This window comes from Streptomyces sp. H51, from assembly GCF_035656535.1.
In the GTDB taxonomy this organism is placed as follows: domain Bacteria; phylum Actinomycetota; class Actinomycetes; order Streptomycetales; family Streptomycetaceae; genus Streptomyces.
Map to the genome: position 1 here is coordinate 1 of NZ_JAYMHD010000053.1, position 56,664 is coordinate 56,664.

Here is a 56,664-nt window from a genome sequence, read left to right on the forward strand (position 1 = left end):
CGGGTGTGCTGAGGCCGATGCCCATGAGGGGTATCGCGACGGCCAACGCCGCGGAGCGCGCGCCCCACTTGCCGAGCGGGACGGCGGGGGTTGCCCGCCGTCCCGCACCGGCTGTTCTCGGGTCGTTCGAATGGTGTGGCACATCAGCGCCGGGCGGCCGGCCAGGTGCCGCCGTCCGGCGCCGACCGTCACAGCCCCAGCTCGTCGAGCGCCAGCAGCTCCTCGACGCCGCACGCGCCGTCACCCTTCGGCGCGGAGCACCGTTCCGTGGGGTGAACGTCGTGACCACACCCGATGCACTGGCCGGCGGCCCTGCGTGCGATTACTTCCAGCGACCCCATCGACCCGCTCCTTCCTGTCGGCCATCCTCTTATTCTAGTCGCATTCATGGGGAGGTCAAGAATTTTTTCCGGGCGGCGGCTCACCGTGGCGTGCCCTCTCCCGCCCTTCACGGGCCGCCTGGCGGGCTGCCAGCCGCGCCGCCGCCACATCCTGGGGCCGCTCCTGCGCGACCCGCTTGGCGCGGGCCAGCTCCTCCTGGTAGCTGCGGAGCCACTCCTCCTGCGCCTGCCGCTCGGCCTCCGCCTTGTCCCGTTCGCGGGCCGCGCGACCGGCACGCGGGTTCGTGCCGCAGGCGCGGCAGTTCGCAGCCGGGACCGGATGCCTCTGGCAGCCAGCGGGAGCGGGTTCCCCTGCGGCGCCAGCCGCGGGGGGTAGGGGGGAAGGAAGGACAGAGGAAGAAGAAGGAAAAGAAGGGGTTCCACCGGTGGAACCCACTGGGTTCCACGGGTGAGACCCAGTGGGTTCCACGGGTGGAACCCTGCCCTCGGCCTCGTCAGGGTTCCACTCGTGGAACCCTGCCTCTCTCACTCCTTCCCCGGCAGCCAGCGCGCGGGCGTCGATGTCCTCGTGCGTCATGCCCGGCGCGGACGGTGCCGCCCGGGCCACGCCCGTGCGCGCCTTGCGCGGGTTCTTGGGAGCCGAGTCGGCCATCGTGAACCGGGCGTCCAGCTCGTCGTTGGACGGGATCGCCGGCACGCCCATGGGGAACACCCGGTAGACCGCGCGGCGGCCCGCCTTGCCGACCTCCACGCGCTCTATGAGGCCCTTGGCGACCAGCTCGGTGACGATGGTGATGCACCGCTTCTCCGTCACGCCGACCCACGCCCGCAGTCGGCGCAGGCCCGGCTTCGACAGGCGCGTCTCGTCGTCGGCTGAGTCGCAGATCTTCATCAGCGCCAGCTTCTGACCCTGGGTCACCACGTCATCGGGCAGGTACGCGGCGACGACCATCAGGTGAATGGACAACGGAAGTTCCCTCCACGGGCACGCCGCCGCCCGCCCCGGCCTGGGGCGGGCGGCGGCCGTCCGATCAGGCCTTGAAGGGCCGCACGATGATGGTCTGGGGCGTGGTCTCGGAGGTCTTCACCTCAGGCACTGCCAGGCCCGCCGCCTTCAGGTTGTCGATCATGCGGTTCTCGTCCGGCACCATCGGCACGGGAATCTTCGCGTCCTCGTGGAGGTCGACCATCGCCTCGACGTCGACAGCCCACTTGGGGTTCCCCCCGCCCCAATCCAGCTCGTTGCGGCCGTACGCGCCCGCCGGCGAGGTTGCCAGCATCGCGCGGGCCTTCTTCTTGATCCGCTTGCCCTCGGTCTCCAGCTCGTGGCCGCGCACGTACTCCGCGAGGGCTTGCGCCCGGTCGGCGTCGTCGTGGATGAGGGTCGTCTGCACCGGCGCTCCGGGCGTCTTGGGCAGCCCCCAGCACGCCGTCATGAACGGGCAGTAGTCGCAGATGGAGTCCAGGCCGGGCCCGTCGAAGTCCCTCCGGGCCTCCTCCGGGCTGTTCAGCTCCAGCACGCGCTGCACCCACCAGCGGGCGCGGGAGGCCTCCATCGGGTCGAAGGGGATCTCCTGGATGTACTCCTCGCCGTTGTCCCGGTTGACGAAGCGGAAGCGGATCCGCTCCACCGGCAGCGGGCCGAGCTTGGCCAGGTACCGCTGGCCGGGCACGTCCTCGAAGCCGACCGTGCGCAGCAGGTCCGCGTACAGGTACACCTGACGCAGCTCGGCCGCCGTCGCCCCGTAGCGGCGCACCTTGTCCCACAGGAACGTCGTCTTCGTCTTGACGTCCTCCACTGTCAGGACCTCGGCGTGCACCTTGGGCCGGTGGCGGGCCGGAACGCGGCGGGCGGTCTCCTCGTCGAGCTGCACGGCGTCGATGTGGCCCCTGATCGTGTCGTCGGCGACGGCGCGCTCGACCAGCCAGCCGTACTCGCTGCGCGCGGCGCCGAGCAGGCCCTCGTGGATGTAGGTGCCGAGGATCGCGGCGCGCTTGTCGGTCTCGTCGGTCGGCGGGGTCCCGGCGATGATGTAGGCGGCGCGGCGCTCGCAGACGGTGTCCGATGCGCCGAGCTGCCGCTGCAGCGAACGGGGTCGTCTGGCGTCGACGTCGTGGGCGGCCGTCCACAGGGACGGAACGCTCTCCACAAGCTGAGCAGTCACAGCAACTCCTGAAGTTCGGGGGCGGGCCGGGCCGTGGGAGGCCCGGCCCGCGGGGGAAGGGGTCAGCGCCGGGCGGCGGCGGTCTTGGCGGGCGTGCGCTTGGCCGGCGTGCGCTTGGCGGCCGCCTTCTTGGCCGGGGCCTTGCGGACGGGGCGCCTGTCCGGGTCGGGCTCGCCCTCGGGCTCGGCGTCGCCCTCCTCGGCCTTGCGCTCGGCGGCGGCCCGCAGCCGGTCGGCGTCGGTCACCGGCCCCTGGCCCATGTCCGTGGGCGGGTTCTCGATCTCGGCGACCAGGCGCTCGATCGCGGCGCGGATGGAGACGACCTCGGCGCGGGTCAGGCCGTCGTCGTCGGCGGCCTCCCACCACAGCTCGCGCAGCTTCTCGACGTCCTTGAGGTCCGCCACCTCGTGGTCGTTCAGCCAGCCCTGCACCCGGTCGCCGACGAGCGCGGGCATCTGGCGGGGCTGCGAGGCCAGCGAGCAGCCGAGCCGGTTGAACACCAGGTCCTCGATGGTGAAGTCCGGCAGGTCGAGCGGCCGGCCGTCCTCGATGCGCAGCTTCAGCGAGCGGGCCTTGATGACCTGGGGTGCGCGGCCGCGCCGCATCCGCACCCACACCGAGCAGTCGAAGGCGAGGTCCTTCTGCGCCTGGACCTTCCACTCGCGCAGGACGCGGCCGCGGTTGTCCGTGACCGGCTTGCCGCTGTCGTCGATCGCGGAGATCAGCTTGCCGCGCGCGGTGATGATGGCGATGCCGGGGAACGTCTGCAGCAGGTGGATGACCTCGAACCACCTCTCGGTGGCGTCGTTCCACAGGTTCATCCCCACCTCGACCGAGGCGTCGGGGTCGTCCTGCAGGCGCTTCGCGTTGGCCTTGCCGCGCCGGGCCCGCTCGTTCGTCCAGGTCTTGAGCATCCGCCACAGCGCGGTCCCGGAGTCGACGGACAGCACCACCGGCGGTTCGCCGGCGAGAGCAGCGCGGCGGGCCTCGTCGTGGACGGCGCGGATCTGCTCCAGGATGTCGCGGTAGGTGCCGTCGTGGACGATGATCTCGTAGTCGGCGCCGTCGATGGCCGCGTACTCATCGGCGCTGCCTTCCGACAGGTCGACCCAGTACATCTGGCCGATGCGGTCGGAGGCGGAGAACTCGGCGGCCGAGTAGGTCTTTCCGGCGCCCTCGTCTCCTTCGATGAGGATCAGCGGCCACGGCACGATGCCGGTCGGCTTGCGGGTCTTCAGCTTGATGGTGCCCATCGGGCCTGCTCCAAGAGGTTGTTGGTCTCACGCAGCGCGCAGGGCCCTGGTCTCGAACAGGTGCACCCACTCGGGGTGGCGTTCGATCAGGAGCCGCACGTACCGGCTGCGGAAGTTGCTGTTCAGGCGGAAGGCGTCGCCTTGGGTGGCCTGTCCGTACCGCCAGCGCAGGAGCTCGAAGAGCATCCCGATCCCGACGCGGGTGAAGCCGTCGGTGACGCAGTTGGCGGTCAGCACCTCCAGGTGCCGCAGCACCCACGGGTTGAGGGCGTGGAACGCCTCGAACCGTTGCTGGATGGACTGGCCGGGGTCGGCGTTCGGCTGCTGGACGGGCTGGATGTCGTCCAGGCCCGGCAGTTGTTGCTGGTGAATGGGCACAAGACCCCCGGAAGTGCAAACACCGCTCCAATGGTGTGGCACATCTTTCAGGATGGGTCTGGCGTGATCAACCAGTTCGCGGCCAGCAAGCCGGCGTTCCCCGGTCGGCGACCGGGCGGTGGCCGAGGTGGCGCACATCGTTCCCCCAAAAGGCAAGAGCACCGGCCCACTCCGGGCCGATACTCTTATTCTAGCCTCATTTTGGGGTTTGCGCCGCTTGTTTATGCAGGTCAGGCGGCCTTCGCGGCGCGGCCACGGGGGACGATCACCGAGCCGGGGCCGGTGTAGCGGCGCTGCCGCAGCGCCGCCTCGACCTGCGGGACGACCGCCCACATCACCGTGCGGGACTTCGCCTGAATCTCCGGCGCCGCCTCGATCAGAGTGTCCAGCAGCCACAGCGGCGACCCGGACAGGTGGTAGTCCGCCGGCGTGAACCGGCCCTGCCGCACCACGGCCGACAGGTTCTGCTGACTGCTCAGCCCGAACAGAGCCGTCGCCTCCTGCAGGCCCACCAGCGGCGGCACATCGTCCACGGTGCGCGCCCACACCCCAGGCTCCTGTGCGGCCACCAGCCGCTGCAGAACCCGCTCGTCGACGTCCTTGGGCCGCGGCGTCATCTGCCCGAACCCCCGCGCGAACGACAGCAGCCAGTACGGCGACCCGGACACGATCACCGCACGCTCGTAGTTCAGCACGCCCCGTGCCACCCACTGCGTGACCTGCGTGGGCTTCACCCCGTACAGGGCGGCGAACTCCTGCCTGCCGGCCAGGAACGGCTTCCTCCCCGCCACGACCGGACCCCCTTCTCAACTGGACTGCCATTAGATTCTAACCAGCGGGCGCCGAAGCCGCCCGCGAGCGCGCGTCCAGGAGAGCCGTCCGAAGAGGCTGTTACGCTGAAGCCTCCAAGAGGCCGAGGCCCCCACCGCGTGCGGTGGGGGCCGTGGTCTTTCCCCACGCAGCCGCGTCACACGGCCAGGTCGTACTGCGGCGGCCGGGCGTAGCCCAACAGCCATCCCCACTTCGGGGACACGTAGTGCTCGGCCAGCCGGAACACCGCGTAGTAGCAGAACGCGGCCGCCGGGATCAGCACCTGGGACAGGGCCTGCGCGTCCAGGTGCAGGCCGTGCTCGGCGGCCAGGGCGACCAGCCAGCCGACCAGCGCCGGGACGGCCGTACGGATCAGGGACAGGTACAGGTTCACGGCTGGGGCTCCTTCGGCTGGCGGGCGATCGCAGCATTCGCCCAGAACATGGTTTCCTCGAGGCGGAACATGGCCGACTGCTTCTCCGCGCCGGCGGGCAGCTCGGAGTGCAGCATCAGCGCCAACTGCAGGCACGCGGACCGGATGTCCTCGTGGGCCTGGCGGCGCTCGTCGGTGTCGGCCGGGTGGAACGTGAACCGGCGGATGACGTCAGCGGCGTCCACCAGTCACTTCCGGCCGTAGGCGAGGGTGAACAGGAACGCCCACCCCTTCGGGCCGATCGCCGCGTCGTGCGGCTTGCCCTGGGAGCGGAACTGCGGGTCCGCGTCGAAGAAGCGGCTCACACCGCCCTCCGTCCGCTTCCCGTAGTGGTCCGACAGGTCGGCGTCCGAGATGTGCAGGAACCCGGCCGCGCGCAGTGCCTTCTGCAGCGGCTTCGCCGACGGCGTGGACTTGCCCGGCGCCAGACCCTTCGGGAACGGCGGCGGCACGTACGGCTTCGACGTCGGCGGCTTCGGCTTCGGCGGCTCGTCCACCGGCGGCACTCCCGCCCAGTCCTTCCACGCCTGCACCGACGCGAAGTTGCACACGTCGACGTCCTGCCCGCGCTTGATGCCGTATTGGTGGATCACCCACGAGTGCTTCACGCGCGGCTTGCCCGCCGCGGCGCCCGGGTCGGCGATCCACAGGCCGTCCCCGCACTCGGCGGTGGTGTCGCGCCGCTTCCAGAAGTCGAGGTTGCAGTACAGGATCACCCGCAGGCGCGGGCACAGCTTCTTCACGGCCGCCAGGAAGGCGTCCTTCTCCGCGCACGTCGCCGCGCTGTGCGCGGTCGTGGTCTCCCAGTCGCACGCCAGCACGTCGCCGGGCCGCGGGTCGGCGCAGCGGACGAACCACTCGGCCTGCGCCTGGATGTGTCCCGGCCACAGGAAGTGGTACCAGCCGACCTGCTTCCCGCCGTCTCGCGCGGCCTTCTCCTGGGCGTCGCGCCGCGGGTTGGCGTAGCTGCGGCCCTCGGACGCCTTGATCAGGACGACGTCCACGCCGCCCATGTCCGGATGCGCCTGCAGACTGCTGATGTCGATGGCCTTGAGCATCGGTCCGGTCTCCCTACTTCCGCAGTTGAATGACGTCGATGTAGCGGCGCAGCCGCTGGTAGGTGGCGAGCGTCATCAGCCCGTCACCGTGGTCGCCCCACGACCGCGACCAGGAGTTCCGGAAGCGGATGACGGTGAACTCGGGATCGACGCGGCCCGCGTGGTCCTGGACGACGCGCTCCAGGCCCACCAGGTAGATCTCGTGACCGCCGGCCAGCGGCGAGTACTGCCAGTCGCCGCCGTCGACGAACCCGTACCGGTCGGGCTCGAACCACGCTTTGAACCACGGCGTCCCGTAGAGCAGGCCCCCGGTCTGCAGCAGCGACGCCACCGCCGTGGCGTTGGTGGCGTGCCGGTAGTGGCCGGCGATGCCGCGCCGCTTCAGCACCTTGGCGATGGCCAGACCGGAGCTGCCGGTGTCGGACGGCGGGAACACGCCGGGCGCGTCGTCCAGGCCGGTCGCCTCCGCGTACAGGCCGATCGCCCACTCCTCGGCCGCCTGCGCGTCGGCGAGGACCAGCCCGGCCGCCCGCGCCTCCGCGCCATCGAGGAGCAGCGACGCTGCGGCCGTCCCCGCGTTGCCGGTGCACGAGCCGAGCGCGTCGACGTCGGCCGCGCCGGCGATGACCTGGGACAGGCGGATGCCCTGCGCGGACAGGTCCCCTTGGTCGAGGACCGGGATGCGCGGGGTGTGCTGGACAGGCTTGAGGGGCTCCCCGGTGTGCTCGTGCACGAACTCCAGGGAGCGGCCGTCGAGGACCTGGTGGCGGCCCAGCTTCGTGTGGTGTGGATAACGGTGGGTCAGGGTGCCGTGAGTGATGGGCACGTCCGGTGCCGTTTCTCCCCCGCGCCGGACGAATGTGGAGCATGCTGCCGCGATGGTGTGCCGCTACGGGCTGGCCCCCACCTTGCTGGTCAGCCACAACTGCAGCAGGCCGAGCAGTAGCGGCGCGACGAACGCCGACACCAGCCACTTGCGAGTGTTCGCCGCCTGCTGTTGGTCCGTCTCGCGGACCCTGGCGGCAGTGCGCTGCGCTTCCTCCGTGGCGGCCAGCCGCTGATTCACCAGCCGCTGATCCGCCTGGTAGACCTCCTTGGAGACGGTCTCCTCGAAGCGGGCGTTCATCGCCGCCAGGTCGCCGCGCAGGTCGTCACGCAACTGCTGGATGCCGTGGTTCTGGTCTTCGCGTAGCTGCATCAGTGCGCGGTGCAACTCCCACAGAGTGGGCTCGGCGCTCGGCGGCTGTGTCACCGCGCACTCCTTGGGATTGGCGTGCCCCCGCGCCACGCATGAGTCTACGGGCACACGGCGGCGCGCGTCAGGCTGCAGCGCGAGCTGCGCGGCCTGTCGCGGCGCCGGCGAGATCAGGCCGTTGTGGCCTGCACGATGTCGGTGACCGGTTGACCGCACTGCCCGCAGACGGCATTGAACGTCGGTGGTACCGGGCTGGGGTACATGGGGACCCCCGTGTAGGTCACGCCCTCGACGGGGCATCCGACGGTGTGGCAGGTGGCGGACACGAGCACCGGCTGTAGTTCTTCGTTGGCCATTTCAGACTCCGATCAGGAGGTAGTCGACGTTCGTCGCGGTCGTGTTGTTCCGGGTCGCCCAGATGGTCGCGGAGGTGCTGCTCAGGTTCGTGACGCCGACGCCGAGGACCGAGGTACCGGGAACCGTGGTGGACGGCGTGGCCAGGCCGCGAAACGTGGAACCCCGGATGGAGAGTCCGGTCACGGTCACGGATGTCGGCACGTTCGCTGCTGAGGGCGTGATCTGCACCCGCCCCCAGGCGAAGTTCCTGGGCGCGAGGATCCCGCTCACGTCCACGATCATGTCCGGGCCGCCGCTAGTGCCGTCCCATTCCAAGGAGATGAAGGGTGCGCCGTTCCCGGAAGCGAGCGGGCTGTCCCCGCTGGCCAGGATGATGTGCGCCTGCGCGCCGCCCCCGATCATCCCGGACTGAAGATCCAGGGTGCCGCCCGATGCCTTGCCGGTGATGCCGGTGGGCACCACCTGCGACAGGCCCGGCGAACCGAAGGTCAGCTCCCCCGCCTCCAGACGCGAGTAGAGGGTCCCGTCTGCCGACGTGGTCTGGAACCCCGCCTGCCCGTCCCCGATGTCCGGCGCCATCAGTGCGGCCACCGAGCCGTTGGCGCGTACGGCCCGCACCACAGCACCAGTGATCGTCTGTCCGTCGATCGATCCAGCCGTGATGTTGCTCGCGGTGATGCCGCCGCTTTCGACGACCTCGACGGCGTACATGTCGATCTCGACAGTGCCGGTGCCCTGCTGGTAGTTGGCGTACAGGAACGGCGTGATGTAGCGGACGCTGGAGTGCAGTTGAGCGGGAGCGTTGGCGTTCGGGGCCGTCGTGCGGACGGGGGCGCTCGAGGTGCCCTTGATGTAGCCGGTGTACGTCGTCCAGCCCGCGCCAGCGACCAGGTTCGCGCCGTCGACGGCCACGTAGAACTGGCTGGACTTCGAGTTGGCGCCGGTGTTGTTCACGAACGTCACCCCGTCGCCCGCCAAGCCGGCCACGCCCGCGTACAGAGTCTGATTCGTGCCGGGTGTCGAGTTGGCGACCGTCTGCCGTATCCGCAGACTGACCCGGTACGTCACGGACGGGTCGAACGGGATCTTCACGTCGGGCCGGTAGGCGCCCTGCACGTAGCCCACGCACTGCATCACGTTGCCGCCGGCCTGCGAGTCCGCGACGGCGACCGTGGTCATCGTGCCGCCCGGGTTCAGCCACTTCGACGCCGAGTCACCGAAGTCGTACCACTTCTGCCCCACGGCCCCGACCAGGCCGACGGTCAGCCGGTCCACGGCGATGGTTCCCGCCTTGATGCTCGCCGCGTCCAGGGTGTTCGTCAGGATCGATCCGCCGTGGATGGTGGTGGTCTGCGGGATCTGCCCGGCGCCCATCTGGGTGGGCGGCAGGGTGACCCCGGCACCGATAGCCCCCGTCACCGTGCCGGCGCTGCTCGCGGAGGCGACGGTGCCGTTCACGTTGCCCGCCGAGATCACCAGGCTGCTCGCGTCGATCTGCGACGCGGTGATCATCCCGACAGTGATCTTGCTGGCGTCGATCGAGGAGATCACGCCGGAGGCGGCCGTGATCGTCCCGGCGCTCAGCTTGTCGGCGGTGAGGGTGTTCGCGGCGATCTCGTTGCCGGTGATGCTCAGGCCCTGGATCTGCGCGGCGGTGATACTGGCCGCCACGAGCCGGTCGGCGTTGACCGTACCGGCCTTGAGGACCAGGCCGTCGATCTCCCCCGCGACAAGCTTCGGCGTACTGACCGCACCGTCGGCCAAGACGGTCCCGTCCACCGCGCCGGCCTCGATCTTCGCCCGGGTGACTGCGCCGTCGGCCAGCGCCAGCTCGGTCACGATGCCGTTCAGGACCTCCTGCGCGACGACCGGCGCGGGCCCGACCGGTCCCGCCACGGCGGACGGCTCGGAGGCTGCGCCGGACGTCGACACGCACACCAGCCGCACCCATACCGGCACGCTCGCGGGCACCGTCATCGAGCCGCCAGAGGTGGCGTAGAACCCGGAGAACAGGGTGTCGCCGGCGGTGAAATCGGCGCTGGTGGAGACGTGCACGGCCACGTACGCGAAGTCGGTCGGGGCCGGACTGCCGCCAGCGAACGTGCCGTCCCAGGTGGCGGCCACGCCACCCAGCACGGAAACGAGGGTAGGCGCGGCCGGGACGGGCGGGGGCGGGCCGTTGACGGCGGCCATGCCGACCGTGCCGTCCTCCTGCAGACCGATGCTGCCACGCAGCAGCCCGTCACTGTCGTAGATGCCGATGGACCCGTTCTCGATCGAGGAGTTCGCCAGACGGCTGGACCGCGCCAAGTCGCGCACCAGGCGCTCCAGGTTCGCGATCCGGGCCGCGAGGACGGAAACCGTTTCTGCCACGTTCAGCCTCCGTAGATGAAGGAATCGGCGGGCGCGACGCTCACCGTCATGCGCTCCTGCTGGCCCCCCTGCGCCGGCGTGAGCGTCCATCCGGTCACTCGCAGCCAGCCGTCGTAGTCGGTCCACTCGTCGTGGACCTGCACCCACACGTCGTCACCCACCTGGAAGGAGCCGAAGCGGGCCGCGGGGTGGTCGATGAGGGTGACCTGCTCGACCGTGCCGCGCTTCTGACGGGCGATCCGCCCATGCCGGGCCTTCGCCGCCAGTTGGTCCGTTCCCTTGATCGAGGGCAGGTCCAGAACCTCCTCCAGGCGCAGCCGGCCGTCGCGCACAGCGTCCGTCGCGCGCCGCCGCGCCTGCCCCTCCCCCGAGCCGAGAGCCACCACGACCTGCGCGTACGCGTCGCCGTCGTAGATGACCGGCTGGGCCTCGGCGATGTTCACCCCCGTCGAGAACGAGACGTCGGTGCGGCGCGTACCCAGGCGGGGCCAGCCGAGCTGAATACGCCTTTCGGGCACCCCGCCCGCCCACGCCACCTGCTCGGTCCACTCCGGGCCACCGAACACGGCGACCGCATCGGAGACGACATCGGCGAGGGCGGGTGCCTCCCACCAGGTCGTCGCGTACGGCTCCTCCGGGGTGCCGATCTTCGCCTTCGAGGTTGTCGCATCGACCACCACGCCCAGGTCGCCGTCCGGCTGGGACTGGCAGTACGCCCACACGTCCTGGATCACTGTGCACGGGTCGCCGTACGTGTAGGGGCCGCGCCCGTTCAGATTGCCGTGCACGTCGTGCCGCTTGGCCAGGTAGGACCCGAACCCGGCAGCCTCGATGGGGTACTTACCGCCCTCTGGCTCCGCCCTCCAGATCAGGCCGCCCCACATCAGCCGCGAGTCCCGCTCGGCGAAGACCAGCGTGTTCCCGGGGTCGACCATGCTGCCGAGCAGATGCGACAGGTGAGGCTCCAGCGTGGCCTGCATCGCGCCGGGCCCGTTCAGCTCCGGGCCGTAGGAGACGTCGCTCAGCGGCAGATCCCACGCCAGGACGCTGCCGTTGACCGCATCGCACGTCAGGTACCGGTAGGAGGGCACGTCAGATCACGCCCTCCTCGAACTCGACGTCCGCGATGAGGGACGTGCTGCCGTCGACGCCGAGGTTGCCGGTGTCGCTCCTGGACATGTACGTCTGCAGGTACAGGTTCTGAGAGGAGCCCCGCATCTGCCAGGGAATCGCCATGCTGTCGGCGATGACGACGGTGTTGCGGCGGGTACCGGTGCCCTGGTCGTCATCGATGGCCGTGTCCTGGCCTGTCACCGTTCCGAAGCACTGCTGCATGTGGGCGTACACGTTCGCCGTGGTGAGCCGCAGCCCGGCGATCGTGGTGACGATCTTCGCGCTGACCGCCCAGCTCGGCACAACGATGGACCAGTTGGCCGCCCCAGGCCACCTGTGCCACTGGTTGTCGGAGTAGGTCAACTGGGCGAGGGCGCTGGGGAAGGCGGTGTAGAGCTGCCGCTCCCTGCGAGGGTTCGCGATCCGCCGCAGGTCGGTGATCATCGCGTCGGTGACGGTGGCGCAGTTCACCGGCAGCGCGATCCGGGCAAGGGGTATCGCGGTCATGCCCGACGGCGGCTGCGTCGCCGCCGCCGACACGTTGGACACCACGTCGAAGAAGCCGATGTCGTCGGTGGCGGGGTTCAGGCTGCCCTCGTACTCGGGGTCCAGGACGCGCAGCACCACCATGTCCGTGCGAGGTGTCGCCCCCGTCGGGGCGATGCTCACCAGGGCCGTGCCCACGTTGTACTGCGTGTACGAGCCCTGCCCCCAGGCGGCACCGCGCACGATTCCGGAGCCGTCGCTGATCTGGACCCCGGCTCCCGGGGTCGTCTGCTGGCTCACCCTCAGGTCGTTGTACTCGGTCACGCCCTGCGCGCCGCGCGACAGATCGCGGATCATCATGCGCATCGTGCGGGCCGGGTGCGTTCCACCGTTGGTCATCATCGGCGGCTGGATCAGCGTCATCTCATGTCCTCACAGGGCGGTGTAGGCGTCGCGCCACGACACAGTCAGGCGGCAGGTGTTGGTGTAGTCCGTGGCCGTCCAGCGGATCTCGCTCCTGCCCGACGGGATCTGGAACAGGTCCATGCGGGAGCCGGCCGTCAGCGCGGGCGCCGCGTTCCCGGACCCGTTCCGCAGCACCCAGCGGGTACCGGGCCGGGTGTCGATGTCGATCCGTTCCCCGGCGCCGAGAGTCGTCTGCAGGCGCAGGTAGCGGCCGGTCTCCACCACCCACACCTTCGGATTGGTGACCGGTCCCTCGATCCGCACAGTCGGCCACGCGGGCTGGTCACCGCCGTTGAAGACCCAGCCAGGCCGCTCCGAGGGGTTGGACACGCCGGTGGTGATCGGGGCGACCACGGGCGCCGTGAACCCCTGGGAGTCGTTGGAGACGTCCAGCGGCAGCACCAGGGCCTGCAGAGTGTCGGCGTGCCAGCGCGGGTCGGTCACGGTGAACTCCAACGTGATCGGGATCCACCCGTACACGGCCTGCGACATCGATGCGGCCTCCACCCGCCGCCACCGGCCGAACAGGCACTTCGTGTCCCGCCCGGGCAGCTTGAGGCGCAGCATCGCCCGCGCGCCCGCCACCTTGCGGATGCTGTCGACGCCGGTGACCTGCTGCAGTTGGGCCAGCAGATCGAGGGCCGCGCCCGGGTCGTCTGGGGTGCGGATGCCGGCCTCGATCGACAGGGTGCGCATCCCGAACAGGTCCACGCCCGGGAAGCCGCCGTCCCCGGTCGGGTTGTCGACGTCGGCGGTACGCCGCTCCGGGGCGGCCACCCCGCCCAGGTCACCGACCGGCACCAGCGTGGCTTTGCCGATGACCATGCCGCCCAGGTCCAACTGGTAGTCCTGCAGGACCGTCACAGCTTGCCTCCTCGCTGCGCGGCACGCAGGCGCCGCATCACCTCCGCGCCGACCTCCTGAGCCACGCCGTGCCCGTCCCCGCCCGCGGCGACGTGCACGGGCATGGTTCCGATCAGCGGTTTGGCCGTCTCCCTGACGACCACCACCTGCACGCCGCCCGCCGGCTTGGCATCCACCCGCATGGGGCCGGTCACCCCCTGCGGGGTGAGGGCGTACCCGAAGCGGTGGGCGACGTCCTCGAGGACCTGCGTCGCCGAGGACCGCTTGGTCTGCCCGAGCGGGATGTACGCCTCCCCGCCCGTGGACGGCTCCGCGAAGCGCACCAGGCCGTTGCTCGTCGCATACAGGCCTGGCGTCAGCACGCCACCCATCTCGTACGACAGGCCCTTGTTGGCCCTCTGCAGGTCGCCGAGGAAGCCATCGGCCCGCTTCCCGAGAGCCTTCTTCAGCCGGGACTTGCCGGCGTTGGCGACCTCGATGACACGGTCCTCGCCGAGCTTCGTGGCGTCCGCGACCTCATGGATGCCCGTCTTCGGCGACTTGATCGCGGCGATGATCTTCAGCAGGTCGGCCAGGTCCTCATCCGACAGCGTCGCGGAAGCAGCCTTCGACGTCTTGTTGGCCTTCTCCGCCTTCTTCTTGCTCTTGACCGCCTCGGCCGCCAGGTCCTGCGCGGCCTGGTCGCCCTGCGCGGCGAGCCGCGACGCCAGGTCCCCGTACCCCTCCGCCGCCAGCTTCGCCAGGTTCGCCTGGAACTCGTTCGTCTGCTTCGTGGCGTTGCCGAGCTGGCCGGTGAAGTCCGCCAGGGTCGCCTTCGCCGCGTCGGCCAGCTTCTTCAGGTCGGCCGACATGCTCTTGAGGTACTTCGAGCTGCCCGTGGCCATCTTGTGGGTGAGGCTGACGCCCTCGGCGCCCATCGCCTCCAGCGCGTCCGCGACGTCCTGCCCGGCACGGCGAGCGACCGTCGACAGGTCCTTGCGCCACTGCTGCGCCTCCTTCACCGACTGGTGGAGGTTCTTGGAGAACTTCGCCAGGTCCAGGCCGGTGCCCTTCTTGTTCATCGAGTCCGACGCGATCGACGACAGGGAGAACGGGCCGTCCGAGCCGCCGGTCGGCGTGTACGTCCACCCGGACAGGCCACCGTCGGCGTGGTACTGCACGGTGGCCCCGAACCGGGCCGCCACCTGGTCGAGGATCTGCGTCGAGCGGGCACGCTTGGACTGCGCCAGCGGGATGTACGCCTCCCCGGGGGCCGTCTCCGGCTCCGCCCACACCCGCCACGAGCCAGCGGGCGCGATCTGCGCAACGTGATTCTCCCGGCGGACGCCACCGTCGGCGTAGAACGACAGCAGACCGCCGTCGGCCTGCGGGATCGGCTTGTTCGCCCACGGGCCGGTGCCGCCGACCCGCGGGATCACCGTCACCGTCACCGGCGCGGGCGGGTTGACGCTGACGGAGATGTTCTTCGTGCCGGGGATCTCCCGCACGCTCGCGCCGATCGCGTCGAGCTGCGTCTCGACAGCCTTCATGTCTCCGGACAGCAGGGCGGAGGTCAGCGCGGACGCGGCTTCGGTGCCCTTCGTCTTGGCGACCTGCTGGATCAGGTCCAGCATCGCGTTCCACTCGCCCTTGGCCTTGCCGCCGGTCGTGTGGAACGCGGACACGACGCCCCGCAGGTCCTTCTCGCTGATCGGCGGGTCCGCCCCCCAGATCGCGTGGATTTGGTCCATCGCGCCGGTCACGTCGCCGGACATCAGCGCCTGGTGCAGGGCGTTCGCCGCGTCCGAGCCCTTCTCGGCGGCGACCCGCGCCAGCAGGCTCATCCCGCGCGACATCTGCGTACGGGCGGCCGTACTGCCCGCCTTGACGGCACGGCTCATGTCGAACACGGCCATCTTCTGCATGACCCGCGCGAACTTGCCCGAGTCGTTGGTCTCGGCGGCGTCCGCGAACTGCTTGGCGATCCGCTTGCCGTAGCGGGCGGCGATCGCGGGCAGCTTCGCCAGGCCCGCCTGGAACGCCGGCTGCGAGCGGGACGCCGACTCTGTGATGATCGCCTCCAGCTCGTCGGCGACCTTCGTCTTGCCCTTCGAGAGCTGCGTCACGAGCTCGTCGAGGATCGGCGCCGCCGACACGCCCAGCTTCGCGAAGTGGTCGCTGAGGTCCGCGTATCCGGACATGGCCAGCTTGGACAGGTTGCCCTGGAAGCCGCGCTGCGCCTTCAACTGGCTGCGCAGCTCACGCATGTAGTCCTGCAGCGTCGCCGTCGCGTTCTTGTTGGACTTGGCGACCTTGTTCTGCGCGTCCTGCCACGCCTTGGCCGGGTCGACGATGGAGCTGAGGGCTTGGGCCATCGCCTTCATCTCGTCGGTGTACTGCGGCAGCCCGTCCTTCCCCGTGGACACGAGCGAGTCGAGCGTCCACGCCTTCTCCGTGCTGACCTTGGCCTGCTCCACCTTCGCGTTGACGATCTGCATCGCCGCGGCGAGTTCGGCTTCCTTCTTCACCGCACGCGACCAGATGCGGTGCTGCCGGTCGAGGACGTCCATCGCGCGCTCGCCCTCGGGCGTGAGCGCCGTGCTGACCGAGCCCGCCCCGGTGTCGTAGGCGAAGGAAGCGTTGCGCCACAGCTCCTGCTTGAGGGCAGCGAGCTTCTTGCCACCGGAGGTGATGGCGTCCAGAGCCGACGCCATGTCGATGCCGACCTTCTTGAGCTTCGCCGCATCGTCAGAGCTGGTCAGCGACTCGGTGAGAGCCCGCAGACCGGCGCCCTGGCTGCCCTCCTCCCGCTCGGAACGCAGCGCCGTCACCAGGTCGTCAGTGGCCTGCTTGGCCTGCTCCTTGGACGCCGAGTACGCCGAGTAGGCGAGCACACCCACCGCCAGCAGCGCGGTCAGCCCCGACACCGCCAGGCCCGCACCCCGCAGCACCGCCGGCATGACCGCGCCGCCCGCCGACGCCTCCGCCTGCGCCACCCGGAACGCAGTCCACTGCGCCTGAATCCGTGTGAGCGCGGCGAGGGCGAGCGCCCCACCCGCCGAGATCGCCAGCAGGCCGGCACCGACGCTCTTGAGCGGGCCCGGCGCGTCCGCGAGCGCGCCGGCGAACACCGACAGGGCGTTGCCGATGCTCTGCATCACCGGCAGCAGCGCCCGACCGAGGTCAATGCCCAGGGCCTTGGAGCGGTTGACGAACATCTGCCACTGCCCGGAGGCCGTGTTCATCTGCATCTCGAACGCCTTGTGCGCGGCCCCGGCCCGCTCCACTTCGTTGGCGATGCCCTCGTACGTCGAGGCGTAGTTCCTGCCGTCGTTCGCGGCCAGGGCGAGCATCGCCCGAGAGGCCCGCACGTCGTGGAACAGCGTGGTGATCGCCTCGGCGGAGCCGTGCGTGGCCTTGGCCAGCTTGCCCACCACGACGTACAGGCCGTCCTGCTGCACCGCCGACGCCGCCGACTCGTAGCCGAGCTTGCGCATCATGGCGGACAGCTCGCTGGTCGGCTGCATCATCCGCGTCATCAGCATGTTCAGGCCGGTCGCGGACTCCGCTGCAGGAACACCCGCCAGCGTCACCGCGGCGTACGCGGACGCCAGATCGTCGAAGGAGATCCCGGCAGCAGCGGCCATCGGCACGATGTCGCCCAAGTGCAGGGCCAGCTCCTCGAAGCTGATCACGCCCTTGTTGACGGTCTGGAACATGACGTCCATGACGTCCGACGCCTTCGACGCCGGCATGCCGTACGCCTTCAGGACGCCCAGCAGGGCCCGCGCGGATATCTCCGTCGTCGTCAGGCCCGCACTGGCGCCCTTCGCAGCCACCGACAGGATCGTCATCGCGTCCGCGCCGTCGAAGCCGGTCGACACGACCTGGTACAGGCCCTCGGCGAGTTGGGTGGTCGACTGCGTCATCCCCTTCGACAGGGACACGATCTGGTCGGTGAACCCGGACACCGTGGAGGCGTTGATCTGCTGGGAGATCGTCATGACGTTCGCCATGTGCTTCTCCAGCGACATCGCACCGACGACGCCGGCGGCGAGCACCGCCGACAGCACCAGGCCCGTCTTCATGTAGCCGTCGATCCGGGCCTGCGAGGCGGCGCGGGCCTCGGCCGCCGCTGCCGCCTGCGCCTGCCGTACCGCGGCCGCGTTCGCCGAGGCGCGCGCCGCCGCGGCGGCCTCCGCCTCATCCCGCGCGGCCAGCGTCTGCGCTGCCCGCGCATCGGCGGCCGCCCGAGTCTGGGTCGCGCGCGTGGACAGCGCGGCCGCGCGTGCGGCAGTGGCCTGCGCCGCGGCGGCCCGCTCCTCCTGCAGAGTCTGTGCCTGCGCGGCCCGGGTCGCCGCGGCAGCCGCCGCGTTCGCGGTGGCCTGCGCCGCCGCCGCACCCCGCCCGGTCGCCGCCTGCGCCCGCGCCGCCATGGTCGCCGCGACCGCCTGGGCGCGCAGCGTGCGCTCGCCGGCCGCGACCGCCGCAGCGCGTTCCGTCTCCGCGCGCGCGGCCAGGTTCGCCGCCAGCACCGAGGCCCGGCCGGACCGCTGCGCCGCCGCGGCGGCAGCGGCCTGCGCGGCCCGGGTACGTTCCACGGCCGCCGTGACCCGGGTCTGGCCGATCACCGCGTCAGCGGACGCCGACGCCTGCAGCCGCGCCAGGCGCTGCGTGGCCGTGCCCGTCTCCGCCAGCGTCCGGTTGACCTGCTGCAGTTGCCCGTCGAACTGGCGCAGTTGGGCCGCCGACTGGCGCAGACCGCCGGTCAGCCCCGACGTCCGGGCGGTCAGGTCGACGTACAGGTTGTAGGCGCTGCTCACCTACTGCTCCCGTCTGGGCCTCAGCCCGATCTTGACCCCGCGCCCCTCCGGGCCGTCCGGAACCTGCTCCCGCTCCATGGCCAGCAGCTCGCACCCCGGACAGGTGGTGCTGTCGGCGACATACGCGAACCGGTCCCCGCCCAGCTCGGGCCGCCACTCGTCCGCCCGGGTGCCGCAGCCCGAACACACCACCCGCGTGTAGGCCAGCCACGCCAGCGCCTTCGCCCGGTCCAGCGCCGTCCACCGCCCATCGCCCGCCCCAGTGAACTGGCTGTGCGGCATTCCATAGGTGTGGCACAGCTCCATCTCGGCCCGGAACGACGGGTCGGAGATCAGCCTTTTCCCAGGTCAGCCCGCAGCGTCTGATTGACGAGCAGAGGCGTCGTGAACAGCGCCTTCGCATCCGGGTCGTCCCAGGTGTCCAGCAGCTCCTGCGCGTCCTCGGCGCTCATCCCCTCCACCTCTGCGCCGGCCTCGTCGCGTTCGACGTGGCAGGCGGAGATCAGGGCGGCCGGGAAGGTGTCGACGTTGTACTCCATGCCCCTGTCGGCCTGCGCCTCAGTCGGCGGGTGGTCGCGCAGCAACTGCTCCCACACCGGGCGCGGTAGCGCCCGGAAGGTGAGCGTCGTGGTCGCCTCCGTCAACGTCTCCTGGGCGCGGGCCAGCGCCGCGTCAGCGGCCACCACCTGCGGGTTGGCTGCCACGAACGCGTCACGCACATCCTCGGCGACGCCTTGCTTGGCGCAATCGTCGAGGGCTTCGGCACGGGCACGGGCCAGACCCATCGCCGCGTCCGTGACCGCGGTCTTCGCGGCCTCGTCGTCGCAGATCGACATGGTGCGCTCGGGCAGCTTTCGGGCCCGCAGACGGGCCATCTTCGCGGCCCAATGCGAGTCCTTGGCGACCGCGGCCGCCGGCGGCTGGGCCTTGCTTCGCGTGGTCATACGGCATCCCCCTGAGATCAGACCGCGGCCGGGATAGCGGCGTCCAGCGTCGGCTGGCCCGCGATGGCGAACGTGACGGTGAACTTCGCCGGGTCGTTGCCGGCGGTGTAGGCGGGCGCGCGGCCCGCGACACGAACGGGGAAGACGTCCATCGACTTCGACGCCGGGACGTCGCCCTTGCGCATGATGACGATGTAGCCGGTGGTGCCCTTCGACAGCAGCGTCTCGATCGTCTCCACGGCCTGGTCCTCGTAGAAGGTCAGGCTGGAGGAGTCCGCCTTGTCCTCACCGGGGATGTTCGTGGTGAGGGTCGAGCCCATGTCGGGCGTGTCGATGGGGCTGTTGGCCAGTGACCAGCCGGCGACATCGGAGACGAACCCCGACAGGTCGGTGGCGTTGGCCGCGGCCAGCTCCGTACGGATCGGCACGTTGCCCGCGTCGGCGATCGCCTTCAGGAAGTAGAACTTGGTGACGCCGCGGCGCATGAACCGCTGCTGGGTGGTCACGAGGGAACCTCTGCTCTCCGGGGACCCCAGCCCCCAGCGAGTGGCGGAGGCCCGTCCCCAACAGGTCGCATCAGCGAGCCAAAGGGGTCAGCCCGTGCCGGTCCGGCCGGGCGTCCGCGAAAAGGGGCCTCCGCGGTGAGGTGCGTTCGTCAGCCGGTCATTGAGGAGACCGTCAAGGCGAAACGCTGCACGTAAGTGTAGGTCCCGGACGTGACAGTCGTCCCGTCCTCCTGGTCCAGGGCCCGATCGATGACCCTCGCCCCCGGCACGGAGACCGCGTTGAGGAACGCGCCGCTGCCCGGCTTCCGCGCGAGGAACGCGGCCCGCACCTTGTCGGCGTGCAGCGACACCTGCTCGGCGGTCGTCCCCACAGAGGACACCTGCAGATACACGCGCGTCCGCATCCGCGTCACCGAACGGCGGCCCGAACCCGGCGACCTGCCCCAGCTCGTACAGCACGCTGTACGGGATCGTGGCGCCGGTCGGCTGAGAATCCGCGGTGGGCGCGGTCCCGTACCCGCAGGAGCGACCCGTCACCGAGACCAGCATCGCCTGCCCTGCCAGCGCCACCTGACGGCCCGACACGGTCATCTACTCGCCCTCCTCAGACGCCAGCCTGCTGGCGGTGACCACGGCCTCAATGTCCGTGACCGCGTACCGGTGCAGGCCAAGCTCGTCCCACACCGGCATCGTGGCGGGAGTGGAGCCGCGCAGCAGGCCAAGCTCTCCGGTGCCTTCCTCGACCAGCTCGACCGTGAACACCATCCGCGACACCAGGCCAAGACCGTGCGCACGCATCACACCGGCGACGGCCTGGTGCAGGTCCTCCGCAACGCTCACGACAGGCCACCGTCGACGACCTGGCCGAGCGCCTGTAGGAAGGCCGGCTCGATCGTGTGCACAGCGGGCCCCAGGTGCGGGTAGGGCGGCTGGTCGAAGATCCTGCCGAGGCTGTCGGGGCCGATGTACCCGTACTCCAGGCGGCGCCCCTGCGGCTTGTTGGTGCCGACCGTCCCCGACACCGCGCCAGCGCCGACGTGCACCTCGTGCGTCCACGAACGCCGGTAGTCGCCCGTGATCACGTTCGGGCCGGGCCGGCCGCTCGCGTTCGCCTTCACCTGCGTCTCCAGCAGCATCGTGTAGTGCCGCACGACCGCCAGGGCCTGCGGCAGCACCTGCGCCGCCCGCTCATCGAGGAGCGCCGCCAGGTCGGCCGCGTTGGTGTATGCCCCGGAGCGGGGGTGGGCGTTGGGGTGCGGGTTCATCCGGGACGCCATCAGCCCGTCACCTCCTGCGGCTGCCACTTACCCGACGCCCACTCCACGAGAAGCCGCAGCAGCGCCCTGGTGTACTCGTTCGGGCCGCCGTCCATGAGGTCATGGCGGGCCATCACCTGCCGCTCCAGCTCCCCGGCGTCCATCGCCTGCAGGAACGCCGCAGCGGCCGGGCCGGGATCCGGCGGCGCACCGACCGTGACCCGGGCCAGCCCCTCGAAGTCGTCCTTCACCATCGGCGCCAGGAACAGCACCAGCTCTGCCTCGCGGCCGACCACCTGCTGCAGTTGGTAGCCCCTGATGGCCGTGGAGATGTCGCGGCCGTCGAGGGCCACCGCGCCCGCAGCCTGGTCGGCGGTGATACGCACCTGGTGCAGTTCGTCATCCATGCAGATCAGCGTACGGACCAGCGCCGACAGCCCGTTGGGGCCGACGAACCGCTAGAACGGCGGGGTCGGCCCGGACTGTGCGGCCTGCGTCGACTGGGTGACCTCGTCCATCCAGGAGATCCGCACCACGCTCAGCGTGTTGGCCTGCGACAGGTCCAGCACCCGCCACACCCGGCCCAGCAGCCCCTGATCCTGCGTGGCCCGGGTCACGCGAACCAGGTCGTCACGGGACGCCACAGGCGCCTCCAACGGTGTCAGCAGTTGATACCGGTTGCGGGTGTCGTCCTGGTAGACCTGGCCTGCCAGGGACATCACCATGCCGGGCCCGCCGACGGCGAACACCGCGCCCAGCCCCTCCCACAAGACGACGTCCGGACCGGGTTCGTACACGCCCGTGTCCTCATTCAGGACCTGTGGTCCGGGCCGGAAGATCTGAACGGTGTCCACCAGGATCCGCTGAAGAACCGGCTCCAGGGCCGCCAGCGAGATGGGGCTGCTCATGTGTTCGAGCGTAGGCGCTTACACCGACACTCCGCCCTCCGCGGGAGTCTGGGCCTGGAACAAGGCATGAGCGAGGAGCAGGCACGCGGTTCTGCCGTACCGGGAGGGGTCGCTCAGCCCGTTTCCTTATGAGGCCGTAACGGCCCCACAAACTTCCGCCACTGCCAGGATGAACATGACCGAAGCTGGCGCCACCCCACCCGCGACGCCGACGACCACGACCACGACCACGACCACGACGAGCGTGCGGGAGGACCACTGGCCGGGATGACCGTGGTCGTCACCGGCGCGATGACCGGCCCCTGGAGAAGCTCAGCCGCAACGAGATGAACGAGCTCATCGAACAAGCTGGCGGCCGCTCGTCCTCGGCCCTGTTCTCCCGAAGCTACGGCGAAGTGACATGTGGTTCTCTGCAGCGGATCTGGAGCGCGGCGCGCTCGCGCAAGGTGCCGTCGTGGGCGTCGTTCTCAGCCTTGCGGTGGGCCTCGGCGTGCCGCTGCGGTCGATGACCCGCACCGACTCGGTCCAGCCTGGCCGGGCTGGTGACCGCCTCCCACAGCGGGTCCCACGAGCGCGTAACACGATCTCGCAGATGTGCGCTGGTGAGCGCCCCTGGGACGACGATTGCGCCGTTCGTGTGGGGTGAGCAATTCGTCCGTGGAGTGTCGTACTGATCTTGTTGCTGGGTGTGCTGGTTTGGGCGTGGACCCGGACTGGAGGCCGGAGGGGGGCGGCCGGTGGGGCGGCCACAGGCGGGATGACGATGTCGTGTGCCTTGAGTAACTCTTGGTCTTCAGGAGCGTGCGATCGTGGCGGCGAGGGGTTCGGCGCCCAGGGCGATCCTGCCTGTCTGGCCAGTGTGAAAGCGGCGGCTGATGACCAATCAGGGCGCATATACGGGGCATCCAGGCGGATAATTCCAAGGTCGGACGATGTCAGCGTTGACGGCTCAGTTTGACGATGGCCGGCTACCCCGTCGGGAGTAGCCCATCAGGACTCGGCCTGCCGCGCGCGGAGCGACGGCCGACGTCTTGTTCAGCGACAATGAGTGCAGAGGCAAGCGGGGGAAGGGGGCCGGTGACCTACCAGGACTTCGCGGGCTATTCCGATACGGGCGAACTCACCCTGGCCATCGCCAGACTGCGGACCCAGGAGCGGATCAGCCTGGACAAGGGGGACAGCCAGGCCGCTGACGATGCAAACCGCGCTCTCGGTCGTGCCCAGTCCCGGCTTGCCGAGCTGTACCGCGAACGCGGCCTGCTCAACCGGTCGGTCTCCGCCAGCACCACGATGACCCCGGCGGAGCGCGCTGCCAAGGGATGGGAGAGTGTCCTCGCCAACCCGCTTCCGTCGAAGCCCAGCAAGGGCGACGGGCGCAGAAAGTCAAAGCCGAAGACCGCGACCGTGCCCGCTTCGAGGCCGAACGACCCGTGGCGGACATTGGCTTACAGCACGAAGCGCCTGGCAGGCGTGATTCGAGCCCGGAAACTGGCGAAGCGGGATGAAGCAGATCTGGCCCGATTGCCGACCAGCGCTCTTGTGTTTCTCCCAAGAGGCAGGCAACGGTCTTTTACCGCAGCCGACCTGGAGGCTCTCGGCTGGAGCCGAGACTTGATCGCCGAACTGGGCGCCCCCGCAAGCGGGATGAAGTATCGCCGGACGCAGATACTCGACCGCGTCGATGGCGACGACTTCCAACGTGAGCTCGCGCGGCTCTACCGGAGCAGGCTGGAGGAGGCATGGCGCGAGCAGAGGCAGCGCGAGCACGAGTGGGACGTGGAGCGCCTCACTCATGGGCAGAAGCGTGAGAGCAAGGCCGCTCGTAGGTGGCAGGAGGAAAACGCACACTACCGGGAGATACTCAACACCCGGACGGTCCTGGAAGCGAGTGCAGCCCCAACGGGCAAGGGGCCGGACCTGACCGTCACGCCAATCCGGTCGACTCCCGCGCGGGCCACGGGCGAGACGGGCCGAACTGGCGGGGTTCACAAGGGCGTGTGCCCGGTGTGCAACAAGGGCGGCCTCCCGCGCGGCTGGCTCCGGCACCAGCGATGCGAGGGGATGGCCCGGTCGCAGGAGACCGAGGATACGGTTCCCGCTTGGGTAGAGGCCGATCCGGCGCCGGAGCCGCATGGGTCAGCGGAGTACCGACGGTTGGTCGCGGTGGTCGAGCAGAAGGAGGCGGCAGCGCGGGGGAAGCGGACAGCCGGATCAGCTCGGCCAGTCCGAATCCCGGAGGCCCGCAGGGCGGTGTTGGCGCGGTGCGAAGGCCGGTGTGAGAACCCGGGGTGCGCCGGCCAGCCAGACGATGTCACAGACAAAAACCTGGCACTGCTGGAGGTCGATCACGTGGACGAGATAGCCGACGGCGGCCGGGACCACCCGCGTGTGATGGTCGCACTCTGCCCGAACTGCCACGCGGTCAAGACGCGCGGGCGGACTCGGGCACAGTTGGCGAAGGTGCTGCGCGAAGTCGCGGAGCGGGCACACGCGGCCGCGAACGGCACCTGACCTCATCCCCCTCGGTGCCCTCGTCCGGCGCGCTTCGGGGACTCCGTCCGACGGGGCCACGGCAGTTCAACAAGATCGCGTTACAAGCTCTACGCGTATTCGACGGGAAACGTGCCTGGTGAGCGGCTTGACGCGGAGTGGGTCCGGTCCTGGTGGGAACAGGCCGACGCGGCGCTGACGAAACTGATGCAGTCCTTCCTCCCGACGCACGGCTTCTCGCCCGGCCACAACGCAGTGATGCCCGCAACAGCGACAGCCGCCAGGCGACGGACGCGCTCGTGGAGCTGACGCCGATCCCATCCGACCTGACCACGCTCTACAGGGTGTTCTTCGGCCGCCATCAGGGCAGTGAAGGCGTTTGCGTCCCGGCAGCCTGCTGACCGGGAGGGGCGTCGCTGTGATCCGCACCCTTGAACATGTCCAGAATGGTCGACCTCGCCACCATCCAGTGCTCGAGCGTGTCCTCCAGCAGGCCCCTGGCATCGTCTGCGCTCAGCTCGCCCACGGCACGCAAAGCGGCCTTGGCGCCGGCGGTTGACGCCTTGTGATGGGCCGTCGAGGCCCACGCTTGCGTGGCAGGAGAGAGCTTCGGAGAGTGCTGGGCAGCGGTCCCCGGCAGGGTCAGGTAGCAGGCACCAGCCAGTCCGGCCAAGGTGGCCCGGCTGTTGGCGACGACCTGCTTCGACAGCGAGTCCCTGCAGGGACGGCAGCCGGTCCAGCAGGCGCCGACCAACCGCGTCGCCAGTTCAACGTCGCTCTCCCAGCCGTCCACGTACGGCATCATGCCGTCGATCAGATCCGTGTCGGTCATGGAATGGTCGTGCAGAGTGCCGCCGACCGCTGACGCGTGAGACGCTCCCGTGCGCGCTGCCCTCTTCCGTGCGCGCTGCTTCTTACCGTGATTGCTGACCACGAGTTCTCCTCGATGGCGTGCAGCGGTTACCCATGACCCGTGCACGCGAGAAGTTGATCAACGCGGGCATTCGGGAGTTCATCATCAGCGACAAGGCTCTTGTCGCTTTTCGCACTGATGCGCTGGGACTTGAGGTCCTGGCACCCTTGCCTCAAGGTGCTCCAGTCATGGGCTGAGGCCAGCTTCGGCCGGTGCGCGGCCGTTCACAAGCACGATAGCGGACGGCGGCGGGCCGGGCGGGCATCTGCACGCTGTAGCCCATACGGTGCAGCAGCCGCGTGAAATGGTGAGCAGCCTTCTACTGAACAGGGCTGATGTGGCCATCTCCACCACACTGTCGGCGGTGTTGATCCAGACGACTACCTCGTCCGACTGTGATCTCTGCACTCGAGGACTGTCAGGTGCGCCTGGCACGATGCCTGGCATGGGCCCGATACCAGAGCTGACGCAGAAGACCTTGACCGAACGGGGCTTCCGCGGCTTCGTGCCGTTCCGTGAGCTGCCCGGCAGCAACGTCCCCACCGGGCACGGAATCTACGTGGTGATCCGCACGGACACCTCGCCCCCGTCGTTCCTCCCCGCCAGCCCTGCCGGACGCCTCAAAGGCCGCGACCCCTCCGTGACGGCCGACAAGCTCGACGATGCCTGGGTGAACGGAGCAACGGTCGTGTACATCGGCAAGGCCGCGGGCCGGGACGGACTGAATCGGCGGCTTGCCGACTACTGCAGACACGGCAACGGTCTGCTGGCTGGCCATTGGGGCGGTCGCTACATCTGGCAGTTGGTCGACTCGGACGCGCTGCTCGTCGCCTGGCGGTCGATGACCGAGGACGACGCGGGTGAGGCTGAGCAGGACCTGATCGACGAGTTCAAAGAACTCCACGGAGCTCTGCCCTTCGCCAACATCAGGAACAACGCCCGAAGAGCTCCGCAGACGGACTCCAACATCGACTGATACGACAGTCCGCCCTTTCGCAGCTCTCTCAGGCCAGTTGAGGGATTGCAGTAGGGGAGCGCACTTCCGCCCGTGCAGGCGCGCACGGCAGGATCGCCCTTATGAGGATTCTGGTCATGGGTGGCACCTGGTTCTTGGGCAGGCACATTGCGAAGAGCGCGCTGAGAAAAGGGTGGCAGGTCACCACCTTCAACCGCGGGCGCTCCGGGCACAACGTGGACGACGTGAAGCAGGTCCACGGAGACCGAACAAGCCAGGCCGACCTCGAACGCCTCGCCGAACACGGGCCGTGGGATGCCGTTATCGACACCTCAAGCTCCGACTTCCCCCCACGGGACGTCCTCACGGCCGCCACCGCGCTGCGCCCGGCCGCGGCCCGCTGGGTGCACATCTCCACCGTGTCCGTGTACGAGGGATGGCCGCACCAGCCGCTCACCGACGCCTCCCCGCTCCTCGACTGTCCGCCGGACGCCGACGAGTCTTACGGTTACACCGGCGAGGACGGCTCGCCCACGCAGTACGGGTTCCAGAAGGCTGGCGGGGAGCGTGCAGTGGCCGAGGCCTTCGGCGACGCCGCGGTGTTCCTGCGGCCAGGCGTGATCCTGGGGCCCGGCGAGTACGTGGGACGCCTTCCCTGGTGGCTTGAGCGAGCCCAGCGTGGGGGCCGCATCCTCGCCCCGGCCCCGGCCGAGCAGCGCATTCAGCCGGTCGACGTGCGGGACGTCGCCGACTTCGCCCTGACGATGGCGGCCAGCGACGTGAGCGGCGGCTACAACGTCACCCACCCCGAGGGCATCACCTTCCGCGGCTTCCTGGAGGCCTGTCTGCACGAGACGGGCGGCGCCGGGGCCCCGGTCTGGGTGGATCCCGCGGTCCTGGTCGACCAGGGCGTCAAGCAGTGGACGGAGCTGCCCCTGTGGCGAACACACGCCGGGGTGTGGGCGGTTGACTCCAGCCGCGCCGTGGCGGCAGGTCTGACCTGTCGGCCGATCGCCAAGACGGTCCGCGACACGTGGCGGTGGTGGGCGGCCGATGGGCGCCCCGTGGACCACCCACGGTGGGCGGAACACGGGATCGCCGAGGAGAAGGAAGCGAAGATCCTCGCCTCCTTGATATGAGTCAGGCTTCCAGTTGCAGAAGTGCGGGGCCGGTGAGCTGGTGTGCGGTCGCGGTGCGGGTGAACTCTTCGACCCGGCCGCGCAGTTCGCCGGGGAGCACGGCCCCGCGGAAGGACGGCTGAGTGAGGAAGTGCTGAATCTGCCCCGTCCTGGCGAGCACGCCAGTCACTCGCTGGTCGGCTGGGATGTCCCACAGCGGCAGCAGCGCCTCAGCAGCACCTTCGACATCGTTGACGAACAGACGTGCCATGGCCAGGTCCGCGGCCGCGCCGCCCAGAACGTGGGTCGAGCGCCTGTCAGCCGGCCGCTGCTGGATGAGGTCGAGAGCCTTGCGCGCTGACCGCTCTGCCTGAGCCGGGTCGTGGACGAGGAGAGCGGTCGAGCTGCTCGACATGGCGAGGCGCTCGACCGTGAATCCGAACTCGCCGCCGATGCCGTCGTGCAGCTCGTCGCGCGCGCCGCTCTCGACTTCCTCGGACATCCTGATCGCCTGGTGTGCCGACTGGACATCCCCGAGATACCCGTGCGCGCGAGCCTCGATGGCGAGCAGACGCCGACGGGCCACGTCCCCGAGGCCGCCGTAGGTCTGCGCACGGCGGGCCTTGGCTACGGCGTCGGCGGGCATGCCCGTGAAGTAGGCGATGTAGGCCAGGATGCCGTCGCAGTACGCGCGCAGCGGATCGAAGCGCGAGGTCTCCCCGTAGAGATCGGCAGAACGAGCCAGGCGGCGCGCGCTGTCGAATGCGCCGAGGTCGAATGCCGACGCGGCGAGCAGGGCTGTGGCCTGCCCGAGGAGGACGAGCAGCCGCTGCTGCTGCGCGGGTACCTGGGTACGGTCGCGCAGGTCTTGGAGCTGTGTCTGGAGAACCCGGCCGCGGTGGAAGGCCTGGGCTGGGGCGATGGATGCGTACTCGCGCGCGAGCGTCATCACGTCGTCGGTGAGTTGGTCAAGGCTGGTGTCGGAGACAGACGCAGCGGCCATGGCGCTGGCGTCTTCCTGAGCGTCGCGTGCGGTCATATCGATTTCGTGCTCCAGGTCGAACGCGGGTGCATGGGGATCGGGCTGCGGCGGCGGCGCAAACAGGTGGGTGACCCGATGGCTGAACATGGCCTCTAAGACACGCCGGGTGTCCGGGGACAGAGAAGCAGGGTTGACGCCCCCGGCTCTCCAGCGTTTGGCCGTGCGCTCGCTACAGGTCGGGTTTTTGGCGCCCTTGCCGATCACCTCGTCCGCTGTCCTCTCGAACAGCTCAACCATCTTGGGAATGTCGAGGCCGCGCTGGTTGCACAGCTCCTTCAGCAGCGTCTGCGGAGGATGTTCACTCACATTGCCCCCCAATGGTGAGCCGTGGGTCAGTCAGCGGAACTGCCTGTGCGTCGATCCCTTTGACACGAAGGGGATACCGCCGTTCCTTCTCAGTTCAACCCACCGGCAGCGGTTGGCACTTGAGTGGCCCTCGGATGGCACGTGGCACTCAGAAGGGCTATGCAATTGGCACTTCGCTGACATGGTGCTGGCACCCCATGCAGGTCCACGCTGATCAACACCCTCGCTGAGAGTGCACGTCCGAGCACGGAAACCAGGGAGTCCTCTCGTGAACCCGCCCATGCAGCAACCCGCCATCTCGGCTCCGGTCGAAGCATCTGGGGCTCCGGCCACCGCGCCCCATGAATTCCTGTGGATCGAGGAGCCGAGATACCGGTGGCCAGCGCTCATGACTGCTGATCCGTGGATCGGCAGCAACACGCGGATCCGGGTCCGCCCGCGGCTCACCGCGGCCCGCTGGCCCGGCAACGTCGACGCCGCCTCACGCGTAGCCGCCATTCTCACGGACAACGCTTTCATTCACGCGAAGCCCCTCGACGGAAACGTCATCGCCATCCGGCTCGTGTGCCCGAAGGACTCCGATGACTTGGTCATCGAGGTGGATGACGCGGTCCCCGACTTCCCCGTTTTCGACAAGGTGAGCACGCCGCCGGCCGAGGGCGGGAAGCCCCACGGCTTGTGGTGGGTGCACCACTACCGCGGCCGCCTGGCCTGGTGCATCAGGCATAACGACGAAGGTGAGGCGGTCGGGAAGACCGTGCAGGTCATCCTGCCGAAGAGCTGGGGCGAGTAGCGGCCGGCAGCCGTCACCTTCACCTAATCACCCCCTAATCACCGAGGCACTCATGCCCGAGTTCTTAACGACCACCGCCCCCTCCGTCCGACGCACAAAGGAGGGGACCGCCTCCGATGGCATGGACCTGGTCGTCAGTCCGGTCGGTGCCGACTCCGATCTTCGCGCCGCGCTGGAAGATCTCAAGCTGGGGCGCTACCTGGCCGCCCGTAACCTGTTCTCCCGGACCGGCTCGCACTGGGCGCTGCGGACGAGCCGCAGTCAGCTACTCGCGGCCGGCGTAGGCGAGGCAGGCGTCTTTTTCACGTGGCGGAACGAAGAGCCGAATAGCGCACACGCCTTGATGATGTGGGCGCGGGCGCTCACCCGGGCAGCGGTGGAGGCCTACCACAACGACGACGATCACCGGGTGGTGGCGCGTGCTGCAGCCCTCGCGCGGCAGGCCTGCTGGAAGGCGGCTGATCTGTGGCCGGCCTGCCCGGTGCCGTGGATCTGCCTGCTGCATCTGACGCAGCTTTCCTTCGCTGCACGCGACTTCGACCCCTATGCCCATACTCGCCCATCGCCGTGGGATCGGCTGGAGGACCCCACGATGCCCTTCCCAGGGCCGTGGCCGATCCTCGCCGAGATCAAACGGCGTCATCCCGGCAGCCGGGAAGGCCATCACCGTATGCGGGAATACTTCCTGCGGCGCGGCGGGGGTCCAGGCATCGCCATGCAGTACTCGGCCTGGCTGGTCTCAAGTCGCACCCCGGACCCCCAACTGCTGATGCTGCCTCTGTACTCGCTCATGGACCTCTACCGGGAGCGGCACAGCAAGGGCGGTTCGCTGCAGTTCTGGCTCACCGAGCAGGTCGGGCACTACGCGCGCCGGGCCTGGGACGACTGGTTCGTCCACGTCCCGCCCGCCGAGTACTCGTGGGTGCCCCTGTCCGACCTCAGCCACCTGGCGCACGCCCTGGTTGCCTGCGGTGAGACCGAGCGGGCTGCGTGGGTGTTCAACGCAATGGGCCCCCATGTCACGCCGCAGCCGTGGAAGGACATCAACGCCAGCCTCGGCCGCTCCAGGGACTGGCGGGACGAGTTCCTGCGGATCCGAGCGTCCGTCGTCCGGTAACGGCGCCCCGGTGAACAGTCGCGCACCCCCGCTGGACGGCCTTCCTCCCAGCTCTTTCCCCTGCCTCTCCCCCTTCCGAAAGTGATTTCGTGGTGTCTCACAGAAGATCCGGCACGGTGAAACCCATCAGCGATGATGACGTCCTGGCAGCCCTCGGAATCAGGCCCGAGCTGTCCCGCAAGATGGGCACCTTCGGGAACTTCGCGATCAGCTTCTCGGTCATCTGCATCCTGGCCGGCGGAATGTCGCTGTTCGGGTTCGGGCTGGGCCACGGCGGGCCCGTGGTCATGCTCGGAAGCTGGCTGGTCATTGGCTTCCTGACCCTACTGGTCGGAATGTCCCTGGCCGATGTCGTCTCCGCCTACCCCACCTCCGGTGGCCCGTACTTCATGGCTGACAAGCTCGGTGGACCGCGCTGGGGGTGGTGGACCGGCTGGCTGAACTTGCTCGGCCTGCTCGGTGCGATCGCCGGCATCGACTACGGCGCGGCGGCCTTCGCCGGGGCCTTCGCACAGATGCAGTGGGGCATCACCCCCACCGACGGCAGCACCATGCTCATCTTCGGCTGCATCCTGCTCCTGCACGGGCTGCTCAACTCCGCCGGGGTGCGCCTGGTCACGCTGCTGAACTCGATCTCCGTGTGGTGGCAGCTCGTCGGTGTCGCCGTCATCGTCGGCGCCCTCACCTTCGCCCCCGCCCAGCACCAGTCACCGGACTTCGTGTTCACCCACTTCCACAACGACACCGGCTTCTCCAGCCCCTTCTATGTGGCGCTGGTCGGCAGTCTGCTGGCCGGCTACACGTTCTGCGGCTACGACGCCTCCGCCCACGTGGCCGAGGAGACCACCGACGCCCAGACCTCCGCGCCCCGCGGCATCGTCCGCTCCATCTACGTGTCGTGGGCGGCCGGGTTCGTCCTCATCGCCGGACTGCTGTTCGCCATGCAGGACTACACCGCCACCCAGAACACCGTTACCGGAGTGCCGCCCGCGCAGATCTTCCTCGACGTCCTCGGTGCGAGCGGCGCCAAGGTACTGCTCCTGGTCGTCATCGTGGCGATGCTGTTCTGCGGCAATGCCGAGGTCGCCGCCGCGTCGCGCATGATCTACGCGTTCTCCCGCAGCCGGGCCCTGCCGATGTGGCAGAGCTGGCAGCTCGTCAACGAGCGCACGAAGACCCCCACGCGGGCGGTGTGGTTCGCCGTCATCGTGCCGTTCGTCCTGGCTCTGCCGGCACTGTGGTCACCTGCCGCCTACGGTGCGATCACCGCGATCAACGCCGTCGGCATGATCCCCGCCTATGGCATCCCCGTCTACCTCGCTCTGCGTAAGGGCCGGGACTACCAGCCGGGCCCGTGGAGCCTGGGGCGCTGGCGCAAGCCGGTCGGCGTGGTTGCTGTCGCCTACGTCGTGTTCATAACCGGCGTGTTCTGCCTTCCGCAGTCCACCCCGATCACCGCGGACTCCTTCAACTACGCCGGGGTGACGCTCGTGGTCGCGCTGTTGCTGGCGTGGGGCACGTGGCTGACCCGCGGCAAGAAGGCCTACCAGCTCACCGCCGCGAACACCGCCCAGCCCGGCGAAGCTCTCCTCGGCGAGGGATTCTGATGACCGCTGAAGCGACACACCGCATCGACGCATTCGCCGCATCCCGTGAGGCGCTAGAGAGCCTTGTCCGGGAGGGGAAGGTCACGGACGTCATGGTGGCCGTGCCGGACCTCCTGGGCCGCCTCCAGGGCAAGATCTTCAACGCCCCGGTCTTCCTCGAGCGGATGACTGGGGGAACGGAGATGTGCGCGTACGTCCTGGCGACCGACGTCGACATGACGCCTCTGGACGGCTTCGGCCTCACCGGCTGGGACCGCGGTTTCGGCGACCTCCGCGTCCAGCCCGACCTGGACACCGTACGGATGCTGCCCCACCGCCCCCAGACCGCGCTCCTGATCGGGACCGCACTGCACGACGACGGCACCCCCGTGGAGGTCGCCCCACGGCACGTCCTCGAAGCTCAACTGCAGCGGCTGCGGGATCTGGGCTACCTGGTGAAAGCGGGAGTCGAGAGCGAGTTCGTCCTGTACACGGACGGCCCGACCGACCGACAACCAGCCTGGCCCGACAACCTCGACTACAGCCTCCAGCACCCGCCCATCGCCAACGACTTCTTCCGCCAACTGGCCGACACGCTCAACGAGGCGGGGATCGTCCATGAAGCGATCAAGACTGAGGGCGCGGCGGGCCAGGCCGAGGTGACGTTCGCCTACGGCCAGGCGCTAAAGGCCTGCGACGACTACGCCGTCTTCCGGCACCTGGTCCGCGACCTCGCCGCGCGGCACGGCATGACCCCCGCCTTCATGGCGGCTCCGCAGACGGGAGTCGGCAGCGGCCTGCATCTGCACCTGTCGCTGTGGACCGAGAACGACAAGCCAGCATTCGCCCACCACCGCGGCGAAGACCTGCCACCCGTGATGGAACGAGCCGTCGCCGGGATGCTCTCCGCACTGCCGCACCTGGCACCCCTGTACGCACCCTGCGTCAACTCGTTCAAGCGCTACTGGCCGCACTCGTTCGCCCCCACGCGCTTCAACTGGGGCCACGATCACCGTGGCTGCGCCATCCGCGTCACCGGCCACGGCAGCGGCGCGCACCTCGAGGTCCGCCTCGCCGGCGCCGACGCCAACGCCTACCTCGCGCTCGCCGCCTACACCGCCGCCATCGCCCACGGCATCGAAGAGGGCTTGACCCCGCGGCCGGCCTGCGATGGTGACGCCTACGAGGAACTGGACAGCGTCCCGGTCCCTGCGGACCTCGGCGAAGCACTCATCCGTTTCGCGGACAGCACGATCGCCAGGCGCCTTCTCGGCAAGGAAGTCGTCCGGCATTACGCCCGCGCGGCCCGGGCGGAGTTCGCCTGGTACCGCAGACACGTCACCGACCTCGAGCGCGAGCGGGGAATCCGCTGACCCGACCGGCCACACAGCACCGTTCTGACCAGCCCTGTTCACTCCGAGCCTTTGAAAGCAACATGACCAAGATCGTTGTTCACCATGACGCAGGCAGCAGATACGACACGTTCGCGGAGCGTCTCGAAGCCGCAGCCGAGCAGGCCGCCCCTCTGGTCGAGGCGGTCACCGGGCTGGCTCTACCCGACACCGTAGTCCTCCGGACGATGACCCCGCGCGGGTGGCAGGCGGCGCACCGCCGCCGGGACAGACACCTCCTGCGCGCGGAAGCCCGCGAACTGCGCCCTTCCCGCAGCAACCGACACGCCGCGAAGGAGAAGGTGAAAGAGAAGCGCAAGAGCCGTCGCCTCATCTGGCCGATGGTCGGCGGCCAGACCGTCGAGTTCCGGCGGGGCGGACCCGAGCTGGCCATCATGCCCAAGGCCATGTGGGAGGCAGGCTGGCTCAACGATGACCCTGTACTGCTCAGACACGCCGCCCACGAGATGACCCACCTCGCTCAGTACGCCGCAGACGACGGCGCCATGTGGCGGCTGATGGGCACCCTCTACCCCGAGCAGCGTGGCATAGCCGACCGCGACTTCGGCTTCTTGGTGGAGGGCCACGCCTACTGGACAGACAAGCAGATCACCACCAAAGTCTTCGGCGCCCCGGTGTCGACCAAGGGAGGAAGCCCCCACGCTTCCCTCCGCTTCAAGGCCCTGAAGAAGTCCCTGAAGTTCGATGTATCCGTCGACGACCTGATCAGGGCCACCGACAGCGTCGGCGACATCATCACGGCCCACGGCCTCGACGCCTTCAACCAGGTCTGGCACCGCCCTGAGCTCGTCCCCACCTACGAAGAAGCGAAAACGCCGGCCGGCTGGATCCAGCGGTTCGAGTAAGCGCTCCGCCCTCGCTGTGTTCGCCGACCATCCGCTTTCGCTCGACACCCCGTGATCCCCTGCCTGGTGGCCAGGATGACCTCCCCCTTGGCCATCAGGCGGGCCCCAGCTCCACCCGGTACCCGTCAACGCATTCGGCACGGCGGCGAACACCGTGCCCAGGCCCTCCCACAGGCTGACGTCCGGGTCAGGTTGGTCCACACCCGTTTCCTCGTTCAGGTCCTGTGGTCCGGTCGGAAGAGCTGAACGGTGTCCACCAGGTCTGCTGAAAAACCGGCTCCAGGACGGCCAGCGAGATAGGACGCTCATGGGTTCGAACGTAGGCGTCCGCGCGGACACCCTGTTGCTTCACTGACCGAGCAGTGCTTCACGAGCTGCGCGAGACCAGATGGCCTGCTGGCGGATGCTGAATCCCATGCGGTTCCAGTGAAAGACGATATGCCGGGCCAGCACGCCCCGCAGGCCGAGTCCGAGATGGCCCGCACCCGCGGCCTCCTTGAGATCCTGGCCACCGTCTTTCATGGCAGCCATCCAGTCGCGCAAGGGGTTGAGCGGCCCATGGGAGAGGGCAGGGCCAGTGTCCAGCGTGAGGAGCTTCCGCATCGGGTCTATCAGGCTGTTGAGCTTGTCCGGAGGTACGTCTGCGGGCAGTGCTCGCTTCGCCTCGACTTGGCCCCACACATCACCCTGCTCACTCCACTCCAGCCCCGCAGCACGCAGGAAGAACGCGAGTACGAGCAGGGATGTGGTCTTGGCGTCAGGTAGTCCGCCCATACGATCGTCAGCAAACTGGTCGTACATGAGCACGCCCATGCTGTCGGCGTGGAAGATGCGGTGGGCGATCGCCATGCCTTCCAGTCCGCCGAATGCGATCCTCTCCGGCTCATACGCGGTCGGCTGCCATCGCTTCACGTCACCCTCTGAGACGGCCGAGTCGAGTGCCCGCACCGTGTGCTCGACGGTGTCTTCCAAAGAGGTGCCTGCTGCCGGTTGTACGCGCAGCCTCCAGCACGGGTACTTCCGGAGAAACCACCATCTGCCTACGGCCTCACCTTGCAGGGCGGGCAGGAGGTGGGCGCGGAAGGCCCGAGCGGCTGATGGGTAGTGCTTGAAGGTGATGTATGCCTGGTACCAGCCTGTGAGCTGGCATTCGAGGGCGGCCCGGCCGGCGGCCCGGTAGCGTTCGACCGCTTCGGCCAGCCGGGCGGGTGGCATCTGCGCCCGCCGGGACGCTTGTTCGATCGGTATGCCGCGGAGGACGGCCAGGACGGCGTCCTCGAGGTGGTTGGTGCCATCCCGCTGCATTTGGCGCCTCCTAGATCAGCAGCAGGCAGGCGTCCCAGTCCGTGGCGGTCACAGCGCCGGGTTCGGCGCTCATGAACGCAAGGGCGGCCCCTGCCGCCCCTTCGAGGAAGTCGGGCTCCTGGGGCGCTGGCATCGCGAGGAAGCGTTCGGACGCGCGCTGCAGCCAGTCGTCGAACGGCTTGGGGGTCTCCGCGTCCCGTGCGACGCGCTGCACGGTGCGGATCAGCCCGCCCACGCCGTGGCACAGGCCGCGGTTGGTGAGTCGGTCGAGCTGCCGGGAGTCGGCCAGGCAGTACAGCAGGGCGCGCTCGGCCGCGCGTTTGCGGTCGTCGTCGCCGAGGCTGATGGCGGCGAGCTGCTGGGCGCGGACGATGCCCGGGGTGCCGTAGCACCAGGACGGCGCGGCACCGTGGGTGGGAGCCGCACCCGTCTTGCTGACCCAGCGAGGCCAGCGGGTTCCCTGGTGGTCGCTCTGCCGGATGCTGTCCAGCCAGCGCAGGATGCGGCACATCGCGAGTTCGTGGCCCTCCACGGTGATGCCACGACGCTTGGCCAGGGCGAGCAGCGCAAGGGGGCCCGTGATGCCGTGAGCGAGGCCGGCGTTGGCATGGCCGCCCGGGGTGGCTGCCTGGTTGGCCGCTGGCGCGTGGCCGACCCACCAACCGGGCAGCGGTTGATCCTGCGGGCCGGGGGCTGGCTCGGTGAGCCTGACGAAGTACTCCAGGACGTGCCGCAGCTCTTGGCCGTCCGGTTGCCGGCGGAGGAGGAGGGCGCCGATACCCGTCAGGCCGCGGAAGAGGTCGTACTCGGCGAAGGTGGTGGTCCGCCCTGCGTCGATGCGAGCGTGCGCGGCGGCCAGGCGGCGCCTGGCGAGGGCCGCTACGACGTCGTCCAAGGTGCGGAGTGCTCGGGCGTACCGATCGGTTCCAGCAGCGGCCAGGTGCAGGACGTAGGCCATCGCGGGGGCGCCGAGGAACAGGTTGGCGTCGTCGCCGTCGATGAGCGGTCCCGCATCGGCGAGTTTGTGGTGGGCGGACTGGAAGCTGGCGTGTCCGGCGTGGGCGCGCTCGATGTCGAGGATGGCGGCGCCGAGCGGGCCGTGTGCCAGGGACTGCCGGGTGGCGGGGTCGGTGTCGAGCGGGGCGGTGGTCACCGCAGGGCTCCTTCGGCGCGGGCGGTCCAGGACAGTGCTGCGGCGCGGGCCAGACGACGGCAGGTGGCTTCGGTGTCTTGGTCGATGCCCGCAGCGCGGTTGTGGTGCATGTGGAGCAGGGACGGCAGCACGTCGGCGGGGTCGGTTCCGGCCTCTTCGAGGGCCTGCCGGTATTCGCCAAGGCGTCGGCGGCGCAGCGCCCAGGCCTCGCCCGCGTGAGTACCGCGTGGGAGTTGCCGCAGTGCCGTGGCCGCTTGGTCGGGGTCCGCGCCGGTAAGGCGGACAGCGAGGTCTTGGACGTCACGGGGGCAGACGGCGCCCTCATCCTTCAGGAAGGTCGAGGTCAGCCACTCCCGGCCGGCTGGGGGCGAGCCTAAGAAGGCGGTGGCGATGTCCACGATGCTGGCGGCGGTGATCGCCGGCCTGGAGGTTTCCGGGATGGGGAGGACGAGCTGTGCGATGGCGGCGGTGGAGTCGGCCACGAAGTACCGTTCGGCGGCCTCCAGCGCGGGGCCGGTGCCGTACCGTCCGATCTCTGGGCTGTCGGTGTCCCACTGCACCCGCTGGATGAGTCCTTCGCTGCGCAGCTCGGCCGCCCAGGCCGCGGTCCGTTGAACGGCCTCGCCGAAGTACTCGGGCGATGGCAGGCGCAGTCGCAGCCGCAGGTGGCTGTCGGGATCGGCGTATCGGCTGAACCAGACGTCCGGGGTGCTCCCGCCGAACTCCGAGAGCAAACGCGGTAGGTGCCGGCTCAGCACCTCGGACGCTCGGTCAGCGTTCCCGTAAAGCTTCAGGTACGCCCAGGGGGAGGTGCCCGGCAGCCGTCCTGAGTCCCGGCTCACCACCGCGCCGGGACGGCACACGGGCGCGGGGACGGGGGCCTGGTCGGCGGCGAACGGGATGGTCACCTCGTGTGCGCGTCCTACCCATCCGAACGCGTTCTCCGGCGGCGCCTCGTGCAGCACAACGGTGCCATGGCGTTCGAGATCAGCGCGGAGTATCTGCACATGGGTAGGGGTGTCCAGGTCCAGCCGGAGTCGGCGGTCGTCGCTGCCGAGGTAGACGGTTCGCGGGACGGCGTATTGCACACGCCAGTCGGTGAAGCGGAAGGGCCAGGGGCCCGCGCCGTCGAGGTCGCGGATGCGCAGCCGCCAGCAGGCGGCGGACAAGATGGTGCGGCCTACCCGTACCGCAGGCAGGAACGGCAACTGGGCTGCGGCGCCCCACGAGAACGGCAGCGGTAGCGCAGTGTGCGAGCGGTGGAGCTCGCACACGAAGCGGGCCAAGGGATGAGTGGCGTTGCTGAGTTCGACGGCGTTCAGGACAGAGGGCTCGATCGTCTCGCCGGTGGACAGCGACACCAGGTAGAGCCGTTGCGCGTCGGCGACGACGCCGAGGTCGTCCATCGTGACGGTGGCGTGCGGGTTGTGCTCTCCGACGGCCAGCACGTTCGGCACGACAGCCGGGGCCCGGCCGACGTTGTACGTCTGTGCGCGCAGCGGAGGGCTGGAGACCTGGCCGCGCACCGCGCCGGCGGTGAGCGTGGGCAGACCGGCGTACGCGGCGGTCATCCGTTCCCGGTCCGGCCTGTCCAGCATGGTCAGGAACCGTCCGGCGGTGGTGCCGGCACCGAGCGACAGGCCCACTATGGACAGTGTGAAGTCACCGTGCTCCACGTCTTCCACGGAAGATGCGAGCATGCTGAAGCACAGCTCGACGTGCGCAGGCACCTGGCTCGGCTCGCTGAGAGACAGAGCCTCGATGTCGTCCTGGTCCAGGACGACATCGCGCTGGTCTTTGACAGCCGCGCCCTGGGCAAGGTCGAGGAGGTGTTCATCGCGGCGGGAGGTGGCTTGCACCGGACGCTTCAGCACCGTGCCCCGGTAGCTGACGGGGTAGCCGAGGCCGGTGTCCGGGTCGATCAGATCCTGCAGCGGGACGATGGCGCCCATGCTGTACCGCTCCAGGAACCGGGCGCGGTAGTCCTTCCAGGCCGGGGAGCCGTGAGGGAAGGGCGTGATCCGTGCCATGACCTCCAGCGCCTTCTTGGCCTCGCAGGCCACTGCCTCGGGCAGGACGATGTCGCAGTCCGGCCGAAGGTTCACCGCCAGCGTCCGCTCCGTGATGGCGGTGAGCGCGATCATCGTCGCTGTGGCCTGTCGGCGCAGAGCCCGCTGGTCGTCCACGGGGCCGCTGTTGTGCCGGGCCAGGAGCGTACGGATCGGCCGCAGCTTCCGAGCTGTGGCCGCGGCTACGCCGGTGGCTTCGAGCTGGGCGATGAGATGGCCGAGCGCGTCATCGCACGTCATAGGGGCGTGGAGGCTGCTGAGAAGGACTCGGTGGGCGACGAGGTCGTGCAGCATGTTCTCGATCAACGCGGGCGGAGTGTCGGGATAGTCACTGGACAGCTTGTCTGCGAGGTCGCCCACCGTGATTTCGGAGTGGGCCAGGGCCAGCACCGCATCCACGGCCGGCGTGCGGCGCAGCCTGGTGTCGGTGGGGCCGTCGGCTCCGGGCTGGTGCAGTACGGTGACGTGTCCGCCTCGAACGATGCACCCGGGATTGACGATCACGGGGAGGGCGCGCAGGACGTCCGGGTCATGTTCGAGGACCGCGATGACGTCGTGCAGCCACGGGGAGTCGGCTCGCGCGAAGGCGCGGTGAGCAGTGCCCCATCTGACGCGTGCCGTACGGCCTATGCGCAGGGGTGCCGGCCCGGCGAGCAGCCCTGACGGCGTGGCGCGGTACTGCATCCGCAGCAGGTAGCGGGCCAGAGACGTGGCAATACGGCGGACGGTGCGTGGCCGTCGGCACTCGCCGTCGAGGACCTGGCGGATGGAGTCGGCCAGGAGCGGGCTGGCGACCTCGATCGCGGAAACCCTGGTTTCATCGGCGCAAACCTGGGCGATCCACTCCTTCCACCGCATGACGTCGGTGGCGGTGTCGCCCTCCAGGTCCGGCCAGGGAGGCACCGTTGCCGACAGCGGATATGCGGATGCCCTAATCATGCCCGCGTCAACTTCGTGATACATGGCTGCGCCTCCTTCATGGTCACGGTGGGTTGGGGCCGGGCCTGGCGGGCCCGGCCCCACAGAGTTCCGTCAGCCGCCGATGCAGGTGCTGTTGGAGCAGGCGGACTGGCAGGTCTGACCGCATCCGTCGCCGGTGTCGTTCAGCAGTGCTCCGGGCACAGCCACGGACGCGACGGTCTCGATGTGGAGGTCGAAGTCCGATCCGGCGTCGCCGGTGAACTCGGTCGCGGCCTTCAGGGTGGAGCCGGTGTTCTGCGGTGCCATCTCGTTCTCCTCCTATGGCGAGGGGGTGGATGTGCCTTGCCGACCTGGTCGCGACGCTGGCAGTGTCACGGCCAGGAGATCGTGATCCGCGAGTGCGGACGGTCGATGACCCGGGCGCAGACGAGCTGGTCGTCCGGCGTCCCGGCCGGGTAGACGGTGATGCGCGCGCGGTCGCCGCGGTGGTCTCGATCCCACGTGCGGATCTCCTCGACCAGCCGCTCGGCGGCCTTCCGGCCCTGCGGACCGTGGCCGTACGCGCCGAGTTCGAACCGGTCCGGATCGTCGGTACGGCGCACGGTGCGGTAGGCGAAGCTGTCACCCACCACCAGCGTGGGAATGCCGAGGGGGGAGGCGGAGGCCACCAGGCCACGTTCCCGGGCGGCCGGCCGTGCGGCCATCAGGGGCAGGTTGTCCAGTGCGGTCACCAGCCACAGGTCCAGGTGCTCGTTGGATTCGTCTCCGGCCAGGGTCACTCCGGACCACTCCTCGCAGCGCGGCATCGCCAGTGCCTCCGCCAGGGCCTTGGTGTCGGGCTCCGGCTGGTCGTCCAGGCGCAGCCCGATCTCCTCGCCGTCGACGTCGTGGATGAGGACGACGCGCATGCGGTTTTCACCGGCACCCTGCATGGGAACGAATCCGCACAGTTCGAGGCCGTCACTGATGAGGCGCTGGTCGTCGCGGACGAAGGCGACGGAGCGTGTCATGCCGCGCATCCGCAGAGGTACGACCAGCCGACCGCCTTCCGTGAGCTGGCGCACCCAGGAGGAGGGGATGTCGGCCGCCTGCACGGTGACGATGATGCGGTCGAAGGGTGCGAAGTCGAGGGCGCCGCTTCCGCCGTCGCCGGTGATCACGGTGACGTTCCGGTGCCCGGTCGTCTTCAGGAAGTCCTTGGCACGCGCGGTGACGTCCGGGTCGATGTCCACGGTGACGATGCGCCCTTGCTTCCCGACCAGCTCGGCGAGGTAGGCAGCATTCACCCCGCCGGAACCGATCTCCAGAACGTTCATCCCGGGCTGGATGTCGGCCTGCTCGATCTGCATGGCCTGGATCCTCGGTGCCGACACCGAGCTGACGTCCACGCCGCTCTCGTCGGTCTTGGTGATGAGCGCGGACTCCGCGTCGTAGGCCCGGGCCATCTCCACGCCGGGCACGGCCAGATGCCGGGGAACCGTACGGAAGGCGGCCACCACACGCGAACTGCGAAGGGCTCCGACATCGATGAGGCTTTGCACCATCGCGTCACGCAGTTCCTGCTCGGAGACGGGCGGGGGCGGGGGGTTCTCGGTCGTCATGCCGGGGACGGTAGTCACGTTGATCTCCTTCTCGGCGTCCGCGCGCCGAGCGTTGCTGGCTGATGGTGCGTTGCCCGGCGGGGCTCGCCGGGTTCGAGAACCGCCCGGCGGCCCGATCCGTCACAGCAGGGCAGCCGGACGGTCGTTTTGGGCGGCGGACCGGTGGGGCGGTCATCAGGCTGTTGGGCCCCCATCCTGCGGCTGAGGAGATGGAGGTGAGGGAAGCCACCTGCGGGCCGCGCTGCGCGCTGCCGAGGACAGCAGCGATCCGATGCGCCTCAAAGAGCCGGGTCTTGTCGGCTCCCTTGACGTGGCGGCGCTCCGAGACGAGTGCCTTACGGATCGTGGTCACGGACCCACCGTTTCGCGAGTCCAGGCACCCTGCCAGGGGAAAACAGAGGGGGAAAAACCCGTCAAGGGGGAAACGGGCAGGGGAAGTCGCGGCCATGATTGGTTTCCACCCGAGGACAAGGTCACACTCATGGCAAAGGACGAGTTCGCTGCACTGCTTCTTCGACTCCGCAAGGACGCCGGGCGGACGCAGGAGGAGCAGGCAGCCGCGATCAACGCCGTCTCAGGCAGAGAAACCATGACCCGGCGTGAGATCAACCGCTACGAGCACGGCGAGAACATCCCGACGAACCACACGCTTGTGCACATCGCGGTGGCCTGCGGCTTACCCCCACAAGACTTACAGCGGGAGGCTGCAGCCGCCCGCACCAGGCGGAGGAAGGGGACTTGCCGTCGACGGGAGGACCAGGACGACGTGAAACGCCGCACGCTGCTCGGAGGAGCCGTCATCGGGGCAGCCGCCGCCACCGAACCGTGGGAACGACTTGCCCACGCTCTCAGCAAGGGCAGGAAGATCGACTCTGAGGCAGTCGATACCCTCGTCGATCGTGCCTGCGCATTACACGTGTCCGAAGGGCATCTCACAGCACGGGAACTGCAAGGGGAAGTCGAAGCCCACCTCGACGCGATCACGGCCGCTCTACCACGAGCCGGTGAACACGAGCGAACTCTGACGATCGCCGCTGGAGAGACCGCCGCTCTGGCCGGCTGGGTCGCATGGGACTTGGGGGACCACGCTCGAGCACAGGCCTACTACAAGGTCACCAACGACTGCGCGAAAGAGGCTGGGCACCCGCCCCTGCGAGCCCTGGCACTGGCATACGCAAGCTACGGCGCGGCCACCTCTGAGAAGGCCGCCGACCTGTTGGCTCAAGCGGCCAAGGAGGTACGGGGCCCCGGCAACGCAGCCGCAGCCGCCTGGATCTACGGCAGGTTCGCCGAAGAGACCGCGAGTGCCCACGACGAGGCAAACGCCCTCCGCGCCCTGGACCGCGCCCGCTTCGCGTATGACTTCGCCGATCACACCACCGAGCAAGCCTGGGTGCGTTTCGTGACGCCCTACCGCATGGACTCCCTGGCGCTGTCGGTGTACGCGCACCTGAGGAGGCAGGAACTGGCCGAGACCGCAGACCATGCGGTGGACCGACTGGGCAGGGACCTACCGGAAGCAGGCGTCGTTGTGCTGGGCGACTTGGCGTCTGCGCTCTTGCGTGGCGGAGACCTCGACCAAGGCGTCTACGTATCACGTCAGTTCGTCGCAGCGGCGGATGTTCGCCCAACCAAGATGGGCCGAGCCCGCGCCCAAGCCATTGCTACACAGCTTCCGGCCAGCGAGCGCGAACTCGCCCGACACATTCAGCGGTTGGTTGCCTGAGGCGTCACTTGGCCGGCCTCGGCGTGGACTCTTCGACGACCCAAGCCAGGTATGCCTCGGATCCACCAGTCACGGGGAGTGTGACCCACTCAGGAACTTCGTAGCTGTGCTGCTCGGACACCCAAGCCTCAAGTTCCGGAAGACGTTCCTGAGTCGTCTTGTACGAAATCCGCCACTCCTGCGCCGTCTCAAGAGCGTCCTTCCACCAGTACACCGCATTGAACGGTGGGTCGATGTGGGCGCAGGCGGCCAACCGGTTCTCGACCGCACCGCGGGCGAGGGCCTTCGCTCGTTCCTCGTCATCAATGGTTGTCTGTGCAATCACGATCTCGCTGGCCATGCAACTGCTCCTCCAGGTCGGTGAATCTGGACACTACCCAGCGGCCATCGCCTACTCGAAGCGTGTCATCAGCCGGAAAGATACGGCTGCTTGGGGATACGCACATCCGGCCGCGCGCCGAAGGCGCGCCGACAGCGGGGATGGGAGATCGGCCATGCCGCCGCCTCCTCAACGGTCCGCAGCGTGCCGTTCGGCTTGTCAGTGTCCCGATGACTGGACCAGCCGCAGTCGGCGCCGTCGAACACCTCCATCCACTGCACGCCCGCCTCGCGGGCCCGGTTGAGGGTGCCCGCGTTGTAGGCGACCGCCGACTTCGCGAGCGTGGCGGCCTCCGCCCACGCCCGTACAGGCATGCGGGCACCGTTGCGGTAGATGACGTAGGCGAGCCGGTGTTCGGCCGCCAGCCGGTCGGCGAGAGCCTTCGCGGCCTGCAGGGCGGTGGTGTGACCGGAGGCCAGCAACGGCACCTCACGGCGTGCCACGTCCCGTACGGCCCGGTAGAACACTTGCGCCATGCGCTGCGCCTCCTCGGAGCGGCGCAGGAAGTCGGCGTAGGAGTCCGAGGCCAGCGACTGCAGGGCCTCGGTGTGAATCAGCGTCCACGAGAAGTGCCCGCCCACTGTTTCGGCTGCGGCGCGCGCGCCCTGCTCGTACAGGTAGGGAAGCTGGCGGGCCACGAACGCGCGTGCCTCGGCGTCGGCGCGCTGCCGGAAGTCAACGATCGCGGCCTGGAACTGGGCGATGCGGTCGGCCACCATGCGGGTGCGCTCGTTGTCGCCGATCGCGGCGATCACGGCGGCCTGGTAGTCGGCGAGGCGCTGCCAGGCGTCGTCCAACACCGCGGCGACACGCGCCGCCACAACGGCCGCATCCCCTGGGGTCAGGGGCGGGAACTCGTACGCCATCAGGGGCACCAGGGCGGGTAGTGGTGCCGCCGGCTGCGCGCCGACTGCAGCGGGGCGATGACCAGGGTGTCCCCGCCGTTCGGCTCGTCCGGCGTGGTCGCGTCCTCCACGGAGGCGATCTGCCGTTCCAGGCCGGTGAGGTTGGCGGACTGGTCGAGGGTGGCGACACCGTTCACGGTCAGTTGCAGCGGCTCGGCCAGCAGCTTGGCACGCCGCTCGTGCAGCACCTCCAGAGCGACGGCCCTCGCGGCGCCGAGCCGGTCGTAGCGGGCCTGCAGGTCGGTTTGGTCGGTGGTGGGGCCGAGCTGCGCCAGGAGCCAGGCCACAACGGCAGCATCCACGGGCGGTCCTTCCGGGTAGCGGTACGGCCCGGCACCCCTGGAGCGCCAACAAGGGTGCCGGGCCGGGCCTGGCTGGGTTACTCGTCGGCCTGCTTGCGCGCCCGCTGCCTCGTCTTCGGCTCGGCCTTGCCGCCGGCGTCCGGGCCGCTCTCGCCCTCGCCGCCGTCGCCACCCTCGGTCTCGTCCTCGTCGGGCTCCCACGCGCCCGGGTTGGTGATGACCGCGGCCAGCGCCTCGTCCGGCTCGTCGCCGGGCTGCAGGATCAGCGGCTCGTGCGTCTCCGGGTGCGTGAGGTGCACCGCCGTTGCCAGTCGTCGTCCCATGTCAGAGCACCTTCGCAGTGATGTGGCAGTCCGGGGAGTACAGGATCGGCATGGCCACGGCCGCGCCCTTGGTCCAGAGCTGCACCGGGTCGTCCTGGCCGCCGCGCGTGATGATCAGGCCCGGCGCGTCCTTGCGGGTGATCTGCGGGTTCCCGCCCTGCGACAGCACCAGCGACTCCGCCGTGGTGCCGTACAGGGTCTGCCCCCACTTCGACCGGTCTGGCGGCAGCATCACCCACCGGTCGTCGGGCAGGCACTTCGTGGAGGTGCCGTCGACGCGGACCTGCGCCCGGTACAGGGTGATCGGCGGCAGGCTGTAGTTGTCGCGGACCACGTTGATCTGCTGCGGCGTCAGCGAAGCCGTCGGCGTGGTCGACGGGTTCACCGACCCGTAGTAGGCCGCCCTGTAGGCGTTGTTGCCCGCCAGGTACGAGTAGACGCGCCTCGAGGTGAGGACCATCTCCGGCATGGGCGCGCTGATGCCGTCGAGGTAGGAGATCCAGCCCAGCTCGTCGGCGATCGGGTCCGAGGTGGGGTCGGACCACACCTTCGGCGCCGTCGGCATGTTCGACGCCGGCACGCTGAAGTCGACGTCGAGGGTGAGCCCGTTCTCCGCTGTCAGGGAGAACTTCCCGTCGGTGAGGACGTCGCCGGCGGCCAGCTCCAGCCGGGAGTTGATGGCCTCGACGTGCCGCTCCACGTCGTCGTACAGCAGTTGCTCCAGCCGGGACGCATCCTGGCCACGGGAGGCTTCCTGCAGCAGCAGCTCCACCTCGCCGACCATCAGCTTCTGGCCGAGGGCGGGCAGCATGCCCTGCGTGGACGTCTGCCACGCCTGCCGGTCCGCGAACGGCACCGAGGCGTCGAAGCTGCGGTACTTCGCCGCGTTGACGTAGCGGCCGGTCTGCTTGATCCGCCACATGACGTCCTCGACCGAGACCTTGGCGAACACGGTCTGGGTGAGCAGGAAGTCGGCAGGGGTGGGGATGTAGCGGGCGAACGTCGTCAGGTCCGCCGTGGTGATGTCCTTGATCAGGTCCTGGACAGTCATCTGCAGGGCCTCCTTACACGAAGCGGATCTGGCAGGTGGCAGACGGGGCGACCGCGGTGACGGCGACCGGGAGCTTCGCGGTGATCACCGAGCCGTGCCACAGCAGCGCGGCCGGGACCTTCGTCTGCGCCAGCGCGAACAGCACCTCGGCGAAGACGAACCCGGCCAGGTTCTGCCGGCCGTCCGTCGCGCCGGTCTGGTAGAGGCCGTACAGGCCAGAAGCGGTGATCTTGCCGACGGGGATGCCGGACAGGAACCGCGAGTAGGGGATGCTCGTGTCCGTCGACGGCTTGTAGTGCGTGCCCGACGTGAAGGTGGACATGTCGAGGGTGATCGAGTCGACCGAATCGGTGCCGTGCCTGCTCTGCAGCCAGGACCGGTCGGCCGTCAGGTTCAGGGTGGTGGTGACCGGCTGAACGGTCATGAGTCCTCCCGTGGACGTGACGAAACGGTGATCGTCCGCTCACCGGGCGGTGGCGTCGTCCACGGGATGGGGCGTGGTCCCCGTACGTCCGGCCTTGACCCGCCGGTGGGAAGTTCAGGAGCTGGCCAGGAATCCGCGCTGGCGGGCCATCTCGGCGCCGTGCGAGCCGGGCTTCGGCATGTTCGCGCCGCGCGGAGGCGGACCGCCCGCAGGGGAACCCCCGGGCGCGGCTGCCGGCACCACGACGGTGGACGACCCGAACAGCTCGGGCCTGCGCGCCTTCAGCGCGGCGGCGGCCTCGGTGAGGGCCGTCTCGTCGGCGTTGTCCTCCACGGTGAGGAGTAGTTCGGCGTCGGCCAGATCCGCTCCCGTCGCACCGAGCCCCACGAGGACGGCGCGGCGCGTAGCGGCCCGCTCACGGGCGACGGCCTGCTGCTCACGCTGTACCGCGGTGGCCTCCCGCTCGGCGGCGGCCTGCTCGCGGCGCTCCAGCTCCGACAGTGCGGCCTGCTGCGCGTCGCGCTGCTGCTGCACGAACGCGGTCAGGTCGTCGGCCTTCGAGAAGCCCAACTGCTCGACGAGCCGGCGCACGGCAGCGCGTTCGCCCTGCTGCTTCTCGCGGGCCAGCAGCCGGGACAGTTCCTCCTGGCCGAGGCCCTGCTGCGCGCCTGCCGGGTCGGCGGGCGGGGCGGGCGGGATCTGCTGGTTGGACGGGTCGGTGGGGTCCGCGCCCAGGATGGGGAAGATGGGGCGGCCGTCGCGCCGGTAACCGACGGGCGTACGGGGGTCGGGCAGCAGCCTGTCCATGCGGATCCAGTCCTCCAGCAGCAGCGCCCCCGCGCCGTCGATCAGTGTAGCCACAGGCCAGCGCCCGGCAACGGGCCTGCACCCGGCCGGCCCAACCGCTGGCATGCCTGCCGCCTGTCAGGTCAGCGCCTTCGTAGTGTGACGTCGAGCAGGGCTACGGGTGAGGAGGCGTTCCGTGGACGCTGGCTGGGCGGCCGTCATCGGCGCAGTCGTGGGTGCCGCTGGAGGCTTCGGGGGACCACTCGTGGTCCAGGACAGGCAGAAGCAGGATGCTGAGCGGCAGACCATCTCTCAGGCCCGCGCAGCAACGCTTGACTATGGCCTGTACATGGAAGAGGTCGTCGACGACGCCAAACGAGGTGACTTCCCCGCGCTGGCCGAGTTCGACGCAAAGGTACGGCCTCTGCGATCCGCTGCCGAGCAGGCACTTGGGACCCTGCTGCAGGGTAAGACCGCCTCGTTCTACGCCACCGTCTCCGAACGGTTGAGGACGTTTCACGATGACGTGCGGCACATGGTGGCCAATGCGTCGCCTGCCGAGGCTGCCGCGATCCACGCTGGCATGGACATCTACCAGTTCTTCAGCCGCAGGCGCGGCGGTATCCAAGCTCTTCCGCCAATGCCCTATTCCGAGTCAGGGCCTTACTACAGGCCGGGCCCGTTCCGCGACGGCGCGCCTACCCCGCAGCCTCCGCCACCTCCGCGACCTCCGCGCCCAATTACGAGCGGCGGGGCACGTGAGGAACCTGAGGGCGGCCACGAACCGGAGGAGCCTCATCCCAAGGCCGGGGCACGAGATGAGCCGGAGGCGGAGGAGTCCCAGAGGTTGGAGCCCGAGGCGGAGCGTGCCAACAAGAAGCCCTTCAGCGCATATCCCGGGGGTGTGAAGGGCTGGCTGGACGAAAGCGCCGCACAGAACCTCCCACCGAAGCTTGCAGATGAGTGGAACAGCGTGGAGGCCAGGCAGTCCGGGAGCAGCGCGCCCTAGCGCGGGCCAGGGCCTCCTGCGCCGACCGCGCCGGTCGCTCCAGCCAAGGTCATCTGTCGTCGGCCGGGCTCCTCCGGTCCCGCCGAGAGGCTTCCTCCCACGTCAGCGTGAACTGGCGGTACGGGTGATCGTTGCTCTCGTCGAGCACCCGGGCCAGCTCCGCCTTGGTGCGCTCACGCGCCGCCTCTGCCGCTTCCTCGGCACGCCACTCGGTGATCTCCTCAGCATCCGCGTCGACCACGATGAAGGAGTCGCTGACGGTGTCGAAGACAGCGAGTCGGCCGTCCGGCTGCTTGATGATCTGCTGGCCCATGACGTTCATCATGCCGTAGCCGCAGTCGGTGAAGACGGCTTCGGTCACCGCGGGCCAGGGCCTCCTGCGCCGACCGCGCCGGTCGCTCCGGGCGGGGGCACCTGCTCGGGCGCCTGCGGCTGCGCCGGGGGCGGGCTGGCCGGCTGCCCGTCCTGCGCGCCCGCCTGGTCGGCCTTGGCCGGGTCGATGAGCGGCACCTGCTGCACGGGGTCGGCTTCGGGCAGGCCCAGGTACTCGCGCACCGCGGCGTTGTCGCCGGTGGCGTCGGCGAGGCGGGCGGCCTGGTCGAAGGCCCGCTTCTGGATGCGTTCGATCTCGTCGGCGATGTCTTCGATGGGGTATCCGGCCTCCTGCAGCATGCGGACCGCGGTCTCCAGGGAGAACACGCCGGCCTCGAAGCCCTGCACGACGTCGTTGAGGACGGTGGTCCGGTCGGTGGGGGTGTGCGCCCCCCACACGATGCGGGCGGGCAGCGACTCGCCGGCGGGCCACTCCTGCCCGGCCTGGTGCAGGCGGTCCACCATGCGGAGCAGCAGCATGTACTTGTGGTCGCGGGCCAGCCGCATCCCGGAGACGAGGGAGTCGAGCGGGCCGAGAGCGATCTGCAGCGAGTACCCGTTGGGCAGCTTCGCCGGGTCGAGGCTGCCGAGCCCGGCCGCGGTCAGGCGCGTGTTGGATGCCAGCCGGTCGAGCAGGTGGTCGACGCGCTGGCGGAGCTCGGCGAGCTGCGCCGAGGTGTCCAGGGTGTCCATGCGGCCGTTGTCGGCCAACTGCCACACCGTGCCCGCCTCGACCCGTACGGGCAGGGGCTGGCCGGTAGAGCGGTCGATGGGGAGCCGCGCCCCGGCGAGGGCCACGATGGGTGTGCCGGTGGTCGAGGATGCGGACGCGCTGTCGGTGTCGGTGGCCTGCAGCTCGTCCAGCAGTTGCAGCACGGCCGCCAGGGTGGGCTTGCCCCAGTGCTCGCCGACGTCCGGGATCGAGTTCGGGATGTGCACCACGGGGATGAAGTCGACCATGAGGTCGAGTCGGTCGAGGACCTGGCCGTCGGAGCGCACCCGGTAGGCGGCTTTCCCGGGGGGCAGGCTGAACACGTCGTGGGCGGGTCCGAGGTCTTCCAGCAGCCATTCGGCGTCCGTGAGGTAGCACGTCGTCGCCGAGGGCTGGCCCGGCGCCCACGGGTAGGTGCGGGTCACGGTGCCGGTGAGCGGGTCGAGGGTGTCGCCGACGATCAGCGTCGGGTCGCCGTCCGCGCCGGCGACCTGCTCACGGATCGCACGCCCGTCGGCAGTACGGCCGGGCGCGGTGGCGGGCCCGATCGGCCCCAGCTCGTACGTGATGCGCCGCACCCGGTCCTTCAGGCCGCGCACCGGGTCGGCGGCCAGCTCCCACGCGAAGTGCACGCGCCGCGGGTACTCCTGCGCGTCCTGCTCGCCCTCGTCCCACTCGGGGAAGTACCAGCCGGGGTCGTAGGTGCGCAGCAGCACACGCCTCTTGGCGGGCTCCCACGCCAGGGTGTAGACGGCGTCGCCGCTGCGCACCGCGCACCGTTCGGCCTGCTGCATACGCAGCGGCAGCAGTTCCTTGACCGCCCACGACCGCAGCCGCTCCTGCAGGGCGGCCGCTGCGACGGCTTCCAGGCTCGTCACGCCGCCGTCGTCGGCGTGCTCGGCCCCGGCCACGACGATGTTCTGCTCCGGGCCCAGCAGGTAGCTGAGGGTGGTGTCGATCAGCTTGGACGGGTCGCCCAGCTCGCGGCGTTCCACACCGTGATTGTCGTCGCTGGTGACGGAGGCCAACTGGCCTGCCTGGTTGGAGTCGTACGCCGCGAGGAACTTGTACGCGGCCAGGCGGCGCAGCTCCTCGGCGGGAACCCATGAGGTGTTTAGCTCGGGGAACGCGTGATGCCCTGGTCGGGCGGGATGGGCCATCGCCTGCTTGTAGTTGAGCCACGACCAGGCATCGATAAGTAGTTCACGCAGGTGCCTCACGGCTGCCCCTCCAGGCGTGCGGGCCCCGCGCCCGCAGCCAGCTTAGAGGCAGCGTGGGATCACGGCGGTGATGCGGCGGCCTTGCGCTTGTCGTCCTCGATGTCCAGGCGCCGCATCAGGAAGCTGGCGAACACCAGCATCTCCTCGGCCTCGTCGCGGTCGTCCTCCTCAGCCGGCCCGTGCATCCGAGGGTTCCGCAGCGCGCCAGTTGCGCCCTTGAAGAGGAACTGCATGCCGTTCTGCTCGCTCTCCAACGAGCCTCCCGTGGACCGGGTCACCGTGAGCCTTGGGGGGCCTGGCTTCGCGCCGAAGGCGATGCCCATGAGCCTCTCCCCGATCTCATTACTGGCGGCCAACTCCTGCACACGGTTCTCGATTGCCTGGAACGCGCGACTTACCGCGTCGCGGTAGAAGCCGCTGGCAAACCGATCGGCGGTCACCTCCGCGATCAGCGGGTGCAGAACGCACTCGACGGTCAGAGTCTTCGGCGACTCCTCGGCGGGGGCTGGCACGGCTGGCGCTCCTGACGGCCAAGGCGCAACGTAGTCGTAGTCGGTCCGCAGGTCCGCGAAGGGCAGATTGTCGCCCGCTACTCGCGGTGCCCCGAGCACCTGCGTGCGCCTCTTCCAGTAGTCCTCCAACTGGCGCACGTCAGCGAACGGCCTAATGCCCCGGTCGAAGTACAGCGTCCAATCCTTCGCCCCATGGCTGAAGCCGCCACCGGTGAAGCAGGGCTCGTGCACGCCGATCACAGCTGCGGCGTACATAACCTCGCTAGTCAGCAGCCCGGCGTCGATGCCGTCCGTCGACCTCAGGTCCTGGGGCCTCAGCGATGGCTGCTCCTCGCCCCGCCCAAAGTGGGGCTCGATCGTGGCCGCTGTCCGCACCATGCCGAGGAAAACGCTAATAACAGACGCGCCCTCGGTGTTCGCAACGCCAGCGATCGTCAGTTCCAGTAGCTGCGTGCCCTGTGGGAGCAGCGAGATATCTCGGTTCAGGCCCCGCAACAGCGCCGGACACAGCTGCTGGACGGCCTGCTCAAAGACCAGACCCTTCAGGTGCAGCCTGCGATCGATCTCATCGAAAGTCGGCCACTGACGGGCGGCGCTGAAGTGCAGCCAGACCGCATCGAGAAGTGCCTGGCCCTCATCGCCCGTGGGACGCGGCATCCCTTCCGGCACCCTGTGGCGAACGATCACGTGCTTCCCCCAGCATCCAAGCCCGAACAATGCCCGCAGGTTACTACCGCACTCTGCCCCACCGGCGCCCGATTTGACGCAGCCGAGGAAGAGTCAACGCACGCTGAGGGTTGTGCTGTTACGGGGCGGCGGGGTCCACGCAAGCGTGCATCCACGTCCCGCGCAGTAGCGGCTTCTGCTCCGACGGCAGCAGGTTGTCCCACGCGGCCTGGCACGTTTCCTCGCTGGGCGTCTTAGCGGTGGCCTTGAGGTTCGCCCGAGCGACGCGCCCCGCGTCCGTCGAGGCATCCAGGCGGGCCTGCGCGGAGGCCTTGATCTGCTGCGAGGTGGGTGCTGTGGGCGCCTCATCCGAGCCAGGCCACAGCAGGACGCCGCCGCCGACGACGACGCAGATGAGGGCCGCGACCATCACTCTCCCCCTGATCGACATGGGCCGGAAGGCTACCAGCCGGGCCCGCTTTCGGGACCCGGCTGTGCACGGGTGGCGTCTTACAGAGCCGCATGCTTCAGCACCAGCGCCAGATCCGCGTCGGCCAGGCCGACGCATCCCTGAGGGTGTTGGTTCGCCATCGCTTCCAGCCTCACCGGATTCTTCCGCAGCGCCTCAGTCGCCTTAGCATGCAGTGTCGCCTGGACCAGGTACGGCTTTTCCGAACCAGTCGGCGCCGGGTACGGCTCCGAGGACACCTCGGCCATGGCAGCAATCTTCTTCTCCGGTGCGGCAAAGTAGATCCACAACCGGTCACCGGCTCTCATCTCTTTGAGCTTTCGGCCCAGCCACCAGCGCCTCGGCCCGACCTCCTCGCTGGCCAGCTTCGACACCCGCGCCGGAGTCGATGGTCCTCCCTCCACGGTGTCCAGCTTCGGGTCCAGGACGTACAACCACTCCCGGCCTGCCCCGGGAATCCGGTAAATCGCGCGACCCCCGACTCCGGGCTTACGCTCCAGGACGTTCTCCCTGTTCAGGCTTCGCAGCAGCGATCGTGCACCCTTGTCATCCGTCTCGAAGCCGTAGCTCTCCAGCGTCTCTATGACACGTGCCGGGGTCCACTCGCCAGCCTCGGCGGTGATGGCATGTTCCACAAGATCCAGACGCGTCAGCGGCGTACGGTTCTTGGGCCGACCGTGCTTCTCCAAAATCCTGTACAACTTCGACGGGGACATCCCCGCTGCCGTTCCGAGGTTGACGCGGCTTGCATCGGCATCCAGCATGTCTGCCTGCACGATTACCAGCTCTCGCCACTCCTCCAAGTACTTAATCAGCCGGCTGGCGCGGACGATGTCCCGCAGCAACTCAGCGAATTTCGTCTCGGCTGATGGTTCAGCACCTCTCTCACCACGCACCGCCGCCACCAAGGCTCGGGCCAGTGCGTCGGAGTTCTCGACGGCATGCTCCCGCTCACCGTTGTCCCCATATGTCACGTCCAGCCGTGCCACCATGACGTCTCTCCGTCTCTCGATTGGAGGCGAGGCTACATGGCGGGGATGTGAAGTCCAACCGGCGCAGGTGAGAGGCTGTTCGGCGTTCACATCAGCTCGTGACGACCCCGCGCTCTCAGTCATCCGACTCGGTCTGGCTGGGCCGTTGACCTTATGAAGCCGTTTCCAGGGGTTATCGGCGTCCGCCGAGGCGGTCGTCGTGGATGTGTCCGGCGACGGCGGCGAGCTGGTCGGGGTCGGCGAGTTCGGTCAGGCCGTGGACGGCGGCGTCCATGCGGTCGGGGCTGTCCATGCCGACGACCCAGGTGACCATCTGGTCCTCCAGGGCGACGTGCGCGCCGACGTGGTGGACCAGGCCCTGCTCGTAGAGCTGCGCGATCGGTTCGGCCCGCAGGCGCTTGCCGACCTTGGCGGTGACTTCGAGGACGCGGGGCATGAGGGCGCCGTTCGTGGAGCCCTCGCGGCGTAGCTGCTCCCACGCCTGGGAGAGGACCTGGCGGGCCATGTCGCCGCCGTAGTTCGACTCGACCACGATCGCGTCGGCCTTGAGGGCGAGCGCGAGAAGGCAGGCTGTGCGGCCCCAGTCGTTCGCGCCCATGCTCCCGGAGCGATCCTCGAGGACGTACAGGTGGCCGTCGTAGCCGCGTGCTGCGCCGATGATGCCGGTCTCGTCGCCGATCGCGGACTCTCCGCCGGCGGGGTCGACGGCGACGATGACGCGGGCCATGTCGAGTCCGCCGAACTCGACGGTGGTGAGCCGGTGGTCGGTGATCCAGGCCCGCTGCCACACGCCGCCCTCTGGTGGGCGGGGCTTTTGCTGGTAGAGCGCGGCCCAGACGCGTTCGCCGACGCGGCGGCGGGTGGTGGCGTGGTGCTCAGCGTCGAAGCGTTCGGGCCACAGCGGTTCGCCGGGCGTGCGGCCGAGGGGGTCGGTGTCGCTGTCGGCGAGCGCGGGCAGGTCGATGATCTTCCACTCGTTGGCCTGCGCGTCGGCGAGGATGCGGCCGGCGAGGTCGTCTTCGTTCCAGCGGGTCTGGATGACGCAGATCGCGCCGTCGGGTTCAAGGCGGGTCTGCAGGACGGACTGCCACCACTCCCAGGTCTTGCGGCGCATGGACGGGGAGTCGGCGGAGGCCATGTCCTGCACGGGGTCGTCGACGAGGGCGATGGTGGCTCCCTTGCCGGTGAGGCTGCCGCCGATGCCGGCTGCGACGAGGCCGCCCTGGTGCCCGGCGATGTCGAAGCGCATCGCCGCCCGCGATGACGGGTTGAGGTGGATGCCGAGGTCGTCGCCCCATGTCTCGATGGCGTCGCGGATCCACCGGGAGTGCTCTTCGGCGAGGTCGCCGGAGTAGGAGGCGATCATGATGCGGCGGTCGGGGTGCTGGCGCAGGTACCACAGGGGTGCCCAGCGGGAGGCGCGGCGGGACTTGCCGTGCCGGGGCGGCATGGTGATCATCACGCGGTCGGCGCGGCCTTCGGCCATGTCGATCCACGCCTGGTCGATGAGGTGGAGGTGGCGGGCCTGCATCTCGCGGCGCTCGGTGAGGACGGCGGCCAGCGCGCCGGGCGAGGCGTCCATGGCGATGAGGCGTTCAATGCGGGCGAGCTGGCCGCGCAGCTCGGGGGAGGCTTTCGCGGCGATGGCGCGGCGCTCGGCCGGCGGCTTGCGGCGGTAGGCGGCGAGCAGCGCGGCTTCGCGTTCGGCGCTAGTCGTCCGAGCCATGCGCGGCCTCCTCCGAGATGTCGATGAGGGCTTCGAGCTCGTCGAGGGCGACGGCGGTCAGTTCGCTGCCTTCGGCGGCCGGGGTGACGATCTCGGTCTTGGACGGCTTGTCGAGGCCGTTCATGCGGGCGCGGCGCTCCATGATCCGCAGCGCGCGGTCGATGGCGGGGAGGTCGCCGTCCTTCACGGCCTGGCGGTAGGCGACGAAGAACAGTCGGTCGAGGCGGAGATTCTCCACGGCGCGCAGCTCGTCGGCCTTCTCGTCCTGCTCGGTGGTGCGCTCCTTGAGGGCCTGGCGGACGTCCTTGCAGGCGGCGTTGATGAGCTGGTCGTCGCTGGGCGGTTCGAGGCCCTTGCTGTACCGGTCGATGCCGTAGCCCTGGGGGTAGGCGACCCGGTCGGAGTTGATGCGGGGGTCGGCGGCGAGCTTGCGGCCGACGGTGAGCCAGTCCACACCGGCCAGGCGTAGGTCGATGGCGTCCGCTCGCCGCTGTGCGATGGCGGCGCGCGCGGCCTTGTCGGGGCGTCCCACCGGCAGGATCCTCTCGCTGCTGCGCGCCCCCACGCCGCCACTCATGATGGCACTGCAAGATCCTGGCCGGGTCTGGCGAGGCTGACCGGGTTCAGGCGGGGCCGGTCGGCGGGGTCTGCGTGGTGTCGCCGCTGCCGGTGCCGGGGGTGGGCTGCGGCGCGGCGCGCAGGCCTGGCTGGGGCCACTCGTAGAGGCGGATCGTGACGGTGGTCGAGCCGGTGAGGTCGACGGACACCTGGTAGAAGACGCGGCCGTCTGCCCAGTCCTGTCGTGCGAGGACAGGCGCCCACCGCCATTTGCCGGCCGACCACACCTGCAGGGCGGGGCCGTCGATGCGCGGGTAGGTGCGCACCTTCGGCCAGGGCCCGTCTTCCGGCCGCCAGGGGCGGACCGGCTGCGGCTCGGGGATGCTGCTGGTGTCGCTCGCGGGTTCGACGGTACGTCGGGCGCCGTCAGTCCTTGAGCGCGGTGAAGGTGCTGCTGCCGTCTACGCGCTCGATCAGCCGGGCGTCGGCGAGGGCGATGAGGTCTTGGCGGGCGGTCTTGGCATCAAGCACCCGACTGCCGTCCGCCTTGATCCCCAGCGCCTTGTAGGCGGCGAGGGCGCGTTTGCTGTCCCAGTCGCCGCCCACGCTTCGGATCAGGGAGAGGAGTTGCATGGCGCGGGGGGCGTCGCTCGCCGGCGCAGTCAGGGCCGCGGCAGTCGGCGTCTCGCCAAGCGCCAGTACGGCGTGGGTGAGCGCGGTGAGGAGGTGATCCGTTCGGCCCCCGCCCTCGGACTGCCAACCCGACATCAGGGCGTCGAGGGCGGCTTGCCGCTGGCTGGCGCGGTCGGTCACATCTGGTCCTTCCGATCAGTGTCACTCTGGGCCCCTGCGACCGTAGTGGCTTGGCGTGCAGAAGGCCCGGCGGCCCTGGTTGGGCCGCCGGGCCGCTTGGCCTACGGGAAGGTCAGTTGCTCGGGTGCGTTCGGATCTTCCGGCGGCTGCCAGACCGCGGGCGGTGCGTCGGGTGCGCTGCGGTTGGTTCGCAGCCACCAGGCGAACTGCCAGTTGCGGCAGGTTCGGTACCTCCACGAGCCCCGGTGGCGGGCCCAGGCGGGTATCGAGTGCTCGCCCCATCCGGTGATCGGGCGGGCGTTTTCGAGGCTCACCTTGAGGCCCTGCACGAGGGCGGGGCCTTCCCACTGGTGGCCTTCGGCGTACTCGAAGGCCAGGTGTGCGTT

The 56,664-nt window shown here is 69.5% G+C and carries 59 protein-coding genes and 1 pseudogene (1 of these 60 only partly in view); 11 read left to right on the top strand and 49 right to left on the bottom strand.

Annotated elements, in window-relative coordinates; all coding sequences use genetic code 11:
• Positions 1–188: 188 nt before the first annotated feature.
• The 25 genes from VKA29_RS18725 to VKA29_RS18845 form a co-directional block, all read right to left on the bottom strand.
• Positions 189–341, bottom strand: coding sequence for a hypothetical protein (locus VKA29_RS18725; protein WP_324787004.1), 153 nt, complete (start codon positions 339–341; stop codon positions 189–191).
• A gap of 55 nt (positions 342–396) precedes the next feature.
• Positions 397–1,308, bottom strand: a complete 912-nt coding sequence (locus tag VKA29_RS18730; RefSeq protein WP_324787005.1) for a hypothetical protein — start codon at positions 1,306–1,308, stop codon at positions 397–399.
• A 64-nt stretch (positions 1,309–1,372) separates the two neighbouring features.
• Entirely contained in the window at positions 1,373–2,506 is a 1,134-nt protein-coding gene (locus VKA29_RS18735; RefSeq protein WP_324787006.1) for a hypothetical protein, read from the bottom strand.
• 62 nt (positions 2,507–2,568) lie between these two features.
• Positions 2,569–3,759: an AAA family ATPase gene (locus VKA29_RS18740; RefSeq protein ID WP_324787007.1), complete on the bottom strand. Its 1,191-nt coding sequence runs from the start codon at positions 3,757–3,759 to the stop codon at positions 2,569–2,571.
• 27 nt (positions 3,760–3,786) lie between these two features.
• Positions 3,787–4,137 carry a hypothetical protein gene (locus VKA29_RS18745; protein ID WP_324787008.1) on the bottom strand — a complete coding sequence of 117 codons (351 nt, stop codon included), beginning with the start codon at positions 4,135–4,137 and terminating at the stop codon, positions 3,787–3,789.
• A gap of 230 nt (positions 4,138–4,367) precedes the next feature.
• Positions 4,368–4,928: a hypothetical protein gene (locus VKA29_RS18750; protein ID WP_324787009.1), complete on the bottom strand. Its 561-nt coding sequence runs from the start codon at positions 4,926–4,928 to the stop codon at positions 4,368–4,370.
• Positions 4,929–5,104: 176 nt separating this feature from the next.
• The gene (locus VKA29_RS18755) at positions 5,105–5,341 is read right to left on the bottom strand and encodes a hypothetical protein (protein ID WP_324787010.1); all 237 of its coding nucleotides are present in this window, start codon (positions 5,339–5,341) and stop codon (positions 5,105–5,107) included.
• Positions 5,338–5,565: a DUF7681 family protein gene (locus tag VKA29_RS18760; RefSeq protein WP_324787011.1), complete on the bottom strand. Its 228-nt coding sequence runs from the start codon at positions 5,563–5,565 to the stop codon at positions 5,338–5,340. The genes VKA29_RS18755 and VKA29_RS18760 overlap by 4 nt, the downstream gene beginning before the upstream one ends.
• Before the next feature lie 3 nt (positions 5,566–5,568).
• Complete coding sequence (locus VKA29_RS18765) at positions 5,569–6,438, bottom strand: GH25 family lysozyme (protein WP_324787012.1); 870 nt, start codon at positions 6,436–6,438, stop codon at positions 5,569–5,571.
• Between the two features lie 13 nt (positions 6,439–6,451).
• Complete coding sequence (locus tag VKA29_RS18770; protein ID WP_324787013.1) at positions 6,452–7,264, bottom strand: hypothetical protein; 813 nt, start codon at positions 7,262–7,264, stop codon at positions 6,452–6,454.
• Between the two features lie 63 nt (positions 7,265–7,327).
• The gene (locus tag VKA29_RS18775) at positions 7,328–7,636 is read right to left on the bottom strand and encodes a hypothetical protein (RefSeq protein WP_324787014.1); all 309 of its coding nucleotides are present in this window, start codon (positions 7,634–7,636) and stop codon (positions 7,328–7,330) included.
• A 167-nt stretch (positions 7,637–7,803) separates the two neighbouring features.
• Positions 7,804–7,989, bottom strand: a complete 186-nt coding sequence (locus VKA29_RS18780) for a hypothetical protein (protein ID WP_324787015.1) — start codon at positions 7,987–7,989, stop codon at positions 7,804–7,806.
• A 1-nt stretch (position 7,990) separates the two neighbouring features.
• Complete coding sequence (locus tag VKA29_RS18785; protein WP_324787016.1) at positions 7,991–10,363, bottom strand: hypothetical protein; 2,373 nt, start codon at positions 10,361–10,363, stop codon at positions 7,991–7,993.
• Positions 10,364–10,365: 2 nt separating this feature from the next.
• Positions 10,366–11,454, bottom strand: a complete 1,089-nt coding sequence (locus VKA29_RS18790) for a hypothetical protein (protein WP_324787017.1) — start codon at positions 11,452–11,454, stop codon at positions 10,366–10,368.
• Position 11,455: 1 nt separating this feature from the next.
• Positions 11,456–12,385: a hypothetical protein gene (locus VKA29_RS18795; protein WP_324787018.1), complete on the bottom strand. Its 930-nt coding sequence runs from the start codon at positions 12,383–12,385 to the stop codon at positions 11,456–11,458.
• 9 nt (positions 12,386–12,394) lie between these two features.
• A complete protein-coding gene (locus tag VKA29_RS18800) occupies positions 12,395–13,291 on the bottom strand; it encodes a phage distal tail protein (RefSeq protein ID WP_324787019.1) in 897 nt (298 codons plus the stop codon).
• Positions 13,288–18,093 carry a phage tail tape measure protein gene (locus tag VKA29_RS18805; protein WP_324787020.1) on the bottom strand — a complete coding sequence of 1,602 codons (4,806 nt, stop codon included), beginning with the start codon at positions 18,091–18,093 and terminating at the stop codon, positions 13,288–13,290. Before VKA29_RS18805 ends, VKA29_RS18800 begins: the two co-directional genes overlap by 4 nt.
• Positions 18,094–18,375, bottom strand: coding sequence for a hypothetical protein (locus VKA29_RS18810; RefSeq protein ID WP_324787021.1), 282 nt, complete (start codon positions 18,373–18,375; stop codon positions 18,094–18,096).
• A 50-nt stretch (positions 18,376–18,425) separates the two neighbouring features.
• A complete protein-coding gene (locus VKA29_RS18815; protein WP_324787022.1) occupies positions 18,426–19,037 on the bottom strand; it encodes a hypothetical protein in 612 nt (203 codons plus the stop codon).
• Positions 19,038–19,054: 17 nt separating this feature from the next.
• Complete coding sequence (locus VKA29_RS18820; protein WP_324787023.1) at positions 19,055–19,543, bottom strand: hypothetical protein; 489 nt, start codon at positions 19,541–19,543, stop codon at positions 19,055–19,057.
• Between the two features lie 149 nt (positions 19,544–19,692).
• Positions 19,693–19,914: a hypothetical protein gene (locus tag VKA29_RS18825; RefSeq protein ID WP_324787024.1), complete on the bottom strand. Its 222-nt coding sequence runs from the start codon at positions 19,912–19,914 to the stop codon at positions 19,693–19,695.
• A gap of 220 nt (positions 19,915–20,134) precedes the next feature.
• Complete coding sequence (locus VKA29_RS18830; protein ID WP_324787025.1) at positions 20,135–20,383, bottom strand: hypothetical protein; 249 nt, start codon at positions 20,381–20,383, stop codon at positions 20,135–20,137.
• Positions 20,380–20,820 carry an HK97 gp10 family phage protein gene (locus tag VKA29_RS18835; RefSeq protein ID WP_324787026.1) on the bottom strand — a complete coding sequence of 147 codons (441 nt, stop codon included), beginning with the start codon at positions 20,818–20,820 and terminating at the stop codon, positions 20,380–20,382. Before VKA29_RS18835 ends, VKA29_RS18830 begins: the two co-directional genes overlap by 4 nt.
• Entirely contained in the window at positions 20,820–21,206 is a 387-nt protein-coding gene (locus VKA29_RS18840; RefSeq protein WP_324787027.1) for a hypothetical protein, read from the bottom strand. The genes VKA29_RS18835 and VKA29_RS18840 overlap by 1 nt, the downstream gene beginning before the upstream one ends.
• Before the next feature lie 51 nt (positions 21,207–21,257).
• Positions 21,258–21,707 (bottom strand): DUF6093 family protein, encoded by a 450-nt coding sequence (locus tag VKA29_RS18845; RefSeq protein WP_324787028.1) that lies wholly within the window; start codon positions 21,705–21,707, stop codon positions 21,258–21,260.
• A 163-nt stretch (positions 21,708–21,870) separates the two neighbouring features.
• Between VKA29_RS18845 and VKA29_RS37045 the strand changes: the two are divergent.
• Together VKA29_RS37045 and VKA29_RS18850 are read left to right on the top strand one after the other, a co-directional pair.
• Positions 21,871–22,253, top strand: a pseudogene (locus VKA29_RS37045) (NAD-dependent DNA ligase LigA); the annotation flags it as partial.
• A gap of 531 nt (positions 22,254–22,784) precedes the next feature.
• The gene (locus tag VKA29_RS18850; protein ID WP_324787029.1) at positions 22,785–24,218 is read left to right on the top strand and encodes an HNH endonuclease signature motif containing protein; all 1,434 of its coding nucleotides are present in this window, start codon (positions 22,785–22,787) and stop codon (positions 24,216–24,218) included.
• 340 nt (positions 24,219–24,558) lie between these two features.
• On the opposite strand, the gene VKA29_RS18855 is transcribed toward VKA29_RS18850, so the two are convergent.
• Positions 24,559–25,029, bottom strand: a complete 471-nt coding sequence (locus VKA29_RS18855; protein ID WP_324787030.1) for a hypothetical protein — start codon at positions 25,027–25,029, stop codon at positions 24,559–24,561.
• Between the two features lie 526 nt (positions 25,030–25,555).
• On the opposite strand from VKA29_RS18855, the gene VKA29_RS18860 reads away from it, so the two are divergent.
• Both VKA29_RS18860 and VKA29_RS18865 read left to right on the top strand, forming a co-directional pair.
• Positions 25,556–26,086, top strand: a complete 531-nt coding sequence (locus tag VKA29_RS18860; RefSeq protein ID WP_324787031.1) for a hypothetical protein — start codon at positions 25,556–25,558, stop codon at positions 26,084–26,086.
• Between the two features lie 101 nt (positions 26,087–26,187).
• Complete coding sequence (locus VKA29_RS18865) at positions 26,188–27,204, top strand: NAD-dependent epimerase/dehydratase family protein (RefSeq protein ID WP_324787032.1); 1,017 nt, start codon at positions 26,188–26,190, stop codon at positions 27,202–27,204.
• A gap of 1 nt (position 27,205) precedes the next feature.
• Here VKA29_RS18865 and VKA29_RS18870 read toward each other — a convergent pair whose 3' ends face one another.
• Positions 27,206–28,531 (bottom strand): DNA-binding protein, encoded by a 1,326-nt coding sequence (locus VKA29_RS18870; RefSeq protein ID WP_324787033.1) that lies wholly within the window; start codon positions 28,529–28,531, stop codon positions 27,206–27,208.
• 268 nt (positions 28,532–28,799) lie between these two features.
• Between VKA29_RS18870 and VKA29_RS18875 the strand changes: the two genes are divergently transcribed.
• The 5 genes from VKA29_RS18875 (at position 28,800) to VKA29_RS18895 (ending at position 34,284) form a co-directional block, all read left to right on the top strand.
• On the top strand, positions 28,800–29,324 hold the full coding sequence (locus tag VKA29_RS18875; RefSeq protein ID WP_324787034.1) for a hypothetical protein: 525 nt from the start codon (positions 28,800–28,802) through the stop codon (positions 29,322–29,324).
• Between the two features lie 121 nt (positions 29,325–29,445).
• Positions 29,446–30,441: a hypothetical protein gene (locus VKA29_RS18880; protein WP_324787035.1), complete on the top strand. Its 996-nt coding sequence runs from the start codon at positions 29,446–29,448 to the stop codon at positions 30,439–30,441.
• 116 nt (positions 30,442–30,557) lie between these two features.
• Positions 30,558–32,048, top strand: coding sequence for an amino acid permease (locus tag VKA29_RS18885; RefSeq protein ID WP_324787036.1), 1,491 nt, complete (start codon positions 30,558–30,560; stop codon positions 32,046–32,048).
• Positions 32,049–32,140: 92 nt separating this feature from the next.
• Positions 32,141–33,400: a glutamine synthetase family protein gene (locus VKA29_RS18890; RefSeq protein WP_324787037.1), complete on the top strand. Its 1,260-nt coding sequence runs from the start codon at positions 32,141–32,143 to the stop codon at positions 33,398–33,400.
• Between the two features lie 62 nt (positions 33,401–33,462).
• A complete protein-coding gene (locus VKA29_RS18895; RefSeq protein ID WP_324787038.1) occupies positions 33,463–34,284 on the top strand; it encodes a zinc-dependent metalloprotease in 822 nt (273 codons plus the stop codon).
• 348 nt (positions 34,285–34,632) lie between these two features.
• Here the strand turns inward: VKA29_RS18895 and VKA29_RS18900 are convergent, their stop codons facing one another.
• The 5 genes from VKA29_RS18900 to fxlM all read right to left on the bottom strand — a co-directional run bounded on the left by VKA29_RS18900 (position 34,633) and on the right by fxlM (position 41,333).
• The gene (locus VKA29_RS18900) at positions 34,633–35,589 is read right to left on the bottom strand and encodes a thiopeptide-type bacteriocin biosynthesis protein (protein WP_324787039.1); all 957 of its coding nucleotides are present in this window, start codon (positions 35,587–35,589) and stop codon (positions 34,633–34,635) included.
• 10 nt (positions 35,590–35,599) lie between these two features.
• The gene (locus tag VKA29_RS18905) at positions 35,600–36,742 is read right to left on the bottom strand and encodes a lanthionine synthetase C family protein (protein ID WP_324787040.1); all 1,143 of its coding nucleotides are present in this window, start codon (positions 36,740–36,742) and stop codon (positions 35,600–35,602) included.
• The gene (locus VKA29_RS18910; protein ID WP_324787041.1) at positions 36,739–39,774 is read right to left on the bottom strand and encodes a lantibiotic dehydratase; all 3,036 of its coding nucleotides are present in this window, start codon (positions 39,772–39,774) and stop codon (positions 36,739–36,741) included. Before VKA29_RS18910 ends, VKA29_RS18905 begins: the two co-directional genes overlap by 4 nt.
• Positions 39,775–39,843: 69 nt before the next feature.
• Positions 39,844–40,038 (bottom strand): FxLD family lanthipeptide, encoded by a 195-nt coding sequence (locus VKA29_RS18915; RefSeq protein WP_324787042.1) that lies wholly within the window; start codon positions 40,036–40,038, stop codon positions 39,844–39,846.
• 65 nt (positions 40,039–40,103) lie between these two features.
• Positions 40,104–41,333 carry a methyltransferase, FxLD system gene (gene fxlM, locus VKA29_RS18920; RefSeq protein WP_324787043.1) on the bottom strand — a complete coding sequence of 410 codons (1,230 nt, stop codon included), beginning with the start codon at positions 41,331–41,333 and terminating at the stop codon, positions 40,104–40,106.
• A gap of 481 nt (positions 41,334–41,814) precedes the next feature.
• Here fxlM and VKA29_RS18925 point away from each other — a divergent pair, with 481 nt between their 5' ends.
• A complete protein-coding gene (locus VKA29_RS18925) occupies positions 41,815–43,059 on the top strand; it encodes a helix-turn-helix transcriptional regulator (RefSeq protein WP_324787044.1) in 1,245 nt (414 codons plus the stop codon).
• 4 nt (positions 43,060–43,063) lie between these two features.
• Here VKA29_RS18925 and cutA read toward each other — a convergent pair whose 3' ends face one another.
• The 7 genes from cutA to VKA29_RS18960 form a co-directional block, all read right to left on the bottom strand.
• Positions 43,064–43,399 carry a divalent-cation tolerance protein CutA gene (gene cutA / locus VKA29_RS18930; protein ID WP_324787045.1) on the bottom strand — a complete coding sequence of 112 codons (336 nt, stop codon included), beginning with the start codon at positions 43,397–43,399 and terminating at the stop codon, positions 43,064–43,066.
• A gap of 68 nt (positions 43,400–43,467) precedes the next feature.
• A complete protein-coding gene (locus VKA29_RS18935; RefSeq protein WP_324787046.1) occupies positions 43,468–44,304 on the bottom strand; it encodes a hypothetical protein in 837 nt (278 codons plus the stop codon).
• On the bottom strand, positions 44,304–44,645 hold the full coding sequence (locus tag VKA29_RS18940; protein WP_324787047.1) for a hypothetical protein: 342 nt from the start codon (positions 44,643–44,645) through the stop codon (positions 44,304–44,306). The genes VKA29_RS18935 and VKA29_RS18940 overlap by 1 nt, the downstream gene beginning before the upstream one ends.
• 77 nt (positions 44,646–44,722) lie before the next feature.
• Entirely contained in the window at positions 44,723–44,968 is a 246-nt protein-coding gene (locus tag VKA29_RS18945; RefSeq protein WP_324787048.1) for a hypothetical protein, read from the bottom strand.
• Between the two features lies 1 nt (position 44,969).
• Entirely contained in the window at positions 44,970–46,019 is a 1,050-nt protein-coding gene (locus VKA29_RS18950) for a major capsid protein (RefSeq protein ID WP_324787049.1), read from the bottom strand.
• Positions 46,020–46,032: 13 nt separating this feature from the next.
• Positions 46,033–46,443: a head decoration protein gene (locus VKA29_RS18955; RefSeq protein ID WP_324787050.1), complete on the bottom strand. Its 411-nt coding sequence runs from the start codon at positions 46,441–46,443 to the stop codon at positions 46,033–46,035.
• Positions 46,444–46,557: 114 nt separating this feature from the next.
• A complete protein-coding gene (locus VKA29_RS18960) occupies positions 46,558–47,304 on the bottom strand; it encodes a hypothetical protein (RefSeq protein ID WP_324787051.1) in 747 nt (248 codons plus the stop codon).
• 121 nt (positions 47,305–47,425) lie between these two features.
• Between VKA29_RS18960 and VKA29_RS18965 the strand changes: the two genes are divergently transcribed.
• Positions 47,426–48,238 carry a hypothetical protein gene (locus VKA29_RS18965; RefSeq protein WP_324787052.1) on the top strand — a complete coding sequence of 271 codons (813 nt, stop codon included), beginning with the start codon at positions 47,426–47,428 and terminating at the stop codon, positions 48,236–48,238.
• Between the two features lie 49 nt (positions 48,239–48,287).
• Here the strand turns inward: VKA29_RS18965 and VKA29_RS18970 are convergent, their stop codons facing one another.
• The 10 genes from VKA29_RS18970 to VKA29_RS19015 form a co-directional block, all read right to left on the bottom strand.
• The gene (locus tag VKA29_RS18970) at positions 48,288–48,599 is read right to left on the bottom strand and encodes a hypothetical protein (RefSeq protein ID WP_324787053.1); all 312 of its coding nucleotides are present in this window, start codon (positions 48,597–48,599) and stop codon (positions 48,288–48,290) included.
• Positions 48,596–50,542, bottom strand: a complete 1,947-nt coding sequence (locus VKA29_RS18975; protein WP_324787054.1) for a hypothetical protein — start codon at positions 50,540–50,542, stop codon at positions 48,596–48,598. The genes VKA29_RS18970 and VKA29_RS18975 overlap by 4 nt, the downstream gene beginning before the upstream one ends.
• Positions 50,543–50,601: 59 nt before the next feature.
• The gene (locus VKA29_RS18980; RefSeq protein ID WP_324787055.1) at positions 50,602–51,741 is read right to left on the bottom strand and encodes a TIGR02391 family protein; all 1,140 of its coding nucleotides are present in this window, start codon (positions 51,739–51,741) and stop codon (positions 50,602–50,604) included.
• Positions 51,742–51,859: 118 nt separating this feature from the next.
• Positions 51,860–52,171, bottom strand: a complete 312-nt coding sequence (locus VKA29_RS18985; RefSeq protein WP_324787056.1) for a hypothetical protein — start codon at positions 52,169–52,171, stop codon at positions 51,860–51,862.
• A gap of 59 nt (positions 52,172–52,230) precedes the next feature.
• A complete protein-coding gene (locus VKA29_RS18990) occupies positions 52,231–53,181 on the bottom strand; it encodes an EVE domain-containing protein (protein WP_324787057.1) in 951 nt (316 codons plus the stop codon).
• 172 nt (positions 53,182–53,353) lie between these two features.
• Positions 53,354–54,907 (bottom strand): terminase large subunit domain-containing protein, encoded by a 1,554-nt coding sequence (locus VKA29_RS18995; RefSeq protein ID WP_324787058.1) that lies wholly within the window; start codon positions 54,905–54,907, stop codon positions 53,354–53,356.
• Positions 54,891–55,484 carry a hypothetical protein gene (locus VKA29_RS19000; RefSeq protein WP_324787059.1) on the bottom strand — a complete coding sequence of 198 codons (594 nt, stop codon included), beginning with the start codon at positions 55,482–55,484 and terminating at the stop codon, positions 54,891–54,893. Before VKA29_RS19000 ends, VKA29_RS18995 begins: the two co-directional genes overlap by 17 nt.
• A 46-nt stretch (positions 55,485–55,530) precedes the next feature.
• Positions 55,531–55,791: a hypothetical protein gene (locus VKA29_RS19005; RefSeq protein ID WP_324787060.1), complete on the bottom strand. Its 261-nt coding sequence runs from the start codon at positions 55,789–55,791 to the stop codon at positions 55,531–55,533.
• Between the two features lie 100 nt (positions 55,792–55,891).
• Positions 55,892–56,278 carry a hypothetical protein gene (locus VKA29_RS19010; protein WP_324787061.1) on the bottom strand — a complete coding sequence of 129 codons (387 nt, stop codon included), beginning with the start codon at positions 56,276–56,278 and terminating at the stop codon, positions 55,892–55,894.
• 101 nt (positions 56,279–56,379) lie between these two features.
• Positions 56,380–56,664 carry the 3' portion of a hypothetical protein gene (locus VKA29_RS19015; protein WP_324787062.1) on the bottom strand. The gene runs 156 nt beyond the window's last position, so 285 of the gene's 441 nt are visible here — the last part of the coding sequence; its start codon lies beyond the right edge, outside the window — the gene reads right to left on this strand; it ends in the stop codon at positions 56,380–56,382.

Excerpts from the sequence above, each read along its gene's own strand:
- VKA29_RS18860 (WP_324787031.1), top strand. The coding sequence starts at position 25,556 with ATGGGCCCGATACCAGAGCTGACGCAGAAGACCTTGACCGAACGGGGC.
- VKA29_RS18995 (WP_324787058.1), bottom strand. The coding sequence starts at position 54,907 with ATGGCTCGGACGACTAGCGCCGAACGCGAAGCCGCGCTGCTCGCCGCC.
- VKA29_RS18890 (WP_324787037.1), top strand. The coding sequence starts at position 32,141 with ATGGTGGCCGTGCCGGACCTCCTGGGCCGCCTCCAGGGCAAGATCTTC.
- VKA29_RS18950 (WP_324787049.1), bottom strand. The coding sequence starts at position 46,019 with ATGACTGTCCAGGACCTGATCAAGGACATCACCACGGCGGACCTGACG.
- VKA29_RS18935 (WP_324787046.1), bottom strand. The coding sequence starts at position 44,304 with ATGGCGTACGAGTTCCCGCCCCTGACCCCAGGGGATGCGGCCGTTGTG.
- VKA29_RS18865 (WP_324787032.1), top strand. The coding sequence starts at position 26,188 with ATGAGGATTCTGGTCATGGGTGGCACCTGGTTCTTGGGCAGGCACATT.
- VKA29_RS18765 (WP_324787012.1), bottom strand. The coding sequence starts at position 6,438 with ATGCTCAAGGCCATCGACATCAGCAGTCTGCAGGCGCATCCGGACATG.
- VKA29_RS18835 (WP_324787026.1), bottom strand. The coding sequence starts at position 20,820 with ATGGCGTCCCGGATGAACCCGCACCCCAACGCCCACCCCCGCTCCGGG.
- VKA29_RS18910 (WP_324787041.1), bottom strand. The coding sequence starts at position 39,774 with ATGTATCACGAAGTTGACGCGGGCATGATTAGGGCATCCGCATATCCG.
- VKA29_RS18880 (WP_324787035.1), top strand. The coding sequence starts at position 29,446 with ATGGACCTGGTCGTCAGTCCGGTCGGTGCCGACTCCGATCTTCGCGCC.
- fxlM (WP_324787043.1), bottom strand. The coding sequence starts at position 41,333 with ATGACGACCGAGAACCCCCCGCCCCCGCCCGTCTCCGAGCAGGAACTG.
- cutA (WP_324787045.1), bottom strand. The coding sequence starts at position 43,399 with ATGGCCAGCGAGATCGTGATTGCACAGACAACCATTGATGACGAGGAA.
- VKA29_RS18955 (WP_324787050.1), bottom strand. The coding sequence starts at position 46,443 with ATGACCGTTCAGCCGGTCACCACCACCCTGAACCTGACGGCCGACCGG.
- VKA29_RS18855 (WP_324787030.1), bottom strand. The coding sequence starts at position 25,029 with ATGACCGACACGGATCTGATCGACGGCATGATGCCGTACGTGGACGGC.
- VKA29_RS18895 (WP_324787038.1), top strand. The coding sequence starts at position 33,463 with ATGACCAAGATCGTTGTTCACCATGACGCAGGCAGCAGATACGACACG.
- VKA29_RS18795 (WP_324787018.1), bottom strand. The coding sequence starts at position 12,385 with ATGACGCTGATCCAGCCGCCGATGATGACCAACGGTGGAACGCACCCG.
- VKA29_RS18845 (WP_324787028.1), bottom strand. The coding sequence starts at position 21,707 with ATGAGCAGCCCCATCTCGCTGGCGGCCCTGGAGCCGGTTCTTCAGCGG.
- VKA29_RS18810 (WP_324787021.1), bottom strand. The coding sequence starts at position 18,375 with ATGCCGCACAGCCAGTTCACTGGGGCGGGCGATGGGCGGTGGACGGCG.
- VKA29_RS18900 (WP_324787039.1), bottom strand. The coding sequence starts at position 35,589 with ATGCAGCGGGATGGCACCAACCACCTCGAGGACGCCGTCCTGGCCGTC.
- VKA29_RS18985 (WP_324787056.1), bottom strand. The coding sequence starts at position 52,171 with ATGTCGATCAGGGGGAGAGTGATGGTCGCGGCCCTCATCTGCGTCGTC.
- VKA29_RS18990 (WP_324787057.1), bottom strand. The coding sequence starts at position 53,181 with ATGGTGGCACGGCTGGACGTGACATATGGGGACAACGGTGAGCGGGAG.
- VKA29_RS18740 (WP_324787007.1), bottom strand. The coding sequence starts at position 3,759 with ATGGGCACCATCAAGCTGAAGACCCGCAAGCCGACCGGCATCGTGCCG.
- VKA29_RS18925 (WP_324787044.1), top strand. The coding sequence starts at position 41,815 with ATGGCAAAGGACGAGTTCGCTGCACTGCTTCTTCGACTCCGCAAGGAC.
- VKA29_RS18815 (WP_324787022.1), bottom strand. The coding sequence starts at position 19,037 with ATGACCACGCGAAGCAAGGCCCAGCCGCCGGCGGCCGCGGTCGCCAAG.
- VKA29_RS19000 (WP_324787059.1), bottom strand. The coding sequence starts at position 55,484 with ATGAGTGGCGGCGTGGGGGCGCGCAGCAGCGAGAGGATCCTGCCGGTG.
- VKA29_RS18840 (WP_324787027.1), bottom strand. The coding sequence starts at position 21,206 with ATGGATGACGAACTGCACCAGGTGCGTATCACCGCCGACCAGGCTGCG.
- VKA29_RS18780 (WP_324787015.1), bottom strand. The coding sequence starts at position 7,989 with ATGGCCAACGAAGAACTACAGCCGGTGCTCGTGTCCGCCACCTGCCAC.
- VKA29_RS18945 (WP_324787048.1), bottom strand. The coding sequence starts at position 44,968 with ATGGGACGACGACTGGCAACGGCGGTGCACCTCACGCACCCGGAGACG.
- VKA29_RS18775 (WP_324787014.1), bottom strand. The coding sequence starts at position 7,636 with ATGCAGCTACGCGAAGACCAGAACCACGGCATCCAGCAGTTGCGTGAC.
- VKA29_RS18915 (WP_324787042.1), bottom strand. The coding sequence starts at position 40,038 with ATGGCACCGCAGAACACCGGCTCCACCCTGAAGGCCGCGACCGAGTTC.
- VKA29_RS18725 (WP_324787004.1), bottom strand. The coding sequence starts at position 341 with ATGGGGTCGCTGGAAGTAATCGCACGCAGGGCCGCCGGCCAGTGCATC.